Origin of the sequence: Pseudomonas syringae KCTC 12500, from assembly GCF_000507185.2 — a bacterium.
In the GTDB taxonomy this organism is placed as follows: Bacteria; Pseudomonadota; Gammaproteobacteria; order Pseudomonadales; family Pseudomonadaceae; genus Aquipseudomonas; species Aquipseudomonas syringae.
This window is the reverse complement of sequence record NZ_AYTM02000002.1, coordinates 262843-320376: the sequence shown is the minus strand read 5'-3', so window position 1 is coordinate 320376 and position 57534 is coordinate 262843. Positions and strand designations below refer to the sequence as shown.

Sequence of the window (57534 nt, the reverse complement as noted above, 5' to 3'; positions counted from 1 at the left end):
GGTCTGGTGCCTGAGGTCAGTGCTGCGCTGGCGATGGGCAACGAGGCGCTGGTCGAACGCCTGATCCAGCTACCGGGCGTGGGCCGCTGGACCGTGGAGATGATGCTCATCTACGGGCTCGGTCAGCTGGATGTGATGCCAGCCAGCGATTTCGGCGTGTGCGAAGGCTACCGGCGACTGTATGCTTTGCAACTCAAGCCGTCGCACCGGCAAATGGCCCGGCTTGCCGAGCGCTTCGCGCCTTACCGAACCATCGCCGCCTGGTATCTGTGGCGAGTGCCGGTCGATGTCAGCGAACTCGGCTCATCTCGAATTTGAAAGCAAGACTCGGAGTGCCCAGTGGCTCTGACAGGCGCAGTCTTATCGAAACTCAAGGCGGGCTCGACCATGGACAGCACAGAACGCACTCAACCGGCACGCGCCCTGCGCACTGAAGACGATCCGCGCTGGGACATCCTGGTCAATCGGCGTTCAGACGCTGGCGCTGCCTTCGTTTACGGCGTGCTGACCACCGGCATCTATTGCCACCCGTGCAGCCCGACCCGGCTGCCGCGTCCGGAAAACGTGGTGTTTTTTGATAGTGCACGCGACGCCGAGGCCGCCGGGTTTCGCCCGTCCCTGCGAAATGCCGGCGATTCACATGCGCTGCAGCTCAAGCACGCGCAAGCCGTCGCCCAGGCGTGCAGACTGATCGATGCCGCCGAATCGATACCCACTCTGACCGAGCTCGCCGAGCAGGTCGGGATGAGCGGTTTTCATTTTCACCGTATTTTCAAAAGGCTGACCGGGCTGACGCCCAAGGCCTACAGTGTTGCCTCGTTACGCTCGCGGGTGAAAGTCCAGCTCTCACAGGACGTCAGCATTACCCGTGCGTTGTACGAGGCGGGCTACAACGCCAACAGTCGGTTCTATGAGGCTTCGCAGAACATGCTCGGCATGAAACCTTCCGAATACCGCGCAGGCGGGACCAATGTCGATATCAGGTTCGCTCTGGGTGAAAGTTCGCTGGGTTCGATTCTGGTGGCCACGAGCAGCAAGGGCATCTGTGCAATTTCGCTCGGTGATGACCCGCATGCGCTGATCGAAACTTTCCAGGACCAGTTCCCCAACGCCAACCTGATCGGCGCAGACGCAGCGTTCGAACAACTGGTTGCCGAGGTCGTGGGTTTTGTCGAATCACCCGAGACCGGCCTGGCGCTGCCACTGGATATCCGCGGCACGGTGTTTCAGGAGCGGGTCTGGCAGGCGCTCAGGGACATTCCTGCCGGATCGACGGCCACCTACACGCAGATCGCGACGCAGATAGGACTGCCCAGTGCAGTCCGTGCGGTTGCCAATGCCTGCGGTGCGAATAAGCTCGCAGTGGCCATTCCCTGCCACCGCGTGGTGCGCAGCGATGGATCGTTGTCGGGCTACCGCTGGGGCGTCGAGCGCAAGCGCAAGCTGCTTGAAATCGAAGCGGCCGAGGGGACAGGACTGTTTTCAGGGCGTTGAGCAGCAGCCCATTTTCTGCAGAATCCGATAAGCCAGTTTCACCCGCTCCTCGTTCGGGTAGTTTTTGTTGGCGAGGATGGCAATCCCCAACTGCTGCTCCGGAATGAACGCCACATAGCCGCCGAAACCGTTGGTTGATCCGGTTTTGTTGACCCAGACCGAAGATTGCGCTGCCTGCGGTGGCTCGATCATTTCGGTTTTGACCGTGTTCAGCATGGCGCTGGCATTGCCCTCAAGCAGCGTATCCAGATGAACCGGCAGCGGATACTGCTCCCAGATCAGGTCCTGAGTCATGCCGCCGACCTTGAAATAGCCGGTCCGGGTATCGCGCAGGGCTTTTTGCAGCGCGGCGTCGTTTTGACCGAGCCCGATGTTCGCTTCGACGAAGCGTAGCAAGTCGCTGCTGCTCGATTTCACTCCGTACGCTTCAGCCGCCAGTGGACCTGGATTGACCCTGACCGGCTCGTCGAGTTTGTTGTAGCCCTGCGCATACAGCGCCTGTTTTTCATCGGGCACGTTGATATAGGTATTACTCAGACCCAGCGCCGGAAACAGCCGCTGCTGCAGAGCCTGTTCATACGGCAGTTTCATGCTGCGCGCCGCAACCATGCCGAGCAGGCCCACACTGGGGTTGGCGTAGGTGCGATGGGTGCCGGGCAGATAGTCGGGCTGCCAGGCCTTGAAATATTCCATCAACTGGCGGGTGTTTTGCACTTTATCCGGCACCTGAAGCGGGAAGCCGCCAGCTGTGTGGGTGCCCAGATGGAAAACCGGCACCTTGCCCAGCCGCGTGGCCTGTAACTGCGGAATATAGCTGTCGATGCTTTGCGTCAGCGACAGCTGCCCATTGGCCTGCGTCCAGGTAGCGAGGGTGGCGGTTAAGGTCTTGCTGATCGAGCCGAGTTCAAACAGCGTATCGCGGGTGACTGGCTGGCCGGTGGCTTTTGACGCGACGCCATAGGTGTAGAACTGCTGTTTGCCCCGGCGAGTAACGGCGATCGACAGGCCCGCGATATGATTTTCCTGCATCACTTTGCTGGCTTCTGCCTGCACGAATGCGTCGACAGACGCTGTGTCATCGTCGGCAACAGCCACCGCATTGAACAGCAGAAGTCCTGTGCAGAGCAGCGCTCCATTCCATTGCATTGGATTGTTCCTTGTTGTTTTGGGGCATGGGCCGATCATCAGAGAGCTTTCCTGGAAGCCCCACCGTGGTGGTCGGTCGTCAAAGGTTTGCGTAATATGCCCCCTTTTTTGCGCTTCCTCCATGGAGCGCCGCTCAGGTAACCCATGAAAACGATCCGTATACGTGCCGAAGTCCTGGCAGGCCTCACCACATCTTTTGCATTGGTGCCCGAGTGCATCGCCTTTGCGCTGGTGGCCCATCTCAATCCGCTGATGGGGCTCTACGGTGCGTTCATCATCTGTACCCTGACCGCGCTGTTCGGCGGGCGTCCGGGCATGGTGTCCGGTGCGGCCGGTTCCATGGCCGTGGTGATCGTCGCGCTGGTGGTTCAGCAGGGTGTGCAGTATTTGCTGGCGACCGTATTGCTGGGCGGTCTGATCATGATCCTGTTCGGCTTGCTGCGGCTCGGCAAACTGGTGCGGCTGGTGCCGTATCCGGTGATGCTGGGCTTCGTCAACGGCCTGGCGATCGTCATCGCGATGGCGCAACTGGAGCACTTCAAGGTGGGTGAATCATGGCTCAGCGGTACGCCGCTGTACGTGATGCTCGGGCTGGTGGCGCTGACCATGGCGATTGTCTACCTGTTGCCACGCTTGACCCGCGTTGTGCCGCCAGCGCTGGTGGCTATCCTCAGCGTCGGGCTGGCGGTCTACCTGCTCGGCCTGCCGACCCGCACCCTGGGCGACATGGCGCACATTGCCGGTGGCTTGCCGGTATTCGCCATGCCGGACATTCCGTGGAATCTGGAGACGCTGCGCATCATCGCGCCTTACGCGATCCTGATGGCGCTGGTCGGTCTGCTGGAAACCCTGCTGACCCTCAACCTGACCGACGAGATCACCGAAACCCGTGGTTATCCGGATCGCGAGTGCGTGGCGCTGGGTGCTGCCAACGTTGTGTCCGGTGCCTTCGGCGGCATGGGCGGCTGCGCGATGATTGGTCAGACCGTGATCAACCTGAGTTCTGGCGGCCGCGGTCGTCTGTCGGGCGTGGTCGCGGGTTTGATGATCCTGATGTTCGTGCTGTTCCTCTCGCCGCTGATCGAGCGCATTCCATTGGCGGCGCTGGTCGGGGTGATGTTCGTGGTCGCCCAGCAGACCTTTGCCTGGGCTTCGCTGCGCGTGCTGCGTAAGGTGCCGGTCAACGACGTCCTGGCGATCATTGCCGTGACCGTGGTCACGGTGCTGACCGATTTGGCCACCGCAGTGCTGTTCGGGATTATCATTGCAGCAATCAATTTCGCCTGGCAGCAGGCTCGCGAGCTGTACGCCGACAGCCATGTCGAAGCCGACGGCAGCAAGGTCTACCACCTGCATGGCACGCTGTTCTTCGCCTCGACCACACCGTTTCTCGACCAGTTCAACCCGGCCGAAGACCCGGCGCAGGTGACACTGGACTGCCGGCACCTGAGCTTTGTCGATTACTCGGCCATCGCTGCGCTCAAAACCCTGCGCGAGCGCTACGCCAAAGCGGACAAGCATTTGCGTGTGGTACACCTGTCCGAGCGCTGCAAGCGATTGCTAAAACGTGCCGGCGTGCAGCATGCCTGAGTTGAGTTGATGAGTTGCGCGGCGCAGCCTCGTATAGGCTGGATGTCTTTTCTCCGATAGCGAAGGGTGTGTGCCTGATGGATGCCGTCTCTCCTCTGCAAGCCTACGAACGTGCCGTCCAGCGTGGTTTTCAACCCGATCAGGCGCAGTTGCAGGCCGCCCGGCAATTGCAGGCGTGTTATGAGGGGCTGGCCGACGCTCGCGGTCGGGCTCGTGGCGTTTATCTGTGGGGGCCGGTCGGACGTGGCAAGACCTGGCTGATGGACCGCTTTTTCGAAAGCCTGAGCGTACCGGCCCGGCGTCAGCATTTTCATCACTTCATGCGTTGGGTGCACAAACGCATGTTCGAGTTGATGGGCACTTCCCAGCCGCTGACCGTGGTCGCCAGGGAGCTGGCGCGTGACGTGCGGGTGATGTGTTTCGATGAGCTGTTCGTCACCGATATCGGCGACGCGGTGATCCTCGGCGGGCTGCTGCAGGTGATGTTCGAAGAGGGTGTGGTGCTGGTCTGCACGTCCAACCAGCCACCGGAGCAGTTATACAGCCATGGCCACAATCGCGAGCGCTTCCTGCCAGCGGTTGCGGCCATTCTGAAGTACATGGATGTGGTGGCCGTCGACGGCGGCGAGGATCACCGGCTGCACCCCGGGCAACTGCATCAGCGCTACTGGATTGCCGAAGCCGGTCGACCCAGCGCCTTGCAGGGCATCTTCGAAGCGTTGAGCGCGGATCAGCCGGTTCACGATTCGCAGGTCATGCTCGGTTATCGCAGCATCAATGTGGTTCAGCATTCCGACACGGCCGTGTGGTGCCGCTATCGCGACCTTTGCGAACAGCCGCTGGCGGCCATGGATTTCATCGCCTTGTGTGATCGCTTTTCGGTGATTCTGCTCAGCGAGGTGCCGCTGCTGGGGGCCGCGCAGCGCGAAGCGAAAATTGCCCGCGGCACCGAGGATGGCGTCGAGCAGGTGACCGCAGGCGATCGCGAACTGCCGCAGTTGTCGCCCAACGATGATGGCGTGCGGCGCTTCATCGCGCTGGTCGACGAGTGCTATGACCGGCGCATTCCGCTGTATGTCGAAGCGCCGGTGCCGATGGACGAGCTGTACACCGAGGGCTACCTGTCGTTTGCCTTCCGGCGCACCCTCAGTCGACTTCAGGAAATGCAGCTGGAGCGTTTCACCGAGTCCTGACGCTTAGCTCGCATCGCGGCGGCGCTGGGCCCGCATGTGCTTGGCGCCTTCGATCATCAGGACCACGACGGCCATCCAGATCGGCAGGTACGTCAGCCATTCATCGCGACCGATGCTCTCGCCCAGCAGCAGGGCGACGCCGACCAGCAGGATCGGCTCGACATAACTGAGCAGTCCGAACAGGCTGAACGGCAGCAGGCGGCTGGCAAGGATGTAACTGACCAGCGCCGAGGCACTGATTACCCCGAGCAGCGGAATCAGCAGGTATAACAGCGGTGTCTGTTGAATGGCCTGCGGATGGCCGTGGGCGATGAACCACAGGCCGATGGGCAGCATCAGCAGCATGTCGAACCAGAGCCCGCCGAGGTGATCGGTCTTGAGCGTGCGACGCAGCACGAAGTACAGCGGATAGCCGCCCGCGACCAGCAGGGTTTCCCAGGAGAAACTGCCCAGCCGCCACAGCTCATGCGCCACGCCGATCATGGCAAACACCGCAGCGACTTTCTGCAAGTAGGAGAGGTGCTCGCCATACACCACGCGGCCGGTGAGAATCATGCTCAGCGGCAGCAGGAAATAGCCCAGCGACACCTCCAGACTGCGCCCGTGCAGCGGTGCCCACATGAAGATCAGCAACTGCGCACCAAGCAGCACCGAAGACAGCAGCAGCGCGAAGATCAGCAGCGGTTGCTGCCTGAGTCGGACAGCCACTTCGCGGACTCGCCGCCAGTCACCGCTGACCAGCATGAACAGCGTCGCGCAGGGCACGGTGAGCAGCATGCGCCAGCCGAAGATTTCTTCGCCGTCGAGCGGGGTCATCAGTGACGTATAGAAATACATGACCCCGAACAGCGTAGACGCCAGGACCGACAGCACGACACCTTTGTACACAACGGCCTCCGCAACAGCTGATTCGACAGATTGCGCACCTGTCTGGTGCGCGTGGTCGCCAGTCTACTGGCCTGAGGTGCAAAAAGCTGCAAATCAGACGGCCTCTGCACGGCGATGGAACGAGCCCTTTCCAAGTGCATCAGAGGTTTTGGCTAACCGATCAGATTTGTTAGGCTGTCGCGCTGGCCGGTGTGACCGTACTCGGTAAATTACAAGGAGCATACATGACCTCTTTCAGCACCGCAGCCCAGGATGCCAAGGCTCGGGCGGAGCAGTCTTCGACGCGTATCGCGTTTTTCATTGCCGGTTTCAGCGTGGCCTCGTGGGCGCCGCTGGTGCCTTACGTCAAACAGCGGATGGACCTTGATGAGGGCACGCTTGGGCTCTTGTTGCTGTGTCTGGGGGTGGGCTCGATCATTTCGATGCCGCTGGCGGGAGCACTGGCGGCGCGCTTTGGCTGTCGGCGTCTGCTGGTGTGTTCGACGCTGTTGATCTGCCTGTGCCTGCCGCTGCTGGCGACGATTTCCAGTCTGCCGCTATTGATCGCCACGCTGTTTCTGTTTGGCGCGAGCATGGGCGGAGTGGACTGCACGGCCAACGTGCAGGCGGTAATTGTCGAGCGCGCCAGCGGCAAGACCATGATGTCGGGGTTTCACGGCCTGTTCAGCCTTGGCGGGATTGTCGGTGCAGCGGGCGTCGCCGGTTTGCTCAGCCTGGGTATCTCGCCATTCACGGCGATGCTGATCGTGGTCTTCCTGACGTTGGTCGCGCTGGCCAAAGCGGCGCCGAATCTGTTGCCTTACGGCAGTCCGGCCGATGGGCCAGCCTTTGCAATCCCGCGTGGCGTGGTGCTGTTCATCGGCCTGCTGTGTTTCACCGTATTTCTGGCCGAAGGCGCGATGCTCGACTGGAGCGCGGTATTCCTGACCTCGTTGCGTGGTGTCGAGCCTTCCTATGCCGGGCTGGGTTACGCGGTATTCGCCGCGACCATGACCCTTGGACGGCTGTTTGGCGATGCAGTGGTAAAACGCGTCGGCTCCAATCGAGTGATCATTCTCGGCGGACTGTGTGCCGCGGCGGGCCTGGCCGTCGCGACATTGATCCCGTTCTGGCAGGCGGCGCTGCTGGGGTATGCATTGGTGGGGGCGGGTTGCTCGAACATTGTTCCGGTCTGCTACAGCGCAGCCGGTCGGCAGAAGACCATGCCTGAAAGCGTGGCAATCCCGGCCATTACCACAGTCGGTTACGCCGGGATTCTGATCGGTCCTGCGGCAATCGGTTTCATTGCCCATGTCAGCAGTCTTGAGCTGGCGTTCATGATCGTTGCCGTGATGCTGGTGGGCGTGGCGATCGGGGGCAGCAAACTCAGGACCTGATCGGTATTACAACCTGCGCGCCATCCCCGACACCCGGATCGAGCTTCCCGGTTGCTGCGGGATTTCGGCGCGCAGACGCGATGGGCTGCCCATGTCCTCGCCCTGAATAATGTCTATCAAACCGCCATGCGGCCAGCCGATATCACGCAGATAGCCGCCCAGCGCTGCCGTGGCCGCGCCGGTGGCCGGGTCTTCGTAGACGCCGCCGAACGCAAACGGATTGCGGGTGTGAAACAACTGATCGGTCTCGGCCCACACCAGCAGAATCGTCGCCCAGCCTTCACGGACCATCAGGTCGTGACCCGTCTGCTGGTCGTAGCGCATGGCCTTGAGCTTTTCGCGGCTGTTCAGCGCCAGCAGCAGATGCCCGGCACCGCCATTGATATGCGCGGGGGTAATGCGCTCATCCAGATCGGCATGGTTATAGCCGAACAGCGCCAATGCCTCTTCCAGCAACGGCACACTGACCGGCTTGCTGAACGTGGGTGGCGATTGCAGCGCCGCCGACGTCAGCGAGCCCTGTGCGTGACCCTCGACCGTAATCTGCGCCTGATTGAGTGTCAGCTGAAACACGCCATCGCCTTGCTGCGCCGCCAGCGCTGCGCCCAGGGCGATGGTCGCGTGCCCGCAAAACGGTACTTCTGCCAGCGGCGAGAAATACCGCACCCGCCAGCCGCCTTCGACAGGCGCAGCAAACGCTGTTTCGGAAAAACCGATGTCTGCGGCAATCTGCTGCATGACGGCATCCTCGGGTAACGCATCGCCAATCCACACACCTGCCGGATTGCCACCGCGATCGCCATCGCTGAACGCCGCCAGTTTTATTATTTCAGTCATGGGTCGGGGTCCTTGCCGTTTTAATCCGAGGCGGACAGTGTGCTCTGGGGGCAGTTTGATAATCCAGTGAGAAAGCAGGGGGCTGAAGAAACATCGTTCTCACTTCTGTAAGAAGTGTCGGATCGTCGTAGCGTAAGGAAGCCAGCGGGTGGCTTCAATCTCTTGCCGGAAATACTCGCCACGGTCAGCGTCCGACCACGAAGCTATCTCGCACAGATCTGCATCGTGCATCTTGCGGTAGCTGCGCACGGCGTTGGCCCTGGCGCCCTCAAGCGCCGGTTCATGCAGGCCGAACACGCGAATGGTCTCCGTGGCACGGTGATTCTCTTCGGCATTCAAGTGATTGCGGGCGTGCACTTTGCCAGAGGAGTGGAAGTAAAGGTAATACTCAGATTCGTGCTCATCAGGTTTGATAAGCACATTCGGGTCGTATGGCAATGTCGTCCGCCGGTCTTTGTGGTGTCCACAATGCGTCGTGCTACCACATGCCAGAAACAGATTGCTCCAGTCGAACGTCAATTCAGGATAGTGATCCCGGTTCTTGCGTCGAAAATGTTCAATATGCCCTTCGTGAAGAATACGCGTCTCGCAATATGCGCATCGGACGCCATACTCGGTGGCTTCTTCTGTGGTAATACCCGGGATGCCTTGTAGCTGCACCAGCGCAACGCGCAGCTGTTTCTTGCAGGTTCCGCGAAAATCTGACCATGTGTGAGTCGGATGATCATAGTCGGCGAGGCAGGGAGGGGCGTCTACAGAGGCACGATCCAGTTTGAGCACGACAGTCAGCCCTCGGTGTTCGAGTGTTTTTGCAATTTGAACGCCTGAAAGCGGATCAGCCTGTCAGCGTCCAGAATCACTTGATGCTGTGCTCCATAAAAATCGAGCAGTTTTTTGCGCAGAGCCAGGCCGTTGCGATCCTCATGCGTACCGCTCTCGATTTCTGCGGTGTATTCGGACACCCAAAGTGCTTCATCTACAGGCGGAATGGGATTCACACCCATGATGTCGTTGAGCGCAACAGCGCTTTCAACGCCTTTGACTTCCTGCGGAGGGCACGCAGCTTGCCAGTTTTCATTTGCGTCCTGAAATACCATACGTATGCATTCGCGCTTTACCGTCGAAAGTACCTGCGGGCTGTGCGTGCTTACAATGAACTGGATTTTCGGGAACGCTTTGCGAAGGCTGGCAACCACACGTTGTTGCCAGGCCGGATGCAAGTGCAAATCGACTTCATCGATCAATACAATGCCCGTTGTCTGCAGAGAGGCCTGCTCTTTGAGGTGGCCATTCAGGCGAGAACAACGCAGCGCCAGATCAGCAACCAGCGTAATCATGGCGCGCACACCATCACTCAGCAGACTCAGTGGCAGTGCAGAGTGATCGGCATGAAACATGGACAGCTCTTCAAACGTCAGACTGTAATGGAAGTCGCTCCAGCCTTCTTCAGCCATCACCTCGTTCACTGCGTCTCTAATGCCCTGCAAGCGAGGCTCAAGATTGGAATGCTCGTAGCCGGGCTGCTGTTTTTGTTGAATGACGGCCAGGGTCGCCTTTCTCATCCACTCCTGTAACTGCACATAAGTAGAGAACGCGGACAGGCAATCTTCGTAACCGGCAGTGCGACTCTCGGTCAGGATCGCTTTGCTGGACACATTTTTATGACTGACCCAGAGTCGCCTCGAACTGTAATAGCGCACAACAGGCAATGAAGTCGCCGAATCGCTGCGCAGCATTGACTGAAGTTCTTTCCCCCATGCCGCTAGCGGCTCGGCTTGTTTGGTGGTAGTTCGGCTCTTGGGACCGTTAAGCGCTCGTTGCCAACGCTTCGCAGGGTTGGACATTTCTGCATTGATGATCACTGGAAATTGCTGCTCGCTTTCAAAACCTTCCCCTACCCGCGCATAACGGGCGTCAGTGCGCTCGATATGCTTGGACACTCCCTGATCAAATGAACCAACGAAGGGGCCCAGAGCGGCAACAATGGCTTCAAGAACCGACGTCTTGCCCTGCCCGTTGCGTGCGGAAATTACCGTCAATTGCGGATCGAATTCGATATCAAACTCGGCAAAGCGACGATAGTTCTTAAGGCAAAGCTTGGTCAGATTCATAGGTTTCTTCTGGCTGTACGACGTTCGCACATACTAACAGTGCAGACTCCCAAGTGTCCGCGCAAACCCGTTTTCTCAAAGCACCTCACACCTGGACGCCCGTCGCTGTACCAGGCGTTCACGCAGCGTGTCGTAAGCCCAGTTGAACAGCAGGGTATAGGGCAGAAACATCAGCAGCAGACCGATGTCCAGCCAGAACGCTTCCATCAGGCTGATCGTCAGCCACCATGCGGCCAGCGGCACCACGGCCAGAATCAGTCCGGCTTCGAAACCCGTTGCGTGCAGGACGCGGACCGTCAGGCTCATGGTAAATCCGTAGCGGTTGCGCAGGCGGTCGAACAGCGCGTTGTAGGTCATGTTCCACAGCATGGCGATGGTCGAGATCATCACCGTCATGGCGCCCATCATCGCCAGCGACTGGTCCATCAGCCAGGCCAGCAGTGGTGCGACCAGAATCACACCGCCGATCTCGAACAGCGCGGCATGCATCGCCCGCTCACGCAGGGTTTTGCTGGCGACGCCGGGTTGCCGGTCGATGTGCGGTTGGCTGTTACTCATGACTACGCTGCCCTTGGTGATGATTGATGGCGGTATTATCATCGGTGTTTACGTTAAGTTGAAAATCAATACCATCGGTTAAACCGATATGAGAGCGCCATGAGTTATTCGCCAGAAGCCCTGGAAGCCTTCGCCCAGATTGCCGCGCTGGGTTCGTTCAGCGCGGCCGCACGCCGTCTGGGCAAGAGTCAATCGACCATCAGTGAAGCGATCGCCCGCCTGGAAATCGATCTGGGGCTGGAGCTGTTCGATCGCTCTTCCAGGCAACCGGTCCTGACCGAAGCGGGGAGGGTCATGCTGGGCCGTGTCGATGATCTGCTGTGCGCCTCGGACCGGCTGCGTCGCGCGGCGGCGCGGCTTGCGGCAGGTGTCGAGCCACGGCTGACGCTGGTGCTGTCGGATGCCAACCAGTTTGCCGATTTCGAACGGCTGATGACCGAGCTCGATCAACGTTTTCCAGAGCTGGAAATGGAATGCGTGTTCGCCGAGCATGGCGACGCCATCAGCCTGGTGCAGTCGGGCAGGGCTTCACTGGGGCTGCTGTCGGCGCAAGCCAGCTACCCACCGGAAATGGTGTGACCCCCGAAGGTTGGATGCAACCTTTGGAGGCGTCATGGGTAAATATACAGAGCAGGCAAAACTCGCAGCCGTGAAAGAGTATTGTGCTGGCAAGGCAGGTTTGAGGGATGTTGCGCATCGCCACGATGTGGATTTTTCCTGCCTTAGGCAGTGGGTTGCGGCCTATCAGATTCATGGCGTAGCGGGCCTGCAAGAGAAAAAACGCCAGCGCTACAGTGACGAGTTCAAGCTGACTGTTTTGAAGCGCATGCATGATGAGCGTTTATCTCTGCGCCAGACAGCGGCCTTGTTCGATATCCGTCAGTTCGGCATCATCGGTCTATGGCAGCGCCATTATGAAGAAGGGGCCTTTGATGCCTCCTCCAAGCCACCCACAAAAGCCGGACGCCCAAGAAAGATGACGACTGCACTTCCGCCTGTGAACGCCCCCTCAATCGACGATGAATCGCGCTCGCGTGACGAGTTGCTTGCCGAGGTGAAGCAACTGCGGATGGAGGTCGACTATCTAAAAAAGCTCGATGCCTTGGCTCAGAAGAAGCAACGAATAGCGCAACAGAAAAAGCGCAAATCGTAACCGAACTGAGACTGGGGCATTCTCTGGGTGGCCTGCTGAAGCTTGCCGGTCTGGCGCGCAGCACTTTTTACTATCAACAAAAGGTACTGCAAGCGGGCGATAAGTACGCCGGGCTGAAAGACCTGATTCAGACAGTTTTCTACGATCATAAAGGCCGGTATGGCTATCGTCGTATCACGGCGGCGTTGCGGCGCGCAGGCCATCTTGTGAACCACAAGACGGTGCAGAAACTGATGGGGCAGCTTGGCCTGAAGAGCCTGGTGCGAGTGAAGAAATACCGCTCTTACAAGGGCGAAGTAGGCAAGGCTGCGCCCAACATTCTCAAGCGTGATTTCAAGGCCCAGCACCTTAATGAAAAATGGGCCACGGACGTCACCGAGTTCAAAGTGGGAGGCCAGAAGCTCTATCTGTCGCCCATCATGGATCTGTACAACGGCGAAATCATTTCCTATGCAATCGCCAGGCGCCCGCTGTACTCCATGGTGGACGAAATGCTTGAAGGAGCGTTCAAGAAGCTTGAGCCGCATGAAAAGCCTATTTTGCACTCAGACCAGGGCTGGCAATATCGGATGCCTGTTTACCAACGATTACTCAATGAGCATTCGATCACATGCAGCATGTCGCGCAAGGGCAACTGCTACGACAACGCGGCTATGGAAAGTTTTTTTGGCACGCTGAAGTCCGAGTTTTTCTATCTGAACAAATTTAACAATCTGGATGAGCTTCATGCGGGCATCGACGAGTACATTGAGTATTACAATCAGTCACGCATCAAACTGAAACTTAACGGCCTGAGCCCTGTGGAGTTCAGAATGCAGGCCGCTCAGGCAGCGTAGAAATAATCGTCCAACCTTCGGGGGTCATACCAAAATCGGTCACGCGACCATCGAGGAAAGTGCCGATTTCGGTCTGTTCGTGTCGCACAAACATCCACTGGCCGCGCTGGAACGGGTCGATTATCAACAGCTGGCCCGCTATCGCGCCTTGCGCCTCAATACGCTGATCGAGCACAGCATCCCCACCGACGACCTGCCCACCAGCGGCCATCGGCATTGGTCGGCACCCAATTACCTGCTGTTGATGGACATGGCTGCGTTCGGGTTTGGCTGGTCGGCATTACCGCGCTGGCTGGTGTCGCGCTATTCGGGCGGCCTTCTGAAAGAGCTGCAAGTCTCCGGCTGGCCGCGGCGCTCGGCGGTGGACGTCATCTGGTCGTTCCAACGCAGTCTGGGGCCTGCGGGCGCGTGGCTGCTGGAGTCGCTGGTGCCGTTTGCGGGAGAGTGAGTCGGGTTTGCGCAATTTCCTGTACGGCACAAGCTTTTCCAGTCTCGCGACTGCAGCAGAATCCCTTTATAAAGAGTGTCTGCAACCCGACAGCACGAGGAATCAGGCATGGCTTTCGATTGGCACTCCGACCTCATCACGCGCGACACGCCGGTGAATGACGACTATCGGAACACGCAGAACGTGAGGCGCTTCATGACCTTGCAGTGCGGGGCGTCGTTCAGGTTCGATCGGCCATTCATGGCGTGGATCAAAAATGGCGAGCCCAAGAACATGGGGCAAGTCGCAGACCAATGGCTGCGCCTGCATGCGGCAACCTCAGTGTCGAACTGACAGCGTGCGCCGCAATGGGACCGGTCCCGCACGGCAGGTCCTGTGCTGGTGAAGACTGTTCACAAAAGCATGTCTCGATCTGATTTGACGAAAACCACCAATTTCTGAACTCAAAAAGCCATTATTTTTGCAAGCGAGCGTTTTTTCTCGTAGCGTGTTCGCGTCGCCCCGCACGACGGGAAAGCGGCACAACCAATACCTCCGGTGCCGCCGCTGTGACCCCGACAGATTTACAACATCTCCAGAGCCGGTTAGCGGCTCTGGAGCAGGAAAACGCTTCGCTTAAAGAGAGCTTGAGGATCACCGGTCGGGAGGCCGAATACGCCCTGGCACAATCCCAAGAGCGTTATCGTTTTCTGTTCAACGCGATGGATGAAGGCTTTTGCATCATCGAGTTCTTTGACGGGCCGCACGGTCCGCTGAGCGATTACCTTCACGTCGAAGCCAACCCGGCCTACGAGTACCACGCCGGCATTTCCAACGTGGTGGGCAAGAAGCTGCGCGAGATGGTTCGCGAGGAGGCTGATGGCTGGGTGGAGTTTTACGGCGATGTGTTGCGGACCGGCAAGCCGATCCGTTTCGAGCGCGAGCTGGTGGCCACCGGGCGTTATCTGGCTTTGACCGCGTTTCGCATCGAGCCGGCCAGCCGCCGGCAGGTCGCGGTACTGTTTCAAGACATCACTGAACGCAAGCGCGCCGAGCTGGCGCTCAAGCAACTGAACGAAACACTGGAGGCGCGCATTGTCGAAGCCGTGGCCGAGCGCAATGTGCTGGCCGATGTCGTCAACGGCACCAATGCGATCATTCATGTCGTCGACTGCAATTTTCGCTGGATGGCCATCAATGGCGCTGCCCTGCGCGAGTTCGAGCGCCTGTTCGGCGTCCGGCCGCAAGTGGGTGACAGTATGCTCGACTTGCTCGACGACCGGCCGCAGAGCAAGGCTGACCTTGAACGGCGCTGGACGCGCGCATTAGCGGGCGAAGAGTTCGCCGAAAGCGTCAGCTTCAGCGACTCGAACGATCCGGCCAGCCATTTTGAAATACGTTACAGCACGCTGCGCAATGCTCAGGGGCAGGCTATTGGCGCTTACCTGTTTGCCTACGATGTCAGCGAACGGCTGCGCGAGCAGAAGCGCCTGAGCCAGGCTGAAGAAGCCTTGCGCCAGTCGCAGAAGATGGAAGCCGTAGGCCAGTTGACTGGCGGTATCGCCCACGACTTCAACAACCTGTTGACCGGCATCACGGGCTCGCTGGAACTGCTCAAGACGCGGGTGAGCCAGGGCCGTTTCAATGAACTGGACCGCTACATAGGGGCTGCGCAGGATGCTTCCAAACGTGCGGCGTCACTGACTCATCGATTGCTGGCGTTTTCGCGTCGGCAGACCCTGGACCCCAAGCCGGTCGACGTCAACCGGTTGGTCATCGGCATGGAAGAACTGATTCGGCGCACGGTCGGGCCGCACATCACCGTGGAGGTGGTGACCTCGGTCGGGTTGTGGTCAACGTTCATCGATGCACCGCAGCTGGAAAATGCCTTGTTGAACCTGTGCATCAACGCCAGGGACGCCATGCCGCGAGGCGGGCGGATCACCATCGAGACAGCCAACCGCTGGATTGACGAGCGCGGCTCACAAAGCCGCGAACTGATCCCCGGGCAGTATCTGTCGTTGTGTGTCAGCGACACCGGTACCGGCATGTCGCCCGAGGTCATCAATCGGGCATTCGATCCTTTCTTTACTACCAAGCCACTGGGGCAGGGCACGGGGCTGGGGTTGTCGATGGTGTACGGTTTCGTGCGCCAGTCCGGCGGCCAGGTGCGCATTTATTCCGAGCCTGATCAGGGCACGAACATGTGCCTGTACCTGCCGCGTCATTACCTTGGGACGCCGGAAGAGATCGAGTCTGCGGATGCCTCTGAATCGACGTCGGTACAGACCGAGCGCACCGTGATGATTGTCGACGATGAGCCGACCATCCGCATGCTGGTGGCCGAAGTGCTGGAGGATCAGGGCTACATTCCGATCGAGGCGGGCGAAGGCGCATCTGCGCTCAAGGTGCTGGAGTCCGATGCGCGTATCGACCTGCTGGTGACCGACGTCGGGTTGCCGGGTGGCATGAATGGCCGGCAATTGGCCGATGCGGCGCGCATCATTCGACCCGACCTTAAAGTGCTGTTCATTACGGGTTACGCAGAGAACGCCATCATTGGCAACGGCCATCTGGATCCGGGGATGTGGGTGCTCACCAAACCCTTCACCATGGAAGCGTTTGCCAGCCGCATCTACGAAATGATCGAGCGCGAAGACTGATTCCAGCCGCCGTCAGCGGACAGGCGGCGCCTGGAATTCACCTTTGGACAAGCCTTCCACGTCATTGCCCATGCTGTCACGAATGCTCAGGTCTGCGCCCTTGTCGGTCAGTTCCTTGAGCACTTCAGTGCGTTTGAACAAGGCGGCGTACATGGCCGCAGTCTGTCCGGCATTGTTGGTGACGTTCGCACCACAATCTGCCTGCACAAGACGCTTGGCGATGCTCAGTTCACCTTTGAAAATCGCACCCATCAGCGCCGTATTGCCGCGATTGTCCTTGGCACATGGGTCCGCTCCGGCGTCTATCAGGCGTATCACCGAATCCTCATGGCCGTGATAGGCCGCCAGAATCAGACCGGTATAGCCTTGTTCGTCACGGATGTTGAGGTCGTAATGAGCCTCGATAAACGTGTCCAGCATCGGGTTGTTGCCTTCACGGGAGGCATCGAAAAACAGCGTGCGCAGCTGGCTGGCAGTCTGTTCGGCGCTCAGTTCCGAAGGCGGTGGCGTGGGGGTGGGTGTCGATGTCGGCGGTGTGGCGTGCGCGGCTGCGGCAAACAGCAGCAAGCCATAGATCAGATTTTTCATGGGCGTTCTCCTGACGGGAACCGTCCCGGCGACAAAGCACCGGGACGGGGTATCAGATCATCAGTCCTTGAGGCTTGCAGCCAGGGACTTGACCTTGCTCAGATCGCCTTTGGCGACTTCGGCTACCCGAGTGCCGTAGTCCGGATCTGCCTTGTACAGGTACGACAGCATGATGTTCTTGCTTTCAGTGTCGGTGTCGGCAAGCGACTCACCAAAGCTCTGCACCAGGTCAGTCTTCTCTTTCGCGCTGTAGGAGCGATACAGATCACCCGCCTGCTTGAAGTTCTGCTCACGCGTGATCTTCGCCTGCTGGGTAGTGCCACTGAGCGGCAGCTGGCTGTAGCGCGCCTTGTCATCCGCTGGACGCGGTTCCAGACGGCTCGGCTCATAGTTGACGCCGCTGGTGGTGTGACCGGTATTCAGCGCACCGTCCTGATTGCCGTTGTTGACCGCAACTTTTGGCTGGTTGACGGGCAGGCTCAGGCCATTCGCGCCAAGGCGATACATCTGGGTGTCAGCGTAGGAGAACACACGGCCTTGCAGCAGACGGTCCTCGGAAGGTTCGATACCTGGCACCAGGTTGGCCGGGGCCATGGCGACCTGCTCGGTTTCCTGGAAGTAGTTATCAACGTTCTTGTTCAGGACCATCTGCCCGATTTTCTTCTCGGGAACATCCGGCCAGATCTTGGTAGCGTCCAGTGGGTCGAAGTCGAATTTCGCCAGCTCTTCAGGCTTCAGGACCTGAACGTACAAGTCCCATTTCGGGAAGTCACCCTTTTTGATCGCGCCGACCAGATCGTTGGTCAGGTGGCTGTAGTCCTTGGACTGGACCTGAGCGACTTCCTTGGGATCAAGGTTCTTGAGGCCCTGCAGGGATTTCCAGTGGAACTTGACGTAGTGCACTTCGCCCTTGGCGTTGACCAGTTTGTAGGCGTGTACACCGTTGCCGTCCATGAAGCGATAGCCCGCTGGGGTGCCCTCGTTTGAATACAACAGGGTCAGCGTACGGGTGGCTTCCGGTACGTGGGAGAAGAAGTCGAAGCGACGCGAATCGTTGTCCAGATTGGTACGCGGGTCAGGTTTGAACGCGTGGACCATGTCCGGGAACTTGATGGCGTCACGAATGAAAAAGGTCGGGAAGTTGTTGCCGACCAGGTCCCAGTTACCGTCAGCCGTGTAGAACTTGGTGGCGAAGCCGTGCGGGTCGCGCAGGGTTTCAGGCGAGTGATTGCCGTGAACCACGGAGGAGAAGCGCACGAATACCGGGGTCTTCTCACCGGATTTGAAAACGGTCGCCTTGCTCAGGTCGCTGATGTCGGCGGAGGCCGTGAACTCGCCTTTGACGCCAGTACCACGGGCATGCACGACGCGCTCAGGAATGCGTTCGCGATCAAAGCGCTGCAGCTTTTGCAGCAGCTGCACGTCTTGCAGCAGGACAGGCCCTTCGGCGCCTGCGGTCTGAGAATTCTGATTGTCTCCAACGACTGCGCCATTGTCGCGGGTCAGGGTGTCGGCTGCATAAGCGGTCGGAATAGTAATCAGACCGGCTGCAGTTAGACACACCATGTGTCTGGACCAGTTTAATAACGGCATTTTGAATCCCTCATATTTTTAGTAGGCCGGATTATCTTAGGCGCGTGAGGGAAATGCGGTGATTATAAAAATGTATCGGGGCGATTGAGATAAATACTCGGGCAAAAGGTAGACCCGGTAAAGAATGTTTGCACTGAATTCGCCTGGTGCATTGATGCACGTTCAGACGTTGTGGATCAAGTTATATATCCGTATTTTCTCTAGTTCTGTATCCCTCTGAAATAAATGGATTTTTATTGAATGTCGACAGTCATTAAACTTGCCGTCTCGCCCCTCTATCAGGCAGATGTGAATCATTATCAACTTTGTTGTCTGGCTCCCATCAGGTCGCTGTCGAGTGGGTTGGTACGATCGTACTGGTAGTTAGGATCATCGTTCAGGTGGGTGGCTATTTGATATTTTTTTTTAAGTCATCGTATAAGTTGCAACTAAGTTGGCGCGCTGCTGGATGCTGGCAATATGACAATATCGGTCCTGAATGCTTCGACGCGCTATCATGTGGCCACGTCCTGTACAGACACACCTATTAAATGGAGCCCCTTGTCCCATGCCGACGATCATGCTGCTACACACCCCGCCGCCGGAATTCATCCGTAGCCAGATCCAGCAGATGGTTGTCGACTACGTGACGGACATCAGCCTGGTGGCCATTGCGCCGAGCAACCCGCTGTACAACCTTTACCAGTACGGCGTGGGCTACGAGGTGCATTTGTACCTGAATGCCATGGACGGTTCGCAGCAGCTGACCGCGGAGCTGATCGTCGCGCTGGACGATGAAGACCCCGAAACCGTATTGGGTTTTTTGCTGTACCTGCCTGTCCAGGATGATCCGCAAGCCTGCGCCGTAGCCTACATGGCGGTGCGCGACAGCCACCGTCGTCAGGGCATCGCACGCTCGATGCTGGAGAAAATGACCAGTCGCTATCCGCACGCAGAGCTGTATTGCGTGGTCGGCAAAGTCGCGTATTTCGAGGCAATGGGCTTTCAAGTGCTGGGTGCGCGTGGTCCGCAGGTCATCATGAACACGCGTGATCACGGTACTGACGGCTTGCTTGCGGTCATGGATATCGCGCCGATCTACAACTCGGTGGAAGTGCGGCAGATTCATGCTTACCTGCTCAAACAGCACGGCAACAGCGCTATGGTCGATGCGGAGAAGCAACGCGATCGCCATCTGGACCGTATGACCCTTGAGGCGAGAACGTTCGCCGAGCAACATCTTGGTAACAATCAGCTGGCAGATGGCGCGTCGCAAACCTCGCGCCTGCACTGACAAAGAGTGCCAGTGAGGCAGGACCGATAGAGAGCTTCAGGCGCACAAGTGCGACTTGTCAAAGTTTTCTATCAAAAAACGAGGAGGGGGTGGAACGATCCAAATGAGGTGAAGTCATTATGACATCATCGCTGTTTGATCAACTCATTCCGACACTGACACCACTTCTCATTCAGCAACAGGTAAGCCCCATGAACGTCCTGCGTCAGTCCAAGTTTTCTACCAAACTTCTCTCTGCTTTCATCATTTGTGCATTGATCACGCTGGCCGTCGGCGCTCTGGGGATGGTCGGAGTGACCCGCCTGGGCAATAACCTTGAGCTTACGTTTTCCAACAACCTCGTCTCGGTTGGCAACACCAATGAAGCGCTGACCAGCTTCACCGCTCACAACCGCGGGCTTTACCGTTTGCTGGATGCGCAGAATGGCGGTGTCTCTGAAACGGACAAGGATCGCGTTCGTCAGGCGTTGAGTGATGACCTGGCCCGTGCGCAAAAAGTGTTCGCGATCTACCGCGCCACGCCTCTGGAAGATGACGAGCGCGCCGCCGGGGACCAGTTGGAACTGATGCTGCCCGCTTATCTTTCGGGCTCTCAACAGGTTGTCGACCTGATGAAGGCAGGTAATTACGCGGCTGCCCGGACCCAGTTGAACAGCCTGTCCTCGGAAAGCTTTACCAAGGTGCGCAGTTACATGCGCACCATGATCGATTCCAACAACCGTCAGATCAAGGAAGGCGCAGCCGCTGCTGCCGACCTGAAGGCCAATTCGGTATTGATGCTGGAGATTGGCGTGGTGATCGCTTTTCTGGTGGCCATCATGCTGGGCGTACTGATTACCCGCATGATCACCCGTCCTTTGGCTGTCGCAGTCGCCAGTGCTCAGCGCATTGCGGGCGGTGACCTGACCCAGCCTATTGTTTCTAACAGTGGCGATGAGGCCGGACAACTGTTGAACGCGCTGTCCGACATGCAGGGCGGGCTGAAAAATACCATCCAACAGATCGCCAGTGCCGCAGACCAGTTGGCCTCCGCTGCCGAAGAACTGAGTGCCGTCACCGATGAAAGCACCCGCGGGCTGACTCGCCAGAACGACGAAATCCAGCAGGCGGCAACGGCTGTCAATCAAATGACCGCCGCAGTGGAAGAAGTGGCGCGCAACGCGGTGTCCACGTCCGAAGCGTCGAAGTCTGCGACAGACGATGCTGTCGATGGCCGTGGTCAGGTCGATCACACAGTCAAGGGCATCACCACCATGGTTCACGAGATCACCGCATCCACCGGCGCTGTATCCGAGCTGGCCGGGCATGTGCGGGAAATCAGCAAGGTGCTTGACGTGATTCGCAGTATCGCCGAGCAGACCAACCTGCTGGCCTTGAACGCCGCCATTGAAGCTGCGCGTGCTGGTGAACAGGGGCGTGGTTTTGCGGTGGTGGCTGACGAGGTTCGGGCTTTGGCGCACCGTACTCAGGCATCGACAGTGGAAATCGAAGGCATGATCAGCACCGTGCAGTCGGGCGCCGACGGCGCAGTTGCGGCGATGGGCAAGAGCCTGTCGCTGGCCACCAACACACAGGAACTGGCTCAGCGGGCGGGCGCGGCGCTGGAAAAAATCACCCTGGGTGTAGCCACCATCAACGAGCGCAATCTGGTCATTGCCTCTGCCTCGGAAGAGCAGGCTCAGGTGGCCCGCGAGGTAGACCGTAACCTGATCAACATTCAGGACCTGTCGACCCAGAGCGCTGCCGGTGCCAACCAGACCAGCGCGTCCAGTCAGGAACTGTCGCGACTGGCCACCTCGTTCAACTCACTGGTTGCCAACTTCAAGCTGTAAGTCGCCCTCACGGGGCATTGTCTGGCGCACGTCTGGGCCCGATCGGTAGTGAAATTCCGGTCAGGCATAAAAAAGGCGTTGCGCCCGACCGGGTCATTTCGCGCATCATAGGCGGACTCAGCCCGAGAGAGACTTTTCATGCCTGTCATTCATTACCTTCTGCGCCTGTCGCTCCCGCGAGTGTCGATATCCTTTCTGGCCGTGCTGTGCTCTGGCGTGTTCGCCAGTGCTGCGCTGGCTGGCGACGAAACGCAACTGATCGAATCCCTCAATGCCTATCGCAGCCAGGCACAGCGCTGCGGCGAGCAGGTGTCCATGGAACTGCCGCCGCTGACCAGCGACGCGCGTCTGGTGCTGCCGGCCAGTGGCAATCTGGACCTGCAACAGGCGCTGACGCGTGCTTCCTATCCGATGGTCACTGTGCAGGCGATAAGCCTGTCCGGTCCGAACAATGCAGACGCAGCACTCAAGGCGGTTCTGGAGAGTTTCTGCCGTGTGGTGCTGGACCCGCAGTTCGTCGATATCGGTGTCAGCCGTGAAGGACGAGACTGGCGTATCGTGCTGGCGCGTTCGCTGGTCGCGGCGCGTCTTGGCGACTGGCAGGCAGAGGGGCAAAAAATTCTGGACATGATCAACAATGCCCGCACTCAGGCACGTCAGTGCGGCACACAATCCTTCGCCGCAACCACACCGCTGGCCTGGAACCTGGTGCTGGGGACCGCTGCGCAACGTCATTCCCAGGCGATGGCCAATCAAAACTTTTTTGATCACAAGGATCGTGACGGCCGCACACCTGGCGACCGCGCCGAACTGGCCGGGTATGTGGGGCAGCAGGTGGGGGAGAACATTGCCGCCGGTCAGGACAGTGCGCGCAAGGTGGTGGATGGCTGGCTGCTGAGCCCGGGCCACTGCGCCAACCTGATGAATCCGGATTTCCGCGAGCTGGGCGCAGCCTACGCGATGGACCCGAAAAGTGACGCAGGGATTTACTGGACGGCAATGTTCGGCACGCAGCAGTAGCGTCTACCGCTGCGCAACGGGCTGGCAAGCCTGGGCAGATCATTCGACAAGGAAAGATGCCGGGAAGCGAGCTTCCCGGCAGAGGGGCTTAAACGCGGAATTGCTTGGTGAGACGGTTCAGGCTTGAAGCCAGGGTCGACAGTTCTGCAGTGGCGATGGCTGTCTGATTGGAGCCCTCGGATGTCTGGCTGGACAGATCACGAATGCTGACCAGGCTTCTGTCGACTTCTCGAGCGACCTGAGCCTGTTCTTCGGCAGCGGTGGCGATCATCAGGTTGCGTTCATTGATCTGGCTGATGGATTCGGTGATTTCCAGCAGCGCCTTGCCGGCGCCATTGGCCATCTCCAGTGTCTTGTGGGCCTGAACGCTGGTCTGCTCCATTGCGCTGACGGCATTGCCGGTACCGGTCTGAATCGAGCCGACCATCTGCTCGATTTCTCGGGTCGATTGCTGAGTGCGATGCGCCAGTGCCCGGACTTCGTCCGCAACCACCGCAAAACCTCGTCCGGCTTCACCTGCGCGGGCCGCTTCGATGGCCGCGTTGAGCGCCAGCAGGTTGGTCTGTTCGGCGATGGCACGAATCACATCCAGCACCTTGCTGATATCCGTCGCCATGACGGCCAGGCCTTGTACCTCGGTGGACGTGATCTGCACCTTGGAAACCATCAGGTTGATCGCGGTGACGGTCTCATCGACCTGCGCGCGTCCGGCCATGGCGGCAGTGCTGGATTGCGAGGTCACTTCCGATGCCGATGCGGCATTACTGGCCACTTCTTCTACCGCCGCGCTCATCTCGTTGACGGCGGTGGCTGCCATTTCGATCTCGTTGGTCTGGCGCAGAATGGTGCGCGATGCATCTTCCGTGACGGCATGCATTTCCTCGGAGGTGGCCGCCAGTTGGGTGGAGGAGTCGCCGATCAGGATCAGGGCATCGCGCAGGTTGGTTTGCATGGTGGCGAGTGCGGCAATCAGTTTCGCCGCCTCGTCAGTGCCATGTTGCGGGATATCCTTGCTCAGATCATTGCTGGCGATGCGTTGCGCGATACTCAACGAATCGCCAATCGGACCCGTCAGACTGCGGGTGTACATCCAGGCGAGGAGCAGCGTGGTGATGACGCCCACGGTGATGAAAATGCCCACCATCCACAGCGTCTGCTGGTAGGCGGCGTTAGCGGCAGCGCCGGCTTTCTCGGCTTTGGCGTCGTTGACGCCGATGAGTTTCTTCAGCCCGACTTCAACCTGATCGGCCGCGCTTTTCATTTCGCCATTGGAGGTTGCCACTGCAGCTTCCAGATTGCCGGCGGCCACTGAGGCCAGGTAGCGATCCTGTGCCACCTGATACCCGGCCTGTGCCTGAGACAATTCATCGAATGCCTGGCGCCCTTGCGGAGTCACGATCAATTTGCCGAGTGCATCAAAATAGCCGGCGATCAGCGAGCGAGACTGCTGGATATCGCTGAGCGCCTTGGTCTTTCGATCCTGCGGTTCGATCGGATTGCGCACACGGGCGTTGTTGCCGCGGATACTGACAAACTCCCGATCAATCGACCCGAGCTGTTTCACGCTCGGAAGCACATTGGTCTCGATGAATTTTTCCGCCGCATTGAGCTCGGCCGCCTGACGCAGGGCGAGGAGGCCCAAGGCAATGATCATCAGGCAGAACACGCCGAAACAGAGCGTCGAACGAGCGGCCAGGTTGAGTTTTCGCAGGATCATAGTGTTTCTCCGAAGGGGTAATCACCTATCGCCCGCATTCGGATTAACTTGGCTGTAAAAGAGTAACAAGGTGTTTCAGAATGGTTGCAATGTCGGTTCTTATCAGTACCGGCTGGTTCTGTTATGTGCGCTCAACGTTTCTCCATGCCCAACATGAAAGTATCGACTGCGCGTTTGACCAGGGCGCGAATTTCTTCGATGCTCAGCGGCATGGGCGCCTGTTGGTAAAGGCGAATCTCGGTTTCGGCAGTCAATAGCGCAGTCAGCTGCAACGCGGCGATATGCGGGTCGGTGTCACGCAACTGGCCTTTTCGCATCGCCAGAGCCATCATTGAGGTGACTGTCTGCAGACACTGGCTGGGACCGGACTCGTAGAACATCATGCCGATGTCCGAGTGTCCGGACTCGGCGACCACCATGCGATACACGGCCAGTGCCTTGTCATCATTGATAAGCACCATCAGCATGCGTTCCCCGAAGCGCGTGAACAGGGTCCGCAAATCGATCGGTCTGTCATCCTGGATCGCCAGCTCTGAAACCGCGTCGGCCAAATGGGCGGTTGCGAGTCTGTCGACTACGGCGATGAACAGTTCTTCCTTGGAAGGGAAATAACTGTAGATCGTCGCCTTGGAGCCACCCATTCGTTTGGTGACCTCATTCATCGATGCACGCTCGTAGCCCATTTCGAGGAAGACACTTGCTGCGGCATCAATGATGGCTTCGCGGCGAGCTTCAGTACGGACCTTCATTCATATCCTCAATTCTCCGGTGGGCAGATCGTGTGCAAAATTCTCTAGACTGGAACTGAACCGTTCGGTACGATTTCAGTCGACTCCGTGGAGCTTACTGGAAAAGCAGGCGTAGATAAATGCCGATGGACTGCACCCGGCCATTCGTTGCCCGAATCCATTCAAAGATGGAGTGAACAGTTCTATGACCATTATCGACTTCAACAAATCCGTCAAACGCTCTTTTCGTGGTAATACGGCAACGGCTCCTCAGCTGGAAAAAATGCTGACGGTGATTCTGAAGACCGATGCTCCTGTGCTCATGGGGATATGCAGCGATGGACTGCGTAGCAACAGCACTGTTTTGGGCGGGGAGTTTTACGGCGAAAACTTCAGCGGCTCGGTACTTTCCGGCGGTAGCAATACGCTGGTTGAGTTGTCATCCGAGCTGGCCTTTCTGGAAACCCGTTTCACGCTGGTCACCCAACTGGGTGAAATGATCAACGTAGAAAGCAGAGGCGCTCTGCTCGTTGACGAAACGGGCCAGCACGAGCTGCAGAACGGAGTATGGCCAATCAGCGAAGGCCATTACCAGTGCACTTGCACACCCCGCTTTCAGGTTTCTCTGGGTCCTAACGAGTGGCTGGAGAAGAGCGCGTTCATCGGCAGGTTCGAATACCTGTATGGCAATGAAGCGCTGATCAGCTTTTACCGAATGAAGTTCTGATTCATCCCTTCAAGTGCCACTGAGCAAGCCCGCGCAGGCCTGCTCTGTGGCAACGTCTTAAAACGTGACGCTGGCGCTCAGGCGTGCGGTGCGCGGTTCACCCACATTGACTTGCAACTGGCTGCCGGTGCTGGACGGGTAGTACTGCTTGTCGAACAGGTTATCCACGTTCAACTGCAGGCGTGTTTTATAACCGGCCATAGGCACGTCCCAGCGCAGAAACGCATCGGCCACGGTATAGCTGCTCATATAGAAGGTGTTGGCATCGTCGCCGGCGCGTTCGCCGACATAGCGTGCGCCGCCACCGGCGTGCCAGTCGCCCAGACCGGACGGGACTTGCAGGTGGTGGGTGAGGTACAGGCTGGCTGTGTGCTTGGGGGCTTGGCTCAGACGATTGCCCTTGTTGCTTGGATCATCCAGCACTTCGGTGTGGGTGTAGGCGTACGTGCCGATCATGTCCCAACGCTCGGCAATTCGACCGGTCACGTCCAGCTCCACGCCTTGTGAACCTACCTTGCCGGCTGCTTCGCTGACACCGGTCACGCCGGTAGGCGTAACGACGTTTTTCTTCTCTATGTCGAATACCGCGAGGTTGAAGTTGAGTTCCGGTGCCAGTGCATATTTGGCCCCGACTTCGTAGCTGCGGCCTTCTTCCGGGTCGAAGGTGGTGCCGTCATCGTTGACGTCATCGTTGGGTACGAAGGAGCGGCTGTAGTTGCCGTACAGCGACAGGTCTTCATTGACCTTGAATACCAGACCGGCCATTGGCAGGAAGACATCGTCATTGCTGTCCAGGTTCACCGTGCGGTTCGCGCCCAGGCCCTGTTTGATGTACTGATCGTAATGCTGGTAACGGCCACCCAGGACCAGAATCCAGCGATCATCGAGGTGCCAGTTGTCCTTGAGGTAAACGGACGATGAGGTCAGTTGGTTGCTCAGGTTGCTGGTGGTCGCACTGACGACACTGGGCTCCGCCAGGCTGCCATAGCTGGGCGAAAAGATTTTGAAGCCGTTCTGCGCGGTGTTGCGGTAGGTCTTGCCGCGGTATTTGTCGGAGTCTTCCTGCTCGGCACCGATCAGCAGATCATGTTGCTGGCCAAACACTTCCTGCTTGCCGATGAAGTCCCAGCTGGCATAACGCGTTTCATAATCGTAATGGCCGCCATTGGCCTGACGCCGCAGCACGCCGCTGCTGGACAGCGTACTCGGCTGGGCAATCGAGAGGCTGTAGCGGTCGTTGTTCCAGCCGTAGGTCAGGCGGGTTTTCCAGTCATCGCTGAGCTGGTACTCGAAGCGCGCGGTCGCGGTTTCGCTGATGCCGACGGTATTTGCCCATTTTTCGTCCAGGCGCTTGTCGTAGCTGATATCGGCCGGGTGACCGCCCGTGAACACCGTGCCACGGTCGAACGGGCTGACGTAGTCGTTGTATTCGTAAGCCAGCGTCAGGCTGGCGCGCTCCCCGGTCCAGGACAGCGACGGCGCGACCAGCGTGTGCTGGTCAACGCCATAGTTACGCCAGTAGTCCTCGCTCTGACGCTCGGCCACAAGGCGGTAGGCCAGCCCCGAGTCGCCGAGCGGGCCGGTGGTGTCGACGCCGAAACTGCCGCCGCCTTCACTGTACGCCGAGCCACTGAGCGTGGTGCTTTGCACGTATTGCGGCTGTTTGCTGATCACGTTGATCACGCCACCTGGCTCCATTGCTCCGTACAGCAGCGAGGCCGGGCCTTTGAGCACTTCAACGCGTTCGGTCGTGGCACCGAAATTTTTCGACACCACCGAGCGCACGCCGTCACGCAGTACCGAGCCATCATCATTGGTACCGAAGCCGCGCTTGACCAGTGAGTCCTTGGTGTTGCCAAGCGTATTGCCCTGGCTGACGCCACTGACAAACTTCATGGCATCGTCCAGCGAGCGCACGTTGTAGTCGGCGATGGTCTGCGGTGTCACCACGTTGACCGACTGCGCTTCTTCCTTGAGTGGTACATCACTCTTGCTCGCGGTGCTGGCGCTTTTGGCGCTGTAGCCTTCCTGCGCTTCGGTCGCGGTTGCCGACACCTGCGTGGCGGGCAGCATTGCGGTTTCGGCTGCATGCACTGCGCCGCCGTAGAACATCGCCAGAGAAAGCGCGGACAGCAGAAAAGAGCCGGGACGGCGAGGGCATTGGAAGGACGTGCTCAAGGGAGATGCTCTGCTAGGACGTTAATAGCAATAATTGTAATTTGATATTAATTCTCATGTAAATAAATGATTGAGGCGCCCGATGGTTTCGGTCGCCTCGGCAAACAGAGAGCGCTCGGCTCAGGACTGAGCCGTTACGTTGGCATCGATCCGCTTGCCCATGCTGATAATGAGCTCCGGCGTGTAGCCCAGGGTTTGATAGAAGGCCTGCACGCTTTCATTGAAGGTATGGATCTGCAGGTTGATCTTCACGCAGCCGAGATCCGCAAGCGCCTTTTCTGCGTGCCTGACCAGCCGGGTGCCCAGGCCGTTGCCGCGCTGTTGCGGATCGACGGCAACCGAATACAGCCAGCCGCGATGCCCGTCGTAGCCAGCAAGGAGGGTCCCGACCACTTGGTCATCCGCGAGTGCAACGAAGAACAAATGGTCGTCGACAGCCCGTTTCTTGTCGATCGACAGGTCTGGGCGATTGTGTGGCATGTCGTCATTGAAGACGGTCTTCCACAGCTGGATGACCGCCAGGCGGTGATGCGGGTCTGAATATTCGACAATACAGTTCATTGCGGGGTCCTTAGGCCATGAGTCCGAAGACTACTGCCACGCGCCCGGCGCTGTCTAACCGGCGTTCTTTGAGTCCTCGCCCTGTTTTGTCACCTGAGGCAGCGATGCAGGTTTATCGAACAGGGCACGAATGGCCCGGCTGTAAGCGGGCTGTCCGAGCTGCATGCTGTTGTTATGCGTACCGCCAGGCACCAATAACAGTTTCTTCGGCTCCCGCGCGGCTGCAAACAACTGTTCGCTGAAGCGGGACGGTACATAGCGATCCTCGGTGCCGTGCACGATCAGCACCGGCATATGGATGTCTGCAATCTTGTCCAGCGAGTCGAACTTCTGTGACAGCAGCCAGCGCACCGGCAGCGAGGTGTTGGCCAGCGCGGTGGCCACATCGGCCAGGTTGGTGAACGTCGATTCTATGATCAGCCCGCGGGCCTGAATCGGCACATTGTCCTTTTCAGCGTTTTCGCCCAGCTCCGCAGCCAGATCCACTGCCACCGCACCGCCCAGAGAGTGCCCATAAATCAGTCTGCGCTGCGGGTCGGGTTGCAACTGCTTCAGACGTTCCCAGGCGATACGTGCGTCTTCATACACGGACTTCTCCGACGGTAGTTGGCCCATGCTTTGCCCGAAACCCCTGTAATCGATCGCCAGTATCGAGTAGCCCTGCGCCTTGAGTTGCTGGATACGGAACAGCTGACCGGTGAGGTTCCATCGTGATCCATGCAGGTACAGCACCGCCGGAGCGTTCTTGTCCGCAGCGGGCCACCACCATGCATGGATATTCTGCGAGGTACCGAATGCCGGTGTACTGAGTTCGATTTCCTGCACATCTGCCGGCAGACCGCTGTACCAGCTGGCGGTACCGGGCTCGATGCGAAACACCAGTTCGCGCTCCTTGTGTTCAAGCACTGTACAGCCGACGGGCAGGCCAAGGATGATGGCTATCATGCTAATCCATCTGAGCGGACGGGCTTTGAAGCGAGCCAGCGGCGAAATCGACATAAGAGGAATAGTCCGGTCAACAAAATGAAATAAATGCAGAATCTGCATCCGGGATGCAAGACCAGCCGACGAACGCCGGGTTACAGGATATTGCGCACCCGCGCCGCAAATACCGAAAGGTTGAGGCGAGTAAAGCCCATGGCTTCAATACCTTGCGCGAGGAGGCCTAAAGGCAGCATCGACAACGACGCTTATTAGCACGTTTTGTTATTGAGGTAGCCCTTTTCGATAGCTGCGGATTATGCTGTGTCGGCGAGGGCGCTGTGTTTTTGTCATCTACCGTCGCCGGATTCGCCGATCTGCTTGCTGTATTCCCGCGCTTTCTTCAATTTCTTCAAGAGGTTACCGCCTATGTTCACTCACCGTCCCCTGGAAGAAAAAGACGTCCCTCTCATTTGCGAGCTGCCGCAGAATGCCGATGAGCTGTTCTATATGTTCCCCAGGGCAACGTACCCGCTGACCGCCTCGCAACTCAGCCAAGCGCTTGAGACACGGCATGATTCGACCGTCATTGAAATGGACGGCGAAGTGGTAGGTTTTGCCAATTTTTCTCAATGCAACTTTCGCGGCCGCTGTTCGCTGGGTAATGTCATCATCGCACCGAAAGCCCGCTCCAGAGGGGTAGGGCGCTTCATGATCACCACCATGATGGGGATCGCGTTCGACAAGCATGAAGCCACTGAAATGGTCGCCTCCTGCTATAACCATAACGTCCCTGGCCTGCTGTTCTATCCGCGGATGGGATTCCGTCCATTCCATATCGAAGAAAAGCGCGATAAGCGCGGCGAGCGTGTCGCGTTGATTCATCTGCGGCTGTCCGGCACCGACGCAAAAGAGAGCATGCAAGACACGCAAGAGTAAGTTTCGAGCAGGGCACGCACGACTCTTTTCGACGGAGCGGGCGTGCCTTGCAAGCGCCGCATCCGTTTCAGGCTTCAACCGTTCGTCAGTCTTAACTTCCTTCTTTTACGTGCCGTTTATCCACGCGGGTTCACCTCAAGTGCCATTTTGTTGATGAACAGGGCAGTGAATCGTTTTTTCTGTTGACGCCGTCAATAAAAAACTGCGTTAAAAGGGTTGTCGATATTCAGTTATGGAAGTTGCCTCAAGTGCAGGGCGCAGTGTATAACGGGTTTAAGCATCACGTGAGTGGCGACAGATAATTGGCGGGCTGGCGCGGGCCGTTTTTAAAAAGTCATCAACAATAAAAATTATCAAGATTTTGTCACTATCGGGACATGCTTACACACATAAGGAGATAACGAAATGATCGCGAGTGGACTGTCCGAGTTAGAACTCAGGAGTATGGTTGAACGTGCGCTTCTGCCGTTGCGTTGCACCTGTACGATTGCCGATGAGCAGATGAATGTGCAGATAAGCCACCCGGTATCCGGGCGCACCCAGCGTCAGAAGAAACTGCCGCTCAGCCGTATCAAGACTGTTCGGGACATCGCTGAGCTGGTGGCCGAGTTGCGTGAAGAGCCGGTGACGACTCGAGTCGCGAAAGCTTACTACAGCGCTGCCTGATACCGCTGCACCCCGCTGATGCTCCGGCATTACGTTACCTGGCCCTGATCACCGCTGATCGGGGCCTTGTCGTTTCCATGGGTCGATTTATCAATCGCATTCAGCGCTGGGGAGGGGCTCGTCTGCTCTTCATGAGCGCGGACCCTTGGGTGGCGCACATCGGTAGTGTGCTCGTCAAATTAACAGCGTCGAAAGCCTGTTGTTTTTAGCGCAGACGATAAAAAATAAGTTGAACGCGTTGAACGCTGTAATGTCGTCGACAAATGCTCTTTTGAAGGGGTCTTCCACGGCTGAAAGATACAAGCTCATTCAAATCATCAGGTTATAAAGCGTTCCGGGCCGTTGCCGCTGCTTGCAGCCCATTTGACACTCTTGCTTTTCTTTGCAACTATTCAATTGCCCGACTTATCTTGTAACGCATTGTCACTCTTCTCAAGTTGATAAAAGCGCTGGGTTAAAAAGGGCGGTAGCATGACGTCTTATTCCTGTCAGGTCTGAACTTAAGGCCTGTGTCTGTTTTACCTATTGTAATTTTTTGTGAAGAACACTTTTTCTGACCATGGCGGCTCACAGGTGCCGTGAGTGAGAGCGTGTGCAGTGTGCTGCATGTGTTTTGCCTCGAATCGTGCAGGGACGCTGATTCGCTTTATCAATCAGGTATTCGACCCTCCAGAACTTCTGGACTGCACCCACGTATGAAAATGACGATGGAGCATCATTATGTTTGATACCTGTATGGAAACAGCCTGCGGTTGCGTGGTGGGTGGCGCAGGGCTCGCGGGCATGGGCTTTTTGTTCAACGCCCTGAAAAGCGGCGCGATGCCCGGGCTCGCAGCCAAAGGACTGATTGTCATTGATGCAAGTGACCGGCCCGGTGCGGGTGCGCTGGGAGATTACCGGATCACTGCCAACTCGGTTGGCGATGTGTTCATTGATTGTCTTCGCGATCCGGCATTGCGCGAGGTATTCGAACCCCTGGAAAACTCCGCAGCTTACTGGCGCATCAAGGCTCAGGCACAGAGCGCGCCGCAACTGTCGGATGTGGGCCTGCTCATGGCCGAGGCATCCAGGCTGGTGCTGGACCACATCGTGCAACGTTATGGTGTAGAAGTCTGGTCCGGCACGCGCCTGGATGAGGTGATATGCGAGGGTGACGAGTTTTGTCTGCACGTTGACAGCGTGTACGGCAAAAGACGCGTGCGCTGTCAGGCGCTGGTACTCAACCTGGGCGGGCGCCAGGATCCACAACACTTGATCGATGATCTTGCTCGACAAGGCCTGACGCTGCCGGACCACTGCACTGTCCAGAGCGCTGACCGCTTGCTGCGCATGAACGCGGTGCAGTTGCGCGAAGTCTTTGCCCCGGCGCTGGTCGATAACGGGCGCATCACCATCGTCGGGGGATCTCACAGCGCTTTTTCGACGCTGGAGAATCTGGCGGATGCACTGGAGTTTGCCGGCTTGCAGGAACTGTCACTCGTTCATCGCAGCAGCATCAGGCTGTTTTACGAAAGTGTTGAACTGGCGCACGCGGCCGGTTACGTATTTGACGCGCAGCTTGATGTCTGTCCGGTTTCAGGTCGGGTCAACCGTTCCGGAGGTTTGCGTTACCGTGCGCTGGAGATCGGGCGCCAAGCGTTGCAAAGCGGTCGCGTGGGCAAAACCGGCGTGCGCGTGCAGATGCTGCAGACACTGGGCGGACGCCCCGATGAACACGAGCAGGCCCGACTCGTTCTGGCCGATTCGGCTGTGATCGTGCAGTGCTCTGGTTATCAGCCCGTGTTGCCCAGACTGAAGGATGCCGATGGCAACCTTGTCAGCCTGCGCGAGGCCAAGGGGGGACTAGACTCGGACGCTGGCGGCTGCCCGTTCGACCAGCACGGTCGTCGAATCAAGGGCATGCATCTTTTCGGTCTGGGCGCCGGATTGGGCGTCGACCCGCAATTGGGCAGCGAACCCGCTTTCGACGGCCGGATATATGGCGTCTGGCAGTTTCACCATGATGCCAGCCGAGTGGTACTGGAGGCGGTCACGCGCAGACTCGCTCATCAGCCTGTAGCTGCCGAGACGTTCATTTCGGAAGGATTCATGCAAGCGGCTTTAGGCCTTCAGGCCGGTTAGGCTGGTGCAGCGCAGGTCGGTGGTCATAAAAAACGGCGTCCCAGGGACGCCGTACGGCCGGTCTGCCAATAAACGGCAGGTCAGCATTGAATAAGGGGGTAGTGCGGGAATTATTGTGGGTCCTGGTTGGGAGCCAGTTCTGCCTGGATACGTTTGTAGATTTCTTCACGATGCACTGAAACATTTTTGGGTGCATTGATGCCCAGGCGGACTTGAAGCCCTTGAACGCCAAGAATCGTGACGGTGATCTCGTCACCGATATTTATGCTTTCGCCTACTTTGCGAGTGAGTATCAACATAATCTTTTCCTTGATGGCCTCTTGAAAACGCCTCTCTCAAGAGGCTGGCGTTTGCCTTTGCGTGGTGATTGTTGCCGAGTGCATCCAAATGCATCCGTCTTATGACGTCGCACAGGTGAATTAAATTCCCTCGGTTCATTTTCTTGTCATCGAGATTTGCATCCCGGATACGACGAGTGCGCCAATTCTGCCCGTTTCGACGTGAAAATGCCCGTATTTACTGGCGTCATATAAAAAGTAACGTCAACCGCTGCACCGTTCCGGGTCATCATCATCTTAGCCGACGGTGCTGCCTGAGCCATTTCGATATGAGTACAAGCGTAGGCACGACTGCACCAGATTGCCCGGGCTTTCTGAAAATTCAAATGAAAGTGCTGAGCGAGTGTGTAGGAAGGGTCTGCGGATCACCTTGGTGTTCACGCTGATGCTGGGTACCACGGGGGGGCTGGGAAGGGATGCACAGGTGTGAGGCAGGGCCAGGCCTTCGCGGGTTTCAGCGCCCGCGAAGGCTCGTTCGGGGTTTACACCGCCATTGACAACAGCATGATGAAAATCAGGCCGACGACCGAGAGGATGGTTTCCATCACCGTCCAGGTCTTGAAGGTCTCGGCAACGGTCATGTTGAAGTACTGCTTCACCAGCCAGAACCCGGCGTCATTGACGTGCGACAGGATCAACGAGCCCGCACCGGTTGCCAGCACCAGCAGCTCGCGATTGACGCCTGGGATCAGGCCGACCACCGGCGCTACGATGCCAGCACCGGTAATGGTTGCCACCGTCGCCGAACCGGTTGCGATACGGATGACCGCCGCTACCAGCCAGGCCAGCATGATCGGGTTGATCTGCGCCTGCACAGCCATGTGTCCGATCACGTCACCCACGCCACTGGCAACCAGCATCTGCTTGAAGCCACCGCCTGCGCCCACAATCAGGACAATTGCCGCCACTGGAGCCAGGCTCTGGTCCAGCAGCTTCATGATTTTGCTGCGATCAAAACCACGTGCGGCGCCGAAGGTGTAGAACGCCAGCAACAGCGCGGCAAGCAGGGCGGTGATCGGGTGACCGATCAGGTCCATCCAGATGCGGAACATGTTGTTTTCCGGCAACACCACATCGGCAAAGGTCTTGAGCAGCATCAGGAAGACCGGCAGCAGGATGGTCACCAGTGTGATGCCGAAGCCTGGCAGGTTTTCAGTGCTCGATTCCTTGGCGATCTGATCCATCAGTTCCTTGGACGGCGTACCGGGGATGCTTTTGGAAATCCAGTTACCGAAGATCGGGCCGGCGATGATGGCCGTCGGCAGTGCAACGATCAGTCCGTAGAAAATGGTTTTGCCGATATCGGCGCCGAAGATGCCGATGGCCAGCAACGGACCCGGATGAGGCGGAACCAGACCGTGTACGGCTGACAGGCCTGCCAGCAGCGGGATGCCGATCTTGACGATGGGCACGCCGGTGCGCCGCGCAACAATGAACACCAACGGGATCAGCAGGACAAAACCGATCTCGAAGAACAACGGGATGCCCACCAGGAAGGCAGAGAACATCATTGCCCAGTGCACTTTCTGTTTGCCGAACGTGCGTATCAGCGTTTGCGCAATCTGGTCCGCGCCGCCCGAGTCAGCCATCAGCTTGCCGAGCATTGTGCCCAGGCCGAGGATGATGCCGACGAAGCCCAGCACCCCGCCGAAGCCGTCCTGGAAGGATTTCATGACTTTTTCGACCGGCATTCCCGAGGTCAGGCCAAGAAAGCCTGCCGCCAGGGTCAACGCGACGAAAGGGTGCACCTTGAAGGTGGTGATCAGCAGCACCAGGCCGACGATGGTCACCAACGCATCGACGAGCAGGAACGTCTCATGGGTCATACCGAACATGGATGTCTCTCCGGTTTATTGTTTTAAGGAACTGTTAACAGCGCCGACTTCAATCGTGTGTGCGCAAGACAGCGCTGTCTTTTGCACTCACGCCTTTATCAGGCGTGAGAGCCTTTCCACCATGCTGCGGCTTGTTTGCCGATGACATCGATAGGCTGGGACGCGTCCACGATCAATGTAAGCGGTTCGCCATAGGGCGGTTCGAGGGTCGCGAACTGGCTGTCTACAAGACTGGCGGGCATGAAGTGCCCAGGCCGGTGCGAGCAGCGTTCGCTGGCGAGTTCCTTGCTGAGTTCCAGAAAAACGAAACCCAGGCCTGGCACCGCATCACGCAGGCGCTGGCGATAGATGAGCTTGAGCGAAGAGCAGGTCAGAACCGGGTGTTCACCGTTGGCGAGGGCGGCAGCCATCTCTTCGCCCAGGCGGGTCAGCCAGCCGGCACGGTCTTCGTCGTTGAGGGGGGTTCCGGCGCTCATCTTTTCGATGTTGGCTGGAGGATGGAACGCGTCGCCTTCGATCAGGCGGCCGCCGCTGTTCAGGGCAATCTCGGCACCGACGGCGCTTTTGCCGCAGCCAGATACACCCATCACCACAAGGGCGGAAATAGCAGTATTCGCAGTTGTCACAGTAGGCACCTCATCTGGAGACAGCGCTGTCTTCTTTCGGGGGGACATAAGTCTCATCCCGGACTGTTCCAGTTATTTGTCGTTGTTTTGGGCTCATCAATAAGCATGGGAGGCTGTTCTCCGCGGGACCCGAATCGGGTAACCCCTGTGAAACCAGCGATAAAGCATTGTCACGTTCCATGAGACAGCGCTACCTTATGGGGCATTCGACACATTTGGCAACCCCTATGTTAGTTGGCAACGCATGATACGCATTGGTTCCCGCTCGACTGGTCGCCCCACGCTCAATGAAGTGGCGAAGCTGGCTGGCGTCTCTCCGATCACCGCCTCGCGAGCCTTGCGCGGTATCAGCACCGTGGCGCCTGAGTTGGTCGAAAAGGTCCGTGCTGCGGCGCAGAGCCTGGGTTATGTGGCCAACCCGGCCGCCAGGGCGCTGGCCTCTTCCTGCAGCCAGACCGTCGTGGTGCTGGTGCCGTCGCTTTCCAACCAGTTGTTCATCGAGACGCTGGAAGCCATTCAGGACGTGTTGCGCGTGCGCGGCCTGGACGTGCTCATCGGCAACTACCATTACTCACCCGAAGAGGAAGAGAAGCTGCTGCGCAACCATCTGGTCAATCGCCCGCGCGGTATTCTGCTGACCGGTTTCGACCACACGGCAGCGTCCCGCCAGATGCTTGAAACCAGCGGCATACCCTGCGTGCACATGATGGAACTCGACACTCGCCTGGGCGCCTATTGCGTCGGGTTCTCGCAGCAACAGGCCGGTGCCGAAGCTGCGCGGCACCTGCTCGGGCGTGGCCGCCATCGGCTGGCATACATGGCCGCCCAGCTCGACCCTCGTGTGCTGCAACGTGGCACCGGGTTCCGTCGGGTGCTGGAAGACGCCGGGCTGTTCGACCCCGCACTGCAGGTCTCGACACGCCAGGCCTCCTCGATCGGTCTGGGCGGGGAGTTGTTCGCGCGCCTGCTTGACCAGCATCCGGATGTCGACGGAGTGTTCTTCTGTAATGACGACCTGGCGCAGGGCGCTGCGCTGGAGGCCTTGCGCCTGGGGGTCGCGATTCCCGAACGGGTCTCTCTGGTGGGCTTCAACGACCTGCCTGGGTCCGCGCACATGGTGCCGCGCCTGACCTCGATTCGCACACCCAGGGAAGAAGTCGGACAGCGTGCTGCTCAGGTCTTGCTGGGCCTGCTGGACGGGGTCACCCAGCACCCGCAGGTCGATCTAGGGTTTGAACTGGTGGTACGGGAAAGCTCTTGAGTCTTTTCCCCGACCAGCCCTGGCGATCCTTCCCCGGGTCATTGCACTGACCAATGGTAGGGGCGCTCTGCGGGCTCGATGCCTCCGGGCTGGAGTGCCCGACCGTGCTGTCCTGCACTGTTGTCGATACCCTCATTCGAACGGTTTCGACACATTTCGACTGTTATTTCTGACAGTACCCATCCCCCCGTGTTGAGTATTCAATGACCCTACGTTTTTGGCTCGGAGCGGCATAAGTGTCTTGGCCGCATCGTTGGATGACGGGGATATATCTTCTTATCTATTCCCCGTTCTGGCGGTCTTACAAGACCTATTGAAGGTGAGAGAAATGCAAAAAAAAGCATCTCAGAACGTTAGAGCCCTGACGCATATCGTCGACCCCGTCGGTTCAGGTGTCCCTCTGGACATCGCCTGGCTGACCGGCATTATCCCGCTGGGCTTCGTACCCGCAGAGATCGCTATCAGCCCTGATGAAACCACGCTGTATGTCGCTCATGAAAGTGGTCGCGAAGTCAGTGTGGTCGACATCGCCAGTGCCAGCGTAACGGGTGCCATCAAGCGGGCAGGGGCAGGCGCGATTACCCTGAGCCCCGATGGCAAAGGCTTTACACCATCGGCCAGAAAAGGTGCTACGTGGTCGATACGCGCATGCGCGAAGTGATCAGGATACTGCCGGCAGCCAACGTCAACAGGATCCTGTGCAGTGCCGATGGCCGTTTTATCTGCCTGTCCTTTCAGAACGCGCTCGGCGGGTTGATTCGCCTCATCGAGACCGAGAATTACACGGTCGAAAACGAGTTCGATCTGGGTGCCCTGACCAACGCATCACTGGCTCTCGGGATCAGCCCGTTGAACGACAGGTTTTACGCAACCATGCTGGTTGACCGGACCGCGCCTACCGATGTTCTTGCGATCAGCAAGGTCGATTACCTGCAACATGACATTCCCGGCTTCTCCGACCCGCGTTCGATGGCCTTCAGTTCCGATGGCGCCTGGCTGTATGTCGGTGGCATCGACGAGGTCTACATCATCGATGCGGCGACCAACAAAACCTTCTATCGGGAAAGGATCGGCACGCAAGGCTACCCGGTGAAAGTCATCGGAGTGACCTCGGATGACCGCTATGTCTACGCGATCTATACCTGTAATTACGACGTTTACCGGATCGACACGGTGAAGGGCATCGCCACCTGCATCGCTTACTTTCCGTCGGTAGGCGGTGCGGTACTCAATAAGACCGGCACGTACATCTATTCCAGTCATCCGGACATGAGCTGGATTTCGATCTACCGGCTATGAAGACTCCTGCAATGGCCTGGCTTGCGTGTTACCAGCCGGGTCGACCGTCAGTCGGCGTCAAGCGCTGCGACGCCGGCCTTGGCGACCTGAGCATCCTGTTCGGCCTTCACGCCTGAAACCCCCAGCGCACCGATCACCTGGCCGTCGACGATGACCGGCACACCGCCTTCCAGGGAAGTCAGCAGCGGAGCACTCAGGAATGCAGTGCGCCCGCCATTGACCATCTCTTCGTAACCCTTGGACTCACGTTTGCCGAGTGCCGAGGTGCGGGCTTTTTCGATCGCGATGTAGCTGCTGATCGGTGCGGCGTCGTCCAGTCTCTCGAATGCCAGCAAATGGCCGCCGTCATCAACGACGGCGATGGAAACGGCCCAGCCATTGGCCTGCGCCTCTTCGCGTGCGGCACCGAGCATCAGGCTGACTTCGGTCTGGGTCAGTACGGCTTTGATCTTCATGGAGCTCTCCGGAGTAGTGATGATTGATTGGCGTTCAGTGTGATTCAGGCGTGCCAAGCGCCGCGTCGATCAGTTCGATCCAGTGCCGCACTGGCGTTCGGCCGGCGCTGGCCAGATGGGTCTGACAGCCTATATTGGCGGTGGCAATCACCTGCGGTTTGCCGCTCTCCAGTGCGTTCATGCGGTTGTCGCGCAGTTGACGGGCGATGGCAGGCTGGGTGATGGAGTAGGTGCCTGCAGAGCCGCAGCATAAATGACCGTCCGGCACTGTGGTCAAATTGAAGCCTAGACGAGTCAGGACACGCTCGACTTCGCCGCCGAGTTTTTGCGCGTGTTGCAGCGTACACGGGCAGTGGAACGCCAGGCGCTGATCGGTCTTGATGCCGAGGGTTTCCAGCGGTTCGTCGCGCAGCAGTTCGACCAGATCCTTGGTTCGCGCGCTGATCTGCCCGGCCTTGTCGGCATAGGCTGGATCATGGCGCAGCAGGTGGCCGTAATCCTTGACGAAGGCCCCGCAGCCGCTGGCCGTCTGGATCAGGCTTTCAGCACTGCCTTGCAACGCGGGCCACCACGCGTCGATGTTGCGCCGTGCCCGATCCAGCCCTGCCTCCTGTGCATTGAGGTGATAATCCACGGCGCCGCAGCAACCCGCCTGTCTGACCGCCGTAATGCCGATGCCCAGACGATCCAGCACCCGCGCCGTAGCGCTATTGGTGTTTGGCGACAGGCCCGGCTGAACGCAACCTTCCAGGAGCAACACCTGGCGCGCATGACCGGTGTGCGGGCGAAGTCCGCCAGGATGGACCGTCGCCGGCAGCTTGGTGGCCAGGGTTTGTGGCAGCAACGGCCTGAACTTCAGGCCCATGCCGGTCAGGGATTTGAACAGTCCGGGGTGGGGGATGACGCGACGCAAGCCTTCACGCAGCACGCGTTCTGCGAGTGGCCGCGGCACCAGGGCCTCAACCGCCGCGCGGCCGATGTCCAGCAGGTTGTGGTAATCCACCCCGGACGGGCAGGTGGTCTCGCAATTGCGACAGCTCAGGCAGCGGTCCAGATGCACACGGGTTTTCTCGGTGACCGGCTGACCTTCGAGCACTTGTTTGATCAGGTAGATCCTGCCGCGTGGACCGTCCAGCTCATCACCCAGCAATTGATAGGTCGGACACGTAGCGTTACAGAAACCGCAATGCACACAACTGCGCAGGATACGTTCGGCTTCTTCGGCGCGCGGCAGGGTTCTGGCGTGTTCACTCAATGTGGTCTGCATGTTTCAAAGCTCCGCGTACAGTCGACCGGGGTTGAAAATCCCCTGCGGGTCGAGTCGGGTCTTGAGTGCCTGATGGTAGCGCAGCACAGGTGCGGCCAACGGTTCAAACGGGCTGTCGACGACGCCTTGGCTGTAGCAGGTCGCATGGCCGCCAACCGCCATGGTGATGGCTCGAATGGTCTGTCCGTCAGCGTCCGACTTGAGCCAGCGTTGCGCGCCACCCCAGTCGATCAACTGCTCGCCCGGCAGATCCGGCAGGTGGCTGTCGGCAGGTACACAGAGCCGCCACAGGGGCCGCGGGTCATCGAAGAAGGGCAGGTGATGCGCATTCAACTGTTGCCAGTACGCGGCATCGAGCAGCTCGCCGCCGAGCCGGTCCCGGGCTGCGGCCACTGAACCTTCACCGCCCTCCAGGCGCAGGCGCAATACGTGGCCATCATGGCTGGCCGCGCTGATCGGTATCGGTTGCTGACCCCACTCGGCAAGGCGCGCCAAGGCCAGCGCGCTGTCCATTTCCAGTGCGATGCTGCTGCACAGACGTGGTTTGGGCAGCACCTTGAGCGACACCTCGGTCAGCAGCCCCAGGCAGCCGAAACTGCCTGCCATCAGGCGTGAAACGTCATAACCTGCAACGTTCTTCATGACTTCTCCGCCGAAACGCAGGTGTTTGCCAAGACCGGTGATGACCCGTGTGCCCAGCACGAAATCACGCACCGATCCGCTCCACGGTCGGCGCGGTCCCGAGAGTCCCGCAGCGACTATGCCGCCGAGCGTCGCGGCGCCGAAGTCGGGCGGTTCGCAAGGCAGCATCTGGCCTGCGGCATCCAGCGTCTGCATCAGTTCGTTCAATGGCGTGCCGGCGCGTGCAGTGATCACCAGTTCTGTCGGGTCATAACTGACGATGCCACGGTGCTCGCGGGTATCGAGTATTTCGCCAGCGGTTTCACGACCGAGAGAAGCCTTGCTGTTGCCGCCCTGAATACGTAACGGCGTTTCGTCGCGCAGCGCCTGATTGACCCGCTCGAGCAGTGCCTGGCTGACGTCGCTGTCCATCGTGCTCATCAGAAACGCTCCAGGTCGGGGAACGGCAATTGCCCGGCGTGGATGTGCATGGCACCAAATTCCGCGCAGCGATGCAGGGTCGGGATGTTCTTGCCGGGGTTGAGCAGGCCGCTGGCGTCGAATGCCGCCTTGATGGCATGGAAGAAGGTCAGCTCGTCGCTATTGAACTGGGCGCACATCTGATTGATCTTCTCGCGACCGACACCGTGCTCGCCGGTAATGCTGCCGCCGACCTTGACGCACAGCTCGAGGATTTTGCCGCCCAGTGCCTCGGCGCGCTCCAGCTCACCCGGTTGATTGGCATCGAACAGGATCAGCGGATGCATGTTGCCATCGCCCGCATGAAACACGTTGGCGACGCGCAAGCCGTATTGCCCGGATAGCTCCCTGATGCTGCGCAATACGCCCGGCAACTCACGGCGCGGGATGGTCCCGTCCATGCAGTAGTAGTCCGGCGACAGGCGACCCACGGCCGGGAAAGCGTTTTTGCGCCCGGCCCAGAAGCGGACCCGTTCGGCCTCGTCTTTGGCCTGGCGCACTTCGGTAGCGCCCGCCAGTGTCAATACCTCGCTGACCCGTTCGCAGTCAGCGTGCACATCGGCTTCCACGCCGTCCAGTTCGCAGAGCAGGATGGCTTCGGCATCGACCGGGTAGCCTGCGTGAATGAAATCCTCGGCGGCACGAATCGCCAGATTGTCCATCATCTCCAGCCCGCCGGGGATAATGCCCGCAGCAATGATATCGGCCACCGCGCGCCCGGCCTTTTCCACGGAATCGAAGGCTGCCAGCAGCACCTTGGCCACCTGCGGTCTGGGCAGCAGTTTGACCGTGACTTCGGTAATGACGCCGAGCATGCCTTCGGAGCCGGTGAACAGTGCCAGCAGGTCGAAGCCCGGCGAGTCCAGCGTGTCGCTGCCCAGCGTCATTGGCTCGCCTTCCACCGTCAGGATCTCGACCTTGAGCAGGTTATGCACGGTCAGCCCGTATTTGAGGCAATGCACGCCGCCGGCATTTTCCGCCACATTGCCGCCGATGGAGCACGCGATTTGCGAGGACGGGTCCGGCGCGTAATACAGGCCGTGGGGCGCTGCCGCCTGGGAAATGGCCAGGTTGCGCACGCCGGGCTGAACCCGCGCCAAGCGCGCGGAGGGATCTATATCGAGGATCTGGTTAAAACGCGCCATGACCAGCAGCACGCCTTTTTCCAGCGGCAACGCGCCTCCCGACAGCCCGGTGCCCGCCCCGCGAGCGACCACCGGTACGCGACGTGCGTGGCACAGCCTGAGCAGCGTCTGTACTTCTTCCACATGCCGCGGCAATGCCACCAGCATCGGTGTGGTGCGATAGGCCGACAACCCGTCGCACTCGTAAGGCCGCAGCTCTTCGGGGCGATGCAGGATGTCCAGGTCGGGCAACTGCTGTTGCAGCGCCTGCAACAGCAGTTGCTTGTCGACGGCGGGCAGCACGCCGTCGATGCGTTCGTCGTACAGAATGTTCATCAAGCCACCCTGGGTTGTTTTTGTCGGGTTAATGCATCCTAGCTCATTCGCTGCGAGGCTTGAGTTGACAGCGAGGGTCCGATCCCGCAATTTACGCATGACGTAATAGGTTTACGAAAATAAAAATACCGCATCCATGCGAATATTTACCTGCTACCCCAGTTGTACGCAGCGCATCGTTACCGCGTCGACCTGACTGCATTCGTGCGTATTCAGCGGGTCGAGCATCTGGCCCGGCAGCCCTCGGTCTTTTACCAGGCACACCCTGATGCACAATCGGACAAGCCGGAGTAGGCTGCCCTCATGAAGATTCTTGGTCTGCAACTGATATTCGGTGATTTTCTCGCACGCAGCGTGCGAGGCATCCCGTGTGCGCCGCCCGCAGGACAGTGATTGCCAGGGTTACCCACTCTCACTTTCCTGTAAGGAGCCAGTCATGGCTGATCTCTACGAAAACCCCATGGGCCTGATGGGCTTTGAATTCATCGAATTCGCATCACCGACGCCCAACAGCCTTGAGCCTGTGTTTCAGATGATGGGCTTCACCAAAGTCGCAACGCACCGCTCCAAGGACGTGTCCCTGTTCCGTCAGGGCGCGATCAACCTGATCCTCAACAACGAACCGCACAGCCTGGCATCGTACTTTGCCGCCGAGCATGGTCCTTCGGTATGCGGAATGGCGTTCCGCGTGAAAGATGCGCAGAAGGCCTATAACCGGGCACTGGAACTAGGCGCACAACCGCTGGAAATCGCTACCGGGCCCATGGAATTGCGCCTGCCCGCGATCAAGGGCATCGGTGGCGCGCCGTTGTACCTGATCGATCGCTTCGGCGAGGGCACGTCGATCTACGACATCGATTTCAACTTCATCGAAGGCGTTGACCGCCACCCTGTTGGTGCCGGTCTGAAATTCATCGATCACCTGACCCACAACGTGTACCGCGGACGCATGGCGTATTGGGCCGGTTTCTATGAAAAGCTGTTCAATTTTCGCGAGCTGCGTTACTTCGACATCAAGGGCGAATACACCGGCCTGACCTCCAAAGCCATGACCGCCCCGGACGGCATGATCCGCATTCCGCTCAACGAAGAATCGTCCAAGGGCGCGGGTCAGATCGAAGAGTTTCTGATGCAGTTCAATGGCGAAGGCATTCAGCACGTGGCGTTCTTTACCGATGACCTGATCAAGACCTGGGACGCGCTGAAAGCAACCGGCATGCGCTTCATGACCGCGCCGCCGGATACCTACTACGAGATGCTGCAAGGTCGCTTGCCTGATCACGGTGAGCCGGAGGCCGAGCTCAAGTCACGCGGTATTCTGCTCGATGGTTCTTCCGAAGGGGGCGAGCGTCGTTTGCTGTTGCAGATATTCTCCGCAACGCTGATGGGCCCGGTGTTTTTCGAATTCATTCAGCGCAAAGGCGATGACGGGTTTGGCGAAGGCAATTTCAAGGCACTGTTTGAATCCATCGAACGCGACCAGATTCAGCGTGGTGTCCTGACGCCGGACTGAGCAATCATAAAAAGCGTCCGTCTTGCGCGATCAGACGAGCCGGCCCAGGCTCGTTCTGAGTCATTTGTGCTTGAGCACGTCAGCTTGCCGGTTGTGAGAAGAGATATAGCGCTCGGTGAAGTCATGCGCCGGCATGGGGCGGCCATACAGATAGCCTTGGCCTTCGTCGCACACATAATGGCGCATCAGACTTTCCTGCTCACGGGTTTCTATGCCTTCTGCCGTGACCTGAAGATTGAAGCCGTTTGCCAGCCTGACAACGGCCTCGACGATGACTTCATCTTTTTTGCTGCGCTCCACGCCACTTACGAATGAGCGGTCAATCTTCAGTCGTGTCACCGGATAGTCTTTCAGCAGGCTCAGGGACGCATAGCCGGTACCGAAATCGTCGAACGCGATGCCCACACCCAACGAGCGAAGGTGACGCAGCGGTTCCATAATGCGCTGCTCGTTTCGCAAGATGATGTTTTCCGTGATCTCCAGCTCGAGTGAGTGTGCAGGCAAGGAAAAGTCTTCAAGCACACTTTCAACCATTTCGGCAAAGTCGCGCATGCGAAACTGCGCGGCGAACAGGTTGACGCCGATGCGGAATTCCTCGCAGCCGGTATTTCGCCATTGCGCTGCCTGCTCACAGGCTGAACGCAGTATCCATTCGCCCACCGGCACCGCAAGCAGGCCTGCTTCCAGTGCGGGCAGAAAAACCGCCGGGGACACGACGCCCAGTGTCGGATGGTTCCAGCGTATAAGGGCTTCGGCTCCGGTGATACGACCATCCGCAAGTCGTACCTGAGGTTGGTAGTAAAGCTCGAACTCTTTGTTGGCCCATGCCTGACGCATCGATGAGCTGAGCGCTCCTCTTCTTGAAGCGGTCTGTCGATGTTCGGAGGTAAAGGTGCGAACCAGGGAGCGGCCGTCAGACTTGGCCTGGTAGAGCGCCAGATCCGCATTGCCGAGCATTTGCTCATCGTCGTAATCAGCGCCAGACCTTACGGAGACGCCGATGCTGGCGCCGATGTAGATTGAATTGTCTTCAAACTCTATCGGTTCCTCGATGACCGCGATGAGCGCCAGGCCCAGCTTGATCGCCTTGTCAGGATCTGCGGTGTCGGACAGGAACACGACAAACTCATCGCCGCCCAGACGCGAGACCATATGGCAGGCCGGTACGTGTTCGCGAAGACGGTGAGAGGTCACCTTGAGCACAAAATCACCTGCAGCGTGGCCCAACGTGTCGTTGACGTCCTTGAAGCCGTCCAGATCGATCAGCAGGATGGCTGCTGACAGCTGCGCGTCGCACGCCTCTTTGATCCGCCTTTTGAGTGTCGATCGATTGGCAAGCCCGGTCAGGTGATCGTATTCGGCCGCATGCTTGAGTAATTTGTCCGCCTCGACACGCTGGGTGATGTCACGAATGATCGCTCCGAATTGTGGCTCGCCGGCATACGTCCATTGTGAGAGCGAGAGCTCGATGGGGAGGGTGTGACCGTCGCGATGGATGGCCGTCAGGTTGATGGATTTTCCGATAATGGAGGCCGGGCCGCCTGCAGCCACCCTCGACAAACCTGCATGGTGCCTGGAGCGCATTTCGGGCGGAATAATGATGTCGAGAGGCTTGCCCATGGCGTCCTCGGATCGATGCCCGAAAATGAGTTCGGCCGAGTTGTTCCATGAGATGATCCGGTTTTTGCTGTCCGAGCAGATGATCGCGTCGGGTGAAGTCGAGGTGATATTCATGAAGCGGGTGTGGCTGTCTTCATTCTCGAGCGTGAGCCGACGCAACTCCATTCTCTCGATGACCATGACCGCCAGGTCCTGGAGAACCCGCTGATCTCGCTCCGAGAAAGTCTCCCGAGGTTTATTGTCGATCAGGCACAGGCTGCCCAGCACATGACCGCTGGCGGTTATCAGCGGCGCCCCGGCATAAAAGCGAATATGGGGAGCGCCGACTACCAAGGCGTTTGAGCTGAACCGCTCATCCTGCAATGCATCAGGCACCAGAAAAACGTTACGGCCCATGAGCGCAAAATTGCAGAATGAAACGTCGCGGCCCGTTTCGCAGACATCGAGGCCAACGCGCGCCTTGAAGAATTGCCGGTCTCGATGAACCAGAGAAATCAGAACAATGGGCACATCGAAAATCCGCGATGCCATTTGCACGATCTGATCGTATTCGTGCTCAGGTGGGGTATCCATCAACGAAAAGGCATTCAAGACACGAATACGTTCTTCGTCATCATCGCCGACTGGGTAACTATTCATTTGAGGCCATCGCTAAACGCCGATCGCACGCGAGACACGAAGCGATCGATGGATAACGCCGCTGTGTCGGCACCGGTGGAGGTACCCTGCCAGCATGCGCTTGCGCCACGCCGGAAAAGGAAAGTCAGATACATGCAGCACCTCTCGCGGTAGCGTCTCGATAGCTGTCCAAGGCAGCTTAGAAGCTATATCGTCAAAAAGCCGGATACCTGTAACAACTTCTCAAGCAACTAGCGTGGCGGGTATGGATCCAACTAAGGCCAGTATTACCCGATCGTAACGAAGTGTTCAGGTTTGGCGTCGCAAGGGTATGGAAACTGCATAGCGGTTTTCACTGCCAATTTGATGACGACCCTATGCAGCGGCTTTTCTCTATTTCGACGAGGCTTGCACCTTCGGCGCTCAGCAAGGCGTTGATCGGTTTCATTGCCCTGGTCTGTCTATCGTTGATCCTGGCCACCGCCTGGCAGATGAACCAATCCAAGCTCGAGCGCGTCGCCACTGCCAGGATTGCGGTGTCCAATATCGTGCTTGCTGCTGAACAGCAGGCTCAGGACACCCTGCAGCAGGCTGACAATACGCTGCGTGACCTTGCCGAGCGGGTTGAGCAAGATGGCGCCGCAGGCGAGCAGCAAAGCCGCTTGACCAGACTGATGGCTCAAGACCTGGTCAACGTCAAAGGGCTTCAGGGGCTGTTCATCTATGATGCTCAAGGCAACTGGGTCGCCAATTCCTTTGCCAAGGGCGTGCAGACCAGGAACAACGAAGACCGCGCCTACTTCATTTACCACCGCGACAACCCTGACCCGTCCATTCATGTAGGGTCCATTGTTGAAAGCCGCAATACAGGGGACATGGTCATCCCGGTCAGTCGGCGTATCAATGCGGCGGATGGCAGTTTTGCAGGCGTTGCACTCGCCACCGTGCCGGTGGCTTATTTCCAGGCGTTTTTCCAGCGTATGGATGTAGACGACAAGGGTGTGATCTTCCTCGCTCTGAATAATGGCGACCTGCTTGCGCGGCGACCCACATTAACCGCACTGATGACCACCAATGTAGCCAAGGGCGATATCTTCACTCGCTATCTACCGTACAGCGACAGCGGCACCGCAGTGATCAACTCCGTGGTGGATGGGGTGGAAAGGGTATACGCCTATCGGCGCGTGTCCGGATTGCCCATCGTCGCCGCTGCCGGTATCTCCAGTCAGCATGTGTTCGCGCCCTGGTGGGCCTATGCACAGCGGTCCATGACCATCACCGGCATCATTATCCTGGCGCTGGTCTTTCTGGGCGTGCTGTTGTACCGACAAATCCAGCAGTTGATCACGGCGGAGGGTGAACTGAATATCGCCAGGAACGACCTGGAGATCATCGCTCACACGGACAGCCTGACGCACCTGGCCAATCGACGTTGCTTCGATACGGCCTTGCAGCAGGAGTGGGGGCGGGCGAGCCGGAATGATGCAACCATCGCAATTATTTTGCTGGATATCGACTGGTTCAAACAATACAACGACACCTACGGCCATCTGCAGGGTGACGACTCCCTGAGGCAAGTGGCGGGGCTGATTCGCGACAGTCTTGACCGGTCCGGGGATATGGCAGCACGTTACGGCGGTGAAGAGTTTGTCATTCTGTTGCCTGAAACCGATCTGGCAGGGGCGCTGAAACTTGCGGAAAAAATCAGATCATCCATTGAAGCCAGTTGTATAGAGCACTCGTCCAGCCCGCTGGGCAGGCTGAGCATCAGCTCGGGCGTGGTGGCGATCAACGCAGCAGAGAAGAAGGATGCGCACACAGCTGCGCTGAAGGAAGCGGATCGACTTCTTTACCTGGCCAAAACCAAAGGGCGTAACCGTGTCGAAGGTCGCTTGATTCAAGGGGGGCAAGCAGATAGTCATTTTGCCAGGGTATCCACAGCGTCCACTCGATAGTCGAGCGTCATGGATCTGTACCTGCACAGGGTTGCTATCAATATGTTCGGCAAACCAACGTACGTCGCCGCAGGCGCAATGTCAGTCTGACGGACGGCTGCCGCCCATGCGCTCGCTGATTGTCACCGCCGTTTGCAAAAGCCTTCTGGCCGCCAGACTCTGCGTCTCGTTGTTCAACACCGATCCCGGTCCGACGACCGTGATCACGCCCACCAGCTTGTTACCCATGGCGAATAGCGGTGACGAGGCGGCGTTGATACCCGGCATCAGCAAGCCCTGAATCTGGTGCACGCCAGTGGTGCGAATCTGCTCGACATGCTGCTCGACCTCACGCAACTGGCTGGCGCTCAGCAACGGCACTTCCTGCTCGCGAAGCGCAGCGGTTTCGCGCCCGTTCAGAAAACTGTCGAACACCAGGCCGGTGGACGAGCCAAGCAGCGGCAGCACCGAACCGATCTGCGTGACCAGCGTCACCGCACCCATCGAGGGCTCGACGTACACCACGGTCGGCCCCTTGTTGCCCCATACCGCCAGAAAGCAGGTCTGATTCAACTCGTCGCGCAAGCTGGCCAGCCAGGGGGCCGACACCTTGAGGACATCCAGCTTGCCGAGCGAGGCCAGCCCGACCTGCAACGCCTCGCGCCCCAGCCCATAGTGATTGTTGACAGCATCCTGTTCGGCAAAGCCACTGGCAATCAGCGCCTGCAGATAACGATGGACCTTGCTGGCGGGCATGCCCAGGTGTTCGGCCAGTCTCGACAGGGACGTGGCAGGGGAGAGTTCAGCGAGCGCCTTGAGCACGCCCAGCCCGACTTCGGCGGCCTGGACCTTTTGCGGACGTCCGCCTGCGGGGCTTTCGGTTTGCTGGGTCATGGGGTGTTGTGCGCCGATCGGGAAAGGCAGCTTTATAGCTTGACCGGCTGGCAAACTCAAATTACGTTATGCGTAATCGCTTTACGTAAAATAATGTTTCGTCCTGTCTCTGCCCGACCCCATGACAACAAGAGGTCCAGATGGCTATCCACTCCAGTTCCGACGCATTGGTTTATCAGTCGGGCTTCGGCAACCAGTTCAGCAGCGAGGCGCTGCCCGGTGCGCTGCCCGTTGGCCAGAATTCGCCGCAGAAGCATCCGCTGGGTCTGTATGCCGAGCAGTTCTCGGGCACCGCTTTTACGGTCGCGCGCAGTGAAGCCCGACGTACCTGGCTGTATCGGATCAAGCCATCGGCAGCCCATCCGCGTTATCAGCGCATGGATCGGCAGATCGCCGGTCAGGAGCAGGGGCCGATCAACCCCAATCGGTTGCGCTGGAATGCCTTCGACATCCCGGCGGCACCGACTGATTTCATCGACGGTCTCATCCCCCTCGCCAGCACCTCGGCGGCGGAGCAGGCCGAGGGTGTCAGCGTTTACCTGTACACCGCCAACACCTCCATGCAGCGAGCGTTCTTTAGTGCGGATGGAGAATGGCTGGTGGTGCCGCAGCAGGGCCGACTCAGAATCGTCACCGAACTGGGCTTGCTGGACATCGAACCTCTGGAAATCGCTGTCTTGCCGCGAGGTTTGAAGTTCTGCGTCCAACTGCTCGACAGCAGCGCTCGTGGGTACCTCTGCGAGAATCACGGTTGCGCCTTGCGCCTCCCGGAACTGGGCCCGATCGGCAGCAACGGGCTGGCTAATTCACGTGATTTTCTGACCCCGGTCGCCTGGTTCGAAGACAGTCGCCAGCCAATACAACTGGTGCAGAAGTTCCTCGGCGAACTGTGGTCGGCGCAACTGGAGCATTCACCGTTCGACGTGGTGGGCTGGCACGGCAACAACGTTCCGTACAAATACGACCTGCGGCGTTTCAACACCCTCGGTACGGTCAGCTACGATCACCCGGACCCGTCGATTTTCACCGTGCTGACCTCACCGGGGGCTATTCACGGCCAGGCCAATATCGATTTCGTGATTTTTCCGCCGCGCTGGATGGTGGCGGAAAACACCTTCCGCCCGCCGTGGTTCCACCGCAACCTGATGAATGAATTCATGGGCCTGATCGACGGCGCGTACGATGCCAAAGCCGAAGGCTTCATGCCGGGTGGCGCTTCGCTGCACAATTGCATGAGTGCGCATGGCCCCGATAATGTCACCGCCGAAAAGGCCATTGCCGCCGAGCTGAAACCGCACAGGATCGACAACACCATGGCCTTCATGTTCGAGACCGGCAAGGTGTTGCGCCCCAGTCGTCACGCGCTCGACTGCCCGCAACTGCAAGCCGATTACGATGCCTGCTGGAAGGACATGGCCAGAACGTTCACCAGGGAGCCACGCTGATGACTACCGCGCTCAATCGTCGCAGCTGGGTCGAATCTGCCAACGGGCATGCCGATTTCCCCTTGCAGAACCTGCCGATTGGCGTGTTCAGCCATGGCCAGACCGCTCCGCGTGGTGGGGTGGCCATCGGCGACAGGATTTTCGATCTGCGCGTGGCAACAGAGTCCGGGGTGTTTCAGGGGCAGGCCGCCGAAGTAGCTGAAATTGCCAGCCGCGACCAGCTCAATGATTTTCTTGCGCTGGGTGCCGCTGCCCGACGGGCGTTGCGCGCCGCCTTGTTGCAGTTGCTCGATGAAGACAGCCCGCAGCGCAACAGGCTGCAGGCTGTTGGCGGTTTGTTGCTGCCGATGAGCGAGTGCACGTTGCACATGCCGGCTCGGGTGGGTGATTACTCGGACTTTTACGTCGGTATTCATCATGCACTGAATGTCGGCAAGCTGTTCCGCCCGGACAACCCACTGCTGCCCAACTACAAATACGTGCCTATCGGCTATCACGGCAGAGCGTCGACCTTGTGTCCCTCCGGTACGACGGTGCGGCGGCCCAACGGGCAAACCCTGGTGCCAGGCCAGGAGGTTCCCGTTTTCGGTCCCTGCAAACGCCTCGATTACGAGCTGGAGTTGGGGGTCTGGATCGGGCCGGGGAATGCCCAGGGCGAGGCCATCGGGATCGATCAGGCTGCCGAACACATCGCCGGGTTGTGCCTGCTCAACGACTGGTCGGCGCGTGACATACAGGCATGGGAATACCAACCATTGGGACCGTTTCTGTCCAAGAGCTTTGCCACGACGATCTCGCCCTGGGTGGTAACCGCCGAAGCACTTGAGCCGTTTCGTCGCGCGCAACCGCCGCGTCCGGAAGGCGATCCGCAACCGTTGGCGTATCTGCTGGATGACCACGATCAGCAGCGCGGGGCGCTGGATATCGAGCTGGAAGTGCTGCTGCTGACTGCACAGATGAAAGCCGACGGGCTGGCGCCTCATCGGTTAGGTCTGAGCAACGCGCTGAACATGTACTGGACAGTGGCGCAGATGGTTGCGCATCACAGCGTCAACGGCTGCAAGTTGCAATCGGGAGACCTGCTCGGCACCGGTACGTTGTCCGGCCCCCAGGAAGGTCAGTACGGCAGCCTGCTGGAGATGACCGCAGGCGGCAAGCAACCGGTGAACTTGCCCAATGGCGAAACGCGAATGTTCCTGCAGCGGGGCGACGAGGTGATTCTGCGTGCCCGTTGTCATCGCGAAGGGCACGTCTCGATTGGCTTCGGCGAGTGCCGGGGCGTTGTGCTCGACTGAAAATAACGTGTCCGGCTGCTTCAGCGGGCTATTTCGTACCAGCCGAGAAACATGTTCAGGGTCGATTCGACCACCGTGTGCTGCTCCTCGGGGGTAAGCAATGCCGCACTGAAGGTCACCTGCGGCCAGAACGCGAACGACTTCAGCAGCGCATGCATTTGCGTCGCGGCAAAGGCCGGGTCGACTGGTTTCAGACGGCCGTCCTTCTGCGCGGCGCGAATCCAGGCACTGAAGGTTTCTTCTCGTTCATTGATCCGCGCCATCCACACCTGCGCCCGCTCGGGCGAGTGAATGGTCGCGCCAACCACCACGCGGGCCAGGTCGAGGAAGTGACTGTTGGTCAGGTTGCGCATCTTGCCCCAGAGCAATTCCCGCAACTGCTCGCGCAAGCCGATCTGCGGATGAAAAACCACTTCGGCCTGCGGCGGGGCGCAGCTCCAGAGGCGCTGCAGCATCTCGGCGAACAGTTCTTCCTTGCTGGGGAAGTGGTTATAGACCGTACGTTTGGAAACCTCGGCCCGCGCGGCGATCCGGTCCATGCTGGTGATCTCGAAGCCACGATCGCCGAATTCGGCGATAGCCGCCTGGACGATGGATTCGCGTTTCTGATCGGTGAGGCGCATGGGTTCGGTCATAGGTTCGCTTCAAACGTGCGTTTAGAGAAAATTACACTCAGCAGTTTACTTGTCGCCAAGGATCATGCAAGCTTAAAACTACACCGTGTAGTGTAAAACACTGTTACATATTTTCCCTCGGACATCCTGCAACAGGATCACGTACGAAGTATGCACGGCTGGAGCCTCAACCTGCCCTCAGGAGTCAGCGAACCATGGCCTCGACGCATCAGAAAAAGGACTCTTCTTCACTGCCTGTCTTGTCCCGTCACGAAGGGCGATACCGCAATCACGCCACCATGAAGCCATCGAGTCTGCTGCGCACGCTCGGTATTTTCTGGGATCAGGCGTTCAACAAGCCCAAGGACACACGCCCGGCAGGCGACATTCCGGTACAGCCGCTGTCGCGTCAGCAATTGCTGGCTGCACCGAACAATACGGTGTACCGCCTGGGGCACTCGACCGTTCTGCTCAAACTGCGCGACCAGTTCTGGCTGACCGACCGAGCGTGCCTCGCCCGTGCAGTGGGCGGGCCCGCAGCGCTTTCATCAGCCGCCGATCAGCCTCGAAGAATTGCCACCGATCACAGCGGTGATCCTTTCGCACAACCATTACGACCACCTCGATCGCATGGCCATCAAGGCGCTGACCGAAAAGACCGAGCATTTTCTGGCACCGCTTGGCGTGGGCGATACGTTGATCGAGTGGGGCGTGCCTGCGCACAAGGTGCATCAACTGGACTGGTGGCAGTCCACCGAGGTGGCGGGAATCGAGTTCGTCGCCACACCCTCACAGCATTTCTCCGGGCGCACGCTGCTCGACAGCAACCGCACCTTGTGGGCGTCCTGGGTGATGATCGATGGCGATCAGCGGATCTTCTTCAGTGGCGACAGCGGTTACTTCGATGGCTTTAAAACCATCGGCGAGCAATACGGACCGTTTGACCTGACCCTGATGGAAACCGGCGCCTACAACGTCGAGTGGCCCGATGTGCACATGCAGCCCGAGCAGACGCTGCAGGCGCACCTGGACCTGCGCGGTCGCTGGTTGCTGCCGATCCACAATGGCACCTTCGACCTGTCGATGCATGCCTGGCACGAGCCGTTCGATCGCATTCTGGCTCTGGCCTGGGAGCAGAATGTCTCGATCACTACGCCGATGATGGGCCAGCCGTTCTATGTGCAGTACCCGTGTCGCGGTCTGACCTGGTGGTTGGCCGTGGATGAGGTGGTTGAGGTGGTTGAGTCTGAAGCTGAAGCCGCCCAGCCGGAGGCCGCAGAATCCTGTAGTTGCCGTCGCCAGAACGCCTGAAAACCATCTTTGGCAACGGTGAACTGATTTTTAAATAGCATGGCCCAGATTTTGATTTGTCACTCGAGCACGCGCCCGGCCTAATCGTGACCATCAATAGCGATGGTGACGGTATGCAGATGCGTGGTTCGGCGGTTCAGAATATGGGGTTGATGATCAGTGTCCTGTTGGTGGCGCTGAACCTGCGCCCGTCGATGGCTGCGGTCGGTCCATTGCTGGTGGCGATTCGGCTGGACGTTCCGCTCGGTTTCGGAACGGCGTCGTTGCTGACCATGCTGCCGGTCATGGCCATGGGACTGGCAATGTTTTTCGGCATGGGCATCGCTCGTTACCTGGGGTCGTATCGCAGCATCATGCTTTCACTGGCATTAATCGGTTTGGCAACCGTGGCGCGTCTGTTTCTCGATTCTGCTGCCGAACTGATCCTCAGCGCTGTGCTGGCGGGGCTGGGTATCGCCTTGATTCAGGCGCTGATGCCTGCGTTGATCAAATCGCGTTTCAAGGCCAACGTGTCCTTGTGCATGGGATTTTATGTGACCGCGATTATGGGTGGTGCCGCGCTGGCCGCCTCATTCAGCCCTCTGGTGATGAGTAGCAGCGGCAGTTGGCGCGTCGGCCTGGCGGTCTGGTCACTAATGGCTTTGCTGGCATTGTATTTCTGGTGGGCCCAGCGGCACGTATTGCGCTCCGACGCGTCAACCGCTGCAGGTCTGCGGCAGACTTTCTTCCACACGCCCAGGGCCTGGATGCTGGGAATTTTCTTCGGCCTTGGCACGGCGTCCTATACCTGCGTGTTGGCCTGGCTGGCGCCGTATTATCTGGAGAATGGCTGGAGTGAGCAGAGTGCAGGGCTGCTGCTGGGCTTTCTGACCCTGATGGAGGTCGTATCGGGTCTGCTGGCTCCGGCGCTGGCCAACCGCAGTCGCGATAAGCGCGTGGCGCTGGTTGTACTGCTGACGTTGATGACGACTGGCTTTGCCGGGCTGATTCTGATGCCGCAACAGCTGGGCCTGCTGTGGACATGCCTGCTGGGGTTGGGGATTGGCGGTCTTTTTCCGCTGAGCCTGATCGTGTCCATGGATCATTTCGATGATCCACAGCAGGCGGGTGGCCTGACGGCATTCGTGCAGGGCGTGGGTTATCTGATCGCCAGCCTGTCGCCGCTGCTTGCCGGCGTCATTCGTGACCTGACGGGCAGTTTTGAGGGGGCGTGGTGGGCACTGATGGCGTTGGTCGCGATCATGCTGTTGATGGTGGTGCGACTCGACCCCCGACGTTATGCTGATCATCTGCGCAACGCACTCGACGAACCTGTCATCACTGGCAGGGAGGCGGCATGATTGCATTTTGATGCTATCTTGTGCGCGTTGACCTGACCGCCCGGTCACAGCGCCAGCGAGATACCTTGATGCTTAACAGTAATGCCCTGAGAAAGCTGGACATGCAGGACCTGATGGTCTTTGTCTCGGTGTATGAGCAGCGCAACCTGACCCTGGTCGCGGAAGCGTTGCATGTCAGCCAGTCGACGGTCAGTTACTGCCTGAAAAAGCTGCGTGCGAACTTCGAGGACGATCTGTTCATCTGCACCCGCAACGGCATGCGTCCGACCCGCAAGGCGCTGGCCATGCACGACCATGTGCAGCAGATTCTCCGCTCGGTCAATCTGTGCCATAACGGCCTCGACCTGTTCGACCCGACTCGTGCACAGACCACCTTCACGGTCTGTGCCCCTGAGTATTTCGAGCTGCTGGTATTGCCGCATCTGCTGCGTGACTTCGCTGCCGCCGGTTGCTCGGTGACGGTCAATGTGCAAAAGCTTGAAAAGCAGTTGCCTGCCGAGCAATTGAACGATGGCCTGTTTGACCTTGCCCTGTGCTTCGGGCCTGGTTTTCACCGAGTCCCGGACAGCCTGATTTCGCAGGTGTTGATGGAGGATGATCTGGTGTGCGTCATGGACTCCAGGTTCGCGCCGCTCAGCGCCCTGATCGACCTGCAAACCTTTATCCAGCACCGCCATGTCTACCCGACGCCGTGGACGTCCGATACCAACATGGTGGATGGCTGGCTGCAGCGGCAGGGGCTTGAGCGCAATATCGTCGCACGGGCCAATAGCTACCGCGCAGCCTTGCAGTTGCTGGAAGGCACGGATTTCATGCTGGTGCTGCCACGCCGTATTCAAACGCTGCTGGGTAATGAACTGTGGATTTCCGTATTCGAACTGCCGCCTGACCTGCCTGGCTTCAGTCTGGACATGCTATGGAGCGCCCAGGCGGATCGAGACGAAGCCAGTGGCTGGCTGCGTGAACAAGTCGTGAAGGTGTGTGCCGAACGCGGCTTGCTCTGACGCGGTATCAGTTGCCGGACTTGTCTTTCTGCGGGTCGGGCGAGGTGGCGGGTCGGGCCTGTTCACCCTGCTGATTGAGCTGTTTGTTTTTCTCGCCCACTTTGCCGGCGTTTTCAGGCTTGTGATCGAGGTCTTCGCGTTTGGATTCATCAGCCATGACCGTATTCCTTATTGTCGGGGGGTGTGGTTATTGGTCAGTGTGGCGGGTGCAAGATTCGATTTAAATGACGCGCGGTCCGTTGCCCGATGCTGATAGCGTCGGACGCCGAACCGCGCAGATCGATCAGCTCAGCAGAGTGATCAGGTCTTTGGCGGCCTGCGCCGAGCTGGCCGGGTTCTGGCCGGTCACCAGTTTGCCGTCGGTCAGCACGTAGACGCCCCAGTCGTCGCCCTTGGAATAGTCACCGCCCAGTTGTTTGAGCGTGTCTTCGACCAGAAAAGGCACGACCTTGGTCAGGCCGACCGCTTCTTCTTCACTGTTGGTGAAGCCTGTGACGCGGCGGCCCTTGACCAGCGGCTGGCCGTCCGGCGCTTTTACGTGACGCAATACGCCAGGTGCATGACAGACCATCCCGTGTGGCTTGTCTGCCTTGGCAAAGGCCTCGATCAGCGCGATGGAGTGCTTGTCTTCAGCCAGGTCCCACAGCGGGCCGTGACCGCCCGGATAGAGCACGGCATCGAAATCGGCAGCATTGACGCCAGACAGAAGGCCGGTGTTAGCGAGGGCTTTCTGTGCATCAGCATCTTTGGAGAAGCGCTTGGTGTCTTCGGTCTGAGCGTCGGGCTCATCGCTTTTCGGGTCCAGCGGTGGTTGACCGCCTTTCGGAGAAACCAGCGTAATGTCGGCACCGGCCTCTTTGAACGCGTAATACGGCGCAACGAACTCTTCGAGCCAGAAACCGGTTTTCTTGCCGGTGTCGCCCAGTTGGTCATGGGATGTCAAAACCATCAGGATTTTCATGTGCGTGCTCGTCTTCGAGGGGTTGAGAGGGTGTAGACAGGCGAAAACCTCAAGTGTTGTGAGAATTTTTTCACCACCGGAACGAGCAGGGCCGGATATCGACGTAATGGCTTGCGTCGACATCCGGCCCTGTTTCACCGCTGCGTTGGAGAAACGTCAGATGATGATCATTGCTCTTTGGTCAGGTCCACTAACGGCTCTTTGCGC

Annotated in this window: 48 protein-coding genes and 6 pseudogenes (2 of these 54 cut by a window edge); 28 read left to right on the top strand and 26 right to left on the bottom strand. The window is 58.7% G+C overall.

Annotated features, from left to right (window positions below; genetic code table 11):
• Positions 1-318: the 3' end of a DNA-3-methyladenine glycosylase family protein gene (locus V476_RS01920; RefSeq protein ID WP_024961090.1), read on the top strand. 363 nt of this gene lie to the left of the window's left edge; only the last 318 of its 681 coding nucleotides appear in the window; its start codon lies off the left edge, out of view; its stop codon occupies positions 316-318.
• A 69-nt stretch (positions 319-387) separates the two neighbouring features.
• A complete protein-coding gene (gene ada, locus V476_RS01915) occupies positions 388-1494 on the top strand; it encodes a bifunctional DNA-binding transcriptional regulator/O6-methylguanine-DNA methyltransferase Ada (RefSeq protein WP_024961091.1) in 1107 nt (368 codons plus the stop codon).
• Here ada and ampC read toward each other — a convergent pair.
• Positions 1483-2640, bottom strand: a complete 1158-nt coding sequence (gene ampC / locus V476_RS01910) for a class C beta-lactamase (protein WP_024961092.1) — start codon at positions 2638-2640, stop codon at positions 1483-1485. The genes ada and ampC overlap by 12 nt on opposite strands.
• Before the next feature lie 144 nt (positions 2641-2784).
• Between ampC and V476_RS01905 the strand changes: the two genes are divergently transcribed.
• A complete protein-coding gene (locus V476_RS01905; protein ID WP_024961093.1) occupies positions 2785-4230 on the top strand; it encodes a SulP family inorganic anion transporter in 1446 nt (481 codons plus the stop codon).
• Between the two features lie 77 nt (positions 4231-4307).
• Positions 4308-5423, top strand: a complete 1116-nt coding sequence (gene zapE / locus V476_RS01900; protein WP_003427223.1) for a cell division protein ZapE — start codon at positions 4308-4310, stop codon at positions 5421-5423.
• Positions 5424-5426: 3 nt separating this feature from the next.
• On the opposite strand, the gene rarD is transcribed toward zapE, so the two are convergent.
• Positions 5427-6311, bottom strand: coding sequence for an EamA family transporter RarD (gene rarD, locus V476_RS01895; protein WP_024961094.1), 885 nt, complete (start codon positions 6309-6311; stop codon positions 5427-5429).
• 224 nt (positions 6312-6535) lie between these two features.
• On the opposite strand from rarD, the gene V476_RS01890 reads away from it, so the two are divergent.
• Positions 6536-7687: an MFS transporter gene (locus V476_RS01890; RefSeq protein WP_024961095.1), complete on the top strand. Its 1152-nt coding sequence runs from the start codon at positions 6536-6538 to the stop codon at positions 7685-7687.
• A 6-nt stretch (positions 7688-7693) separates the two neighbouring features.
• On the opposite strand, the gene V476_RS01885 is transcribed toward V476_RS01890, so the two are convergent.
• From V476_RS01885 to V476_RS01870, 4 genes are all read right to left on the bottom strand, one after another.
• Positions 7694-8524 (bottom strand): PhzF family phenazine biosynthesis protein, encoded by an 831-nt coding sequence (locus V476_RS01885; protein WP_024961096.1) that lies wholly within the window; start codon positions 8522-8524, stop codon positions 7694-7696.
• Between the two features lie 99 nt (positions 8525-8623).
• Positions 8624-9304 carry a retron system putative HNH endonuclease gene (locus tag V476_RS26460; RefSeq protein ID WP_080278609.1) on the bottom strand — a complete coding sequence of 227 codons (681 nt, stop codon included), beginning with the start codon at positions 9302-9304 and terminating at the stop codon, positions 8624-8626.
• A 5-nt stretch (positions 9305-9309) separates the two neighbouring features.
• Positions 9310-10635 carry an AAA family ATPase gene (locus V476_RS01875; protein ID WP_024961099.1) on the bottom strand — a complete coding sequence of 442 codons (1326 nt, stop codon included), beginning with the start codon at positions 10633-10635 and terminating at the stop codon, positions 9310-9312.
• A gap of 75 nt (positions 10636-10710) precedes the next feature.
• A complete protein-coding gene (locus V476_RS01870) occupies positions 10711-11193 on the bottom strand; it encodes a multidrug/biocide efflux PACE transporter (RefSeq protein ID WP_024961100.1) in 483 nt (160 codons plus the stop codon).
• Positions 11194-11292: 99 nt separating this feature from the next.
• On the opposite strand from V476_RS01870, the pseudogene V476_RS01865 reads away from it, so the two are divergent.
• The 5 genes and pseudogenes from V476_RS01865 to V476_RS01840 form a co-directional block, all read left to right on the top strand.
• Positions 11293-11766: pseudogene (locus tag V476_RS01865) on the top strand (LysR family transcriptional regulator); the annotation flags it as partial.
• Between the two features lie 40 nt (positions 11767-11806).
• Positions 11807-13182, top strand: a protein-coding gene (locus V476_RS26455; protein ID WP_103715870.1) for an IS3 family transposase whose coding sequence is annotated in 2 segments (ribosomal slippage) — positions 11807-12278 and positions 12278-13182 — 1377 coding nt in all. Because the reading frame shifts where the segments join, the coding sequence is not laid out codon by codon here.
• A 31-nt stretch (positions 13183-13213) separates the two neighbouring features.
• A pseudogene (locus tag V476_RS01850) lies at positions 13214-13630 on the top strand (LysR substrate-binding domain-containing protein); the annotation flags it as partial.
• A gap of 108 nt (positions 13631-13738) precedes the next feature.
• Positions 13739-13963 (top strand): DUF6434 domain-containing protein, encoded by a 225-nt coding sequence (locus V476_RS01845; protein WP_024960556.1) that lies wholly within the window; start codon positions 13739-13741, stop codon positions 13961-13963.
• A 215-nt stretch (positions 13964-14178) separates the two neighbouring features.
• Complete coding sequence (locus tag V476_RS01840; protein WP_024960555.1) at positions 14179-16272, top strand: hybrid sensor histidine kinase/response regulator; 2094 nt, start codon at positions 14179-14181, stop codon at positions 16270-16272.
• Positions 16273-16284: 12 nt separating this feature from the next.
• Here the strand turns inward: V476_RS01840 and V476_RS01835 are convergent, their stop codons facing one another.
• Both V476_RS01835 and katB read right to left on the bottom strand, forming a co-directional pair.
• Positions 16285-16860, bottom strand: coding sequence for an ankyrin repeat domain-containing protein (locus tag V476_RS01835; RefSeq protein ID WP_024960554.1), 576 nt, complete (start codon positions 16858-16860; stop codon positions 16285-16287).
• Between the two features lie 60 nt (positions 16861-16920).
• Entirely contained in the window at positions 16921-18426 is a 1506-nt protein-coding gene (katB, locus tag V476_RS01830) for a catalase KatB (RefSeq protein WP_003344123.1), read from the bottom strand.
• Positions 18427-19000: 574 nt separating this feature from the next.
• Between katB and V476_RS01825 the strand changes: the two genes are divergently transcribed.
• The 4 genes and pseudogenes from V476_RS01825 to V476_RS01815 all read left to right on the top strand — a co-directional run bounded on the left by V476_RS01825 (position 19001) and on the right by V476_RS01815 (position 22578).
• On the top strand, positions 19001-19726 hold the full coding sequence (locus tag V476_RS01825) for a GNAT family N-acetyltransferase (protein ID WP_024960553.1): 726 nt from the start codon (positions 19001-19003) through the stop codon (positions 19724-19726).
• 119 nt (positions 19727-19845) lie between these two features.
• Positions 19846-20859, top strand: a pseudogene (locus tag V476_RS29235) (methyl-accepting chemotaxis protein); the annotation flags it as partial.
• Positions 20854-21558, top strand: coding sequence for a methyl-accepting chemotaxis protein (locus V476_RS29230; protein ID WP_412779256.1), 705 nt, complete (start codon positions 20854-20856; stop codon positions 21556-21558). The pseudogene V476_RS29235 and the gene V476_RS29230, both read left to right, overlap by 6 nt.
• Positions 21559-21696: 138 nt before the next feature.
• Positions 21697-22578: a CAP domain-containing protein gene (locus tag V476_RS01815; protein ID WP_003391481.1), complete on the top strand. Its 882-nt coding sequence runs from the start codon at positions 21697-21699 to the stop codon at positions 22576-22578.
• A gap of 88 nt (positions 22579-22666) precedes the next feature.
• Here the strand turns inward: V476_RS01815 and V476_RS01810 are convergent, their stop codons facing one another.
• Positions 22667-24295 carry a methyl-accepting chemotaxis protein gene (locus V476_RS01810; RefSeq protein ID WP_024960551.1) on the bottom strand — a complete coding sequence of 543 codons (1629 nt, stop codon included), beginning with the start codon at positions 24293-24295 and terminating at the stop codon, positions 22667-22669.
• A gap of 131 nt (positions 24296-24426) precedes the next feature.
• Positions 24427-25044, bottom strand: a complete 618-nt coding sequence (locus tag V476_RS01805; RefSeq protein WP_024960550.1) for a TetR/AcrR family transcriptional regulator — start codon at positions 25042-25044, stop codon at positions 24427-24429.
• 184 nt (positions 25045-25228) lie between these two features.
• Here V476_RS01805 and V476_RS01800 point away from each other — a divergent pair, with 184 nt between their 5' ends.
• A complete protein-coding gene (locus V476_RS01800; RefSeq protein ID WP_024684019.1) occupies positions 25229-25750 on the top strand; it encodes a DUF3237 domain-containing protein in 522 nt (173 codons plus the stop codon).
• A 57-nt stretch (positions 25751-25807) separates the two neighbouring features.
• Here V476_RS01800 and V476_RS01795 read toward each other — a convergent pair whose 3' ends face one another.
• From V476_RS01795 to V476_RS01785, 3 genes are all read right to left on the bottom strand, one after another.
• The gene (locus V476_RS01795; protein ID WP_024960549.1) at positions 25808-27928 is read right to left on the bottom strand and encodes a TonB-dependent siderophore receptor; all 2121 of its coding nucleotides are present in this window, start codon (positions 27926-27928) and stop codon (positions 25808-25810) included.
• Positions 27929-28048: 120 nt separating this feature from the next.
• Complete coding sequence (locus V476_RS01790; protein ID WP_003391495.1) at positions 28049-28489, bottom strand: GNAT family acetyltransferase; 441 nt, start codon at positions 28487-28489, stop codon at positions 28049-28051.
• Between the two features lie 54 nt (positions 28490-28543).
• Positions 28544-29488, bottom strand: a complete 945-nt coding sequence (locus V476_RS01785) for an alpha/beta hydrolase (RefSeq protein WP_024960548.1) — start codon at positions 29486-29488, stop codon at positions 28544-28546.
• A 351-nt stretch (positions 29489-29839) separates the two neighbouring features.
• On the opposite strand from V476_RS01785, the gene V476_RS01780 reads away from it, so the two are divergent.
• The 3 genes from V476_RS01780 (at position 29840) to V476_RS01770 (ending at position 33136) form a co-directional block, all read left to right on the top strand.
• Positions 29840-30349 carry a GNAT family N-acetyltransferase gene (locus V476_RS01780; RefSeq protein ID WP_024960547.1) on the top strand — a complete coding sequence of 170 codons (510 nt, stop codon included), beginning with the start codon at positions 29840-29842 and terminating at the stop codon, positions 30347-30349.
• Positions 30350-30754: 405 nt separating this feature from the next.
• A complete protein-coding gene (locus V476_RS01775; protein ID WP_004417138.1) occupies positions 30755-31015 on the top strand; it encodes a DUF1652 domain-containing protein in 261 nt (86 codons plus the stop codon).
• A gap of 720 nt (positions 31016-31735) precedes the next feature.
• The gene (locus tag V476_RS01770; RefSeq protein ID WP_024960546.1) at positions 31736-33136 is read left to right on the top strand and encodes a hypothetical protein; all 1401 of its coding nucleotides are present in this window, start codon (positions 31736-31738) and stop codon (positions 33134-33136) included.
• 110 nt (positions 33137-33246) lie between these two features.
• Here V476_RS01770 and csrA read toward each other — a convergent pair whose 3' ends face one another.
• From csrA to V476_RS01755, 3 genes are all read right to left on the bottom strand, one after another.
• Positions 33247-33435 (bottom strand): carbon storage regulator CsrA, encoded by a 189-nt coding sequence (gene csrA / locus V476_RS01765; RefSeq protein ID WP_002554157.1) that lies wholly within the window; start codon positions 33433-33435, stop codon positions 33247-33249.
• A 521-nt stretch (positions 33436-33956) separates the two neighbouring features.
• Entirely contained in the window at positions 33957-35309 is a 1353-nt protein-coding gene (locus V476_RS01760) for a GntP family permease (protein WP_003315860.1), read from the bottom strand.
• A gap of 98 nt (positions 35310-35407) precedes the next feature.
• Positions 35408-35896 carry a gluconokinase gene (locus tag V476_RS01755; RefSeq protein ID WP_003344097.1) on the bottom strand — a complete coding sequence of 163 codons (489 nt, stop codon included), beginning with the start codon at positions 35894-35896 and terminating at the stop codon, positions 35408-35410.
• A 283-nt stretch (positions 35897-36179) separates the two neighbouring features.
• Here V476_RS01755 and gntR point away from each other — a divergent pair, with 283 nt between their 5' ends.
• Positions 36180-37196 (top strand): HTH-type transcriptional regulator GntR, encoded by a 1017-nt coding sequence (gntR, locus tag V476_RS01750; RefSeq protein WP_016568529.1) that lies wholly within the window; start codon positions 36180-36182, stop codon positions 37194-37196.
• Between the two features lie 328 nt (positions 37197-37524).
• A pseudogene (locus V476_RS01745) lies at positions 37525-38495 on the top strand (beta-propeller fold lactonase family protein).
• 47 nt (positions 38496-38542) lie between these two features.
• Here the strand turns inward: V476_RS01745 and V476_RS01740 are convergent.
• From V476_RS01740 to glcD, 4 genes are read right to left on the bottom strand one after another with little or no spacing between them, the layout of a single operon-like run.
• Positions 38543-38950, bottom strand: coding sequence for a heme-binding protein (locus V476_RS01740; protein WP_003391508.1), 408 nt, complete (start codon positions 38948-38950; stop codon positions 38543-38545).
• Between the two features lie 34 nt (positions 38951-38984).
• Positions 38985-40217 (bottom strand): glycolate oxidase subunit GlcF, encoded by a 1233-nt coding sequence (gene glcF, locus V476_RS01735; protein WP_024960545.1) that lies wholly within the window; start codon positions 40215-40217, stop codon positions 38985-38987.
• A gap of 3 nt (positions 40218-40220) precedes the next feature.
• Entirely contained in the window at positions 40221-41279 is a 1059-nt protein-coding gene (glcE, locus tag V476_RS01730) for a glycolate oxidase subunit GlcE (protein WP_024960544.1), read from the bottom strand.
• A complete protein-coding gene (gene glcD / locus V476_RS01725) occupies positions 41279-42778 on the bottom strand; it encodes a glycolate oxidase subunit GlcD (protein ID WP_024693349.1) in 1500 nt (499 codons plus the stop codon). The genes glcE and glcD overlap by 1 nt, the downstream gene beginning before the upstream one ends.
• A 138-nt stretch (positions 42779-42916) precedes the next feature.
• On the opposite strand from glcD, the pseudogene V476_RS28775 reads away from it, so the two are divergent.
• Positions 42917-43072, top strand: a pseudogene (locus tag V476_RS28775) (glutathione S-transferase family protein); the annotation flags it as partial.
• A gap of 142 nt (positions 43073-43214) precedes the next feature.
• A complete protein-coding gene (hppD, locus tag V476_RS01720; protein ID WP_003370421.1) occupies positions 43215-44291 on the top strand; it encodes a 4-hydroxyphenylpyruvate dioxygenase in 1077 nt (358 codons plus the stop codon).
• Positions 44292-44351: 60 nt separating this feature from the next.
• Here the strand turns inward: hppD and V476_RS01715 are convergent, their stop codons facing one another.
• Positions 44352-46550 carry a putative bifunctional diguanylate cyclase/phosphodiesterase gene (locus V476_RS01715; protein WP_024960543.1) on the bottom strand — a complete coding sequence of 733 codons (2199 nt, stop codon included), beginning with the start codon at positions 46548-46550 and terminating at the stop codon, positions 44352-44354.
• Positions 46551-46906: 356 nt separating this feature from the next.
• Here V476_RS01715 and V476_RS01710 point away from each other — a divergent pair, with 356 nt between their 5' ends.
• A complete protein-coding gene (locus tag V476_RS01710) occupies positions 46907-48484 on the top strand; it encodes a sensor domain-containing diguanylate cyclase (RefSeq protein WP_024960542.1) in 1578 nt (525 codons plus the stop codon).
• Between the two features lie 81 nt (positions 48485-48565).
• On the opposite strand, the gene V476_RS01705 is transcribed toward V476_RS01710, so the two are convergent.
• Entirely contained in the window at positions 48566-49357 is a 792-nt protein-coding gene (locus V476_RS01705) for an IclR family transcriptional regulator (protein ID WP_024960541.1), read from the bottom strand.
• Between the two features lie 140 nt (positions 49358-49497).
• Here V476_RS01705 and hmgA point away from each other — a divergent pair, with 140 nt between their 5' ends.
• Together hmgA and fahA are read left to right on the top strand one after the other, a co-directional pair.
• The gene (gene hmgA / locus V476_RS01700) at positions 49498-50802 is read left to right on the top strand and encodes a homogentisate 1,2-dioxygenase (RefSeq protein ID WP_024960540.1); all 1305 of its coding nucleotides are present in this window, start codon (positions 49498-49500) and stop codon (positions 50800-50802) included.
• Complete coding sequence (gene fahA / locus V476_RS01695; protein WP_024960539.1) at positions 50802-52097, top strand: fumarylacetoacetase; 1296 nt, start codon at positions 50802-50804, stop codon at positions 52095-52097. Before hmgA ends, fahA begins: the two co-directional genes overlap by 1 nt.
• A gap of 20 nt (positions 52098-52117) precedes the next feature.
• On the opposite strand, the gene V476_RS01690 is transcribed toward fahA, so the two are convergent.
• Complete coding sequence (locus V476_RS01690) at positions 52118-52732, bottom strand: TetR/AcrR family transcriptional regulator (protein WP_024960538.1); 615 nt, start codon at positions 52730-52732, stop codon at positions 52118-52120.
• 194 nt (positions 52733-52926) lie between these two features.
• On the opposite strand from V476_RS01690, the pseudogene V476_RS01685 reads away from it, so the two are divergent.
• The 3 genes and pseudogenes from V476_RS01685 to V476_RS01675 all read left to right on the top strand — a co-directional run bounded on the left by V476_RS01685 (position 52927) and on the right by V476_RS01675 (position 56366).
• Positions 52927-54022: pseudogene (locus tag V476_RS01685) on the top strand (MBL fold metallo-hydrolase).
• A 113-nt stretch (positions 54023-54135) separates the two neighbouring features.
• The gene (locus V476_RS01680) at positions 54136-55362 is read left to right on the top strand and encodes a cyanate transporter (RefSeq protein ID WP_024960537.1); all 1227 of its coding nucleotides are present in this window, start codon (positions 54136-54138) and stop codon (positions 55360-55362) included.
• A 68-nt stretch (positions 55363-55430) separates the two neighbouring features.
• Positions 55431-56366, top strand: a complete 936-nt coding sequence (locus V476_RS01675) for a LysR family transcriptional regulator (RefSeq protein WP_016568518.1) — start codon at positions 55431-55433, stop codon at positions 56364-56366.
• A gap of 7 nt (positions 56367-56373) precedes the next feature.
• Here the strand turns inward: V476_RS01675 and V476_RS28535 are convergent, their stop codons facing one another.
• The 3 genes from V476_RS28535 to V476_RS01660 form a co-directional block, all read right to left on the bottom strand.
• Positions 56374-56523 (bottom strand): hypothetical protein, encoded by a 150-nt coding sequence (locus V476_RS28535; RefSeq protein ID WP_002554136.1) that lies wholly within the window; start codon positions 56521-56523, stop codon positions 56374-56376.
• Between the two features lie 126 nt (positions 56524-56649).
• Positions 56650-57327, bottom strand: a complete 678-nt coding sequence (locus tag V476_RS01665) for a type 1 glutamine amidotransferase domain-containing protein (protein ID WP_024960536.1) — start codon at positions 57325-57327, stop codon at positions 56650-56652.
• 167 nt (positions 57328-57494) lie between these two features.
• Positions 57495-57534, bottom strand: partial view of an aldose 1-epimerase family protein gene (locus tag V476_RS01660; protein WP_024960535.1) — the 3' end only. It continues 1178 nt past the right edge of the window; 40 of the gene's 1218 nt are visible here — the last part of the coding sequence; its start codon lies beyond the right edge, outside the window; its stop codon occupies positions 57495-57497.

What these genes read in the sequence shown, in the direction of transcription:
- ada (WP_024961091.1), top strand. Translation starts at nt 388, where the DNA reads ATGGACAGCACAGAACGCACTCAACCGGCACGCGCCCTGCGCACTGAA.
- ampC (WP_024961092.1), bottom strand. Translation starts at nt 2,640, where the DNA reads ATGCAATGGAATGGAGCGCTGCTCTGCACAGGACTTCTGCTGTTCAAT.
- V476_RS01905 (WP_024961093.1), top strand. Translation starts at nt 2,785, where the DNA reads ATGAAAACGATCCGTATACGTGCCGAAGTCCTGGCAGGCCTCACCACA.
- zapE (WP_003427223.1), top strand. Translation starts at nt 4,308, where the DNA reads ATGGATGCCGTCTCTCCTCTGCAAGCCTACGAACGTGCCGTCCAGCGT.
- V476_RS01890 (WP_024961095.1), top strand. Translation starts at nt 6,536, where the DNA reads ATGACCTCTTTCAGCACCGCAGCCCAGGATGCCAAGGCTCGGGCGGAG.
- V476_RS01885 (WP_024961096.1), bottom strand. Translation starts at nt 8,524, where the DNA reads ATGACTGAAATAATAAAACTGGCGGCGTTCAGCGATGGCGATCGCGGT.
- V476_RS01875 (WP_024961099.1), bottom strand. Translation starts at nt 10,635, where the DNA reads ATGAATCTGACCAAGCTTTGCCTTAAGAACTATCGTCGCTTTGCCGAG.
- V476_RS01870 (WP_024961100.1), bottom strand. Translation starts at nt 11,193, where the DNA reads ATGAGTAACAGCCAACCGCACATCGACCGGCAACCCGGCGTCGCCAGC.
- V476_RS01845 (WP_024960556.1), top strand. Translation starts at nt 13,739, where the DNA reads ATGGCTTTCGATTGGCACTCCGACCTCATCACGCGCGACACGCCGGTG.
- V476_RS01835 (WP_024960554.1), bottom strand. Translation starts at nt 16,860, where the DNA reads ATGAAAAATCTGATCTATGGCTTGCTGCTGTTTGCCGCAGCCGCGCAC.
- katB (WP_003344123.1), bottom strand. Translation starts at nt 18,426, where the DNA reads ATGGTGTGTCTAACTGCAGCCGGTCTGATTACTATTCCGACCGCTTAT.
- V476_RS01825 (WP_024960553.1), top strand. Translation starts at nt 19,001, where the DNA reads ATGCCGACGATCATGCTGCTACACACCCCGCCGCCGGAATTCATCCGT.
- V476_RS29230 (WP_412779256.1), top strand. Translation starts at nt 20,854, where the DNA reads ATGACCGCCGCAGTGGAAGAAGTGGCGCGCAACGCGGTGTCCACGTCC.
- V476_RS01815 (WP_003391481.1), top strand. Translation starts at nt 21,697, where the DNA reads ATGCCTGTCATTCATTACCTTCTGCGCCTGTCGCTCCCGCGAGTGTCG.
- V476_RS01810 (WP_024960551.1), bottom strand. Translation starts at nt 24,295, where the DNA reads ATGATCCTGCGAAAACTCAACCTGGCCGCTCGTTCGACGCTCTGTTTC.
- V476_RS01805 (WP_024960550.1), bottom strand. Translation starts at nt 25,044, where the DNA reads ATGAAGGTCCGTACTGAAGCTCGCCGCGAAGCCATCATTGATGCCGCA.
- V476_RS01800 (WP_024684019.1), top strand. Translation starts at nt 25,229, where the DNA reads ATGACCATTATCGACTTCAACAAATCCGTCAAACGCTCTTTTCGTGGT.
- V476_RS01790 (WP_003391495.1), bottom strand. Translation starts at nt 28,489, where the DNA reads ATGAACTGTATTGTCGAATATTCAGACCCGCATCACCGCCTGGCGGTC.
- V476_RS01785 (WP_024960548.1), bottom strand. Translation starts at nt 29,488, where the DNA reads ATGTCGATTTCGCCGCTGGCTCGCTTCAAAGCCCGTCCGCTCAGATGG.
- V476_RS01780 (WP_024960547.1), top strand. Translation starts at nt 29,840, where the DNA reads ATGTTCACTCACCGTCCCCTGGAAGAAAAAGACGTCCCTCTCATTTGC.
- V476_RS01775 (WP_004417138.1), top strand. Translation starts at nt 30,755, where the DNA reads ATGATCGCGAGTGGACTGTCCGAGTTAGAACTCAGGAGTATGGTTGAA.
- V476_RS01770 (WP_024960546.1), top strand. Translation starts at nt 31,736, where the DNA reads ATGTTTGATACCTGTATGGAAACAGCCTGCGGTTGCGTGGTGGGTGGC.
- csrA (WP_002554157.1), bottom strand. Translation starts at nt 33,435, where the DNA reads ATGTTGATACTCACTCGCAAAGTAGGCGAAAGCATAAATATCGGTGAC.
- V476_RS01760 (WP_003315860.1), bottom strand. Translation starts at nt 35,309, where the DNA reads ATGTTCGGTATGACCCATGAGACGTTCCTGCTCGTCGATGCGTTGGTG.
- V476_RS01755 (WP_003344097.1), bottom strand. Translation starts at nt 35,896, where the DNA reads ATGGGTGTATCTGGCTGCGGCAAAAGCGCCGTCGGTGCCGAGATTGCC.
- gntR (WP_016568529.1), top strand. Translation starts at nt 36,180, where the DNA reads ATGATACGCATTGGTTCCCGCTCGACTGGTCGCCCCACGCTCAATGAA.
- V476_RS01740 (WP_003391508.1), bottom strand. Translation starts at nt 38,950, where the DNA reads ATGAAGATCAAAGCCGTACTGACCCAGACCGAAGTCAGCCTGATGCTC.
- glcF (WP_024960545.1), bottom strand. Translation starts at nt 40,217, where the DNA reads ATGCAGACCACATTGAGTGAACACGCCAGAACCCTGCCGCGCGCCGAA.
- glcE (WP_024960544.1), bottom strand. Translation starts at nt 41,279, where the DNA reads ATGAGCACGATGGACAGCGACGTCAGCCAGGCACTGCTCGAGCGGGTC.
- glcD (WP_024693349.1), bottom strand. Translation starts at nt 42,778, where the DNA reads ATGAACATTCTGTACGACGAACGCATCGACGGCGTGCTGCCCGCCGTC.
- hppD (WP_003370421.1), top strand. Translation starts at nt 43,215, where the DNA reads ATGGCTGATCTCTACGAAAACCCCATGGGCCTGATGGGCTTTGAATTC.
- V476_RS01715 (WP_024960543.1), bottom strand. Translation starts at nt 46,550, where the DNA reads ATGAATAGTTACCCAGTCGGCGATGATGACGAAGAACGTATTCGTGTC.
- V476_RS01710 (WP_024960542.1), top strand. Translation starts at nt 46,907, where the DNA reads ATGCAGCGGCTTTTCTCTATTTCGACGAGGCTTGCACCTTCGGCGCTC.
- V476_RS01705 (WP_024960541.1), bottom strand. Translation starts at nt 49,357, where the DNA reads ATGACCCAGCAAACCGAAAGCCCCGCAGGCGGACGTCCGCAAAAGGTC.
- hmgA (WP_024960540.1), top strand. Translation starts at nt 49,498, where the DNA reads ATGGCTATCCACTCCAGTTCCGACGCATTGGTTTATCAGTCGGGCTTC.
- fahA (WP_024960539.1), top strand. Translation starts at nt 50,802, where the DNA reads ATGACTACCGCGCTCAATCGTCGCAGCTGGGTCGAATCTGCCAACGGG.
- V476_RS01690 (WP_024960538.1), bottom strand. Translation starts at nt 52,732, where the DNA reads ATGACCGAACCCATGCGCCTCACCGATCAGAAACGCGAATCCATCGTC.
- V476_RS01680 (WP_024960537.1), top strand. Translation starts at nt 54,136, where the DNA reads ATGCAGATGCGTGGTTCGGCGGTTCAGAATATGGGGTTGATGATCAGT.
- V476_RS01675 (WP_016568518.1), top strand. Translation starts at nt 55,431, where the DNA reads ATGCTTAACAGTAATGCCCTGAGAAAGCTGGACATGCAGGACCTGATG.
- V476_RS28535 (WP_002554136.1), bottom strand. Translation starts at nt 56,523, where the DNA reads ATGGCTGATGAATCCAAACGCGAAGACCTCGATCACAAGCCTGAAAAC.
- V476_RS01665 (WP_024960536.1), bottom strand. Translation starts at nt 57,327, where the DNA reads ATGAAAATCCTGATGGTTTTGACATCCCATGACCAACTGGGCGACACC.